Here is a 52282-nt window from a genome sequence, read left to right on the forward strand (position 1 = left end):
TCAAAAACGCCCTGATGAAATAGACCCAACGCCGAAATGGCAGGAAACCCAGCCCACGTGGCCTGATTCTTACCGCCGAAATGGCCGACTTAAAGTTGACGAAACACACCTTGGCGGTGCTGAAGGTCCAGGTCGCGGGTCCGGTGGGACCGGCGGCAGCCGAGGCATAGATGACCTTAGCGGCTTTGCCGTTCCCGTCGTAGGACAGCTCGTTTCGCGTTCCGAGACCGTCCCGGACCAGCACCATCTTGCCGTTGGCGTATCCGAGCCGGGTTTCCGTTCCAGCGGCGTCGAGAACGTCCCTCATCCGGCCGTCGATGTCGTACTCGATCGTGATGGTCTGGTTCAGGGTCCGGTTGATGATTTTGTCGGGCTGGCCGGCGTTGTCGTCGTCGTTGTACTCGAACAGCAGCTGGCGTCCGGTGGCCGTCGTGATGGTGGCCAGCCTCCCGTCGGGATCGTAGGCGTACGCGGTCCGGTCCGCGGCCGCGCTGTAGTGGGTGCCGGCGAACGCGAGACGGAAGACGTCGCCGAACTGCTCGTAATCGTTGGTGTAGCCGGTGTCGTTGAACCGCAACGACACCGCACCGGGAGCGAACGCGGTGACCGTGGCATTCAGCCCCGCCGGCATTGTCCACCCACCGCCCTTCTTGGGCATGAACTTGTACGTTCCCCCGTCCGCCGCCGTATAGGTCAGCGAACTATCGGACCCCATGACCAGACCGGATTCGTAGGTTCCCTCGGACAAGGTGGGCCGGTCATCGTTGATGCTGTTGTACCGCCAGGACACATCGATGTCCCGGCCAGGGCCTTCCAGGTGCAGCAGTTTCCCCGTGACCAGGAAATTGCCAGTGGTCGGGTTCCAGCTCTGTTTGATGGTGTCGGTCAAATCGCGGCTCACCATCGCGGCAGCGGACCGGTCCCCGGCCAGGTGGCCGTTCGGGCCCGTGGCCGGCGGCAGGTTGTCACTGATCGGAAGATTCGTGGCCACCCCGAGGTTCGCCGGGACGGACGCGGCCGGCTCCAGCGTCGCTGGGCCTATGGTGAACGCCGTGCCCGGTGGCCGGGCCACTGTGGGTGTTTGGGCCGCTCCGGCCGGGACAGCCAGCCCGGTCAGAACCACGGCAGAGAGAACGAGACCGGACAGAAGAGACCGTGCTGCAGCCATGCTGCGCCCCCAAAAAGTTGTGCTCCCCAGCGAGCAACTTCGAGCCCCCAGCGAGCACACGCTGATCATCAATCTCACTTGAAACATTTAGCAAGCGATTGGAGTTAAGAAATATCCGCAATCACCCAAGATTTCGCCCGGCACAAGGCCCGGAAAGGTTCGATGTGACAAACACCGGACCGTCGCGGCGGGGCCGGATGAAAACCGAGCCAGGGCGGGAATGCGCGGAAACCGGGCTGTAATCGCCTCACCATTGCCCTCTGGCCCCTGGCCCCTTGCCCCGGCAGCAATTCGGGGCCACCACATGGGTGCCGCGTCAACGTGACTCTACAATTTCTGTCAACAGTGGCAATCAGACCCCGCGGAGCCCGAACCTGTCCCTGCCCGCACTGTACCGGGCGCCTCCGAACGCGGCCCTGACAGGGGCCCCGGTCAAACTGCGATTCCCGCTCCGAGCGGGCTCAAATGAGATCGCCATTCTCAAAGACACCGGTGCCGGCCTCGCTTAGCCAGCGCCCAGGTCTACTGCACGGACCTCGCTTCGCTCGGGCTGTAGAAGCGTTTTCCTGTTTTTGCTGCTGTCCTTATGGTGTTGACGGGTGGTTCCGTGGCCGTTGTAGGGTCGTGGCTACCCGGGGAGGCGGGTATGGCTTTGTTGCTGTGGTCCGGACGATCCAGGTCGTGACGGCTCCGAAGGATTGGCCGCCCGCGTCCCCGCGATGACCCGACCGCTGATTGAGAGACGCGACATGATCGCCGGATAAGGACACGACGGCGCGGTAATCTGCCGGGTTTGACCCGTACGACAGAACTGGAGGCTGTTTTGGTGCACCTTTGGGCCGGTATCGATGCCGGCAAAGCCCATCATCACTGCGTCGTGATTGACGCCGGCGGAAACCGTCTGCTCTCGCAGAAAATCCCCAACGACGAACCGGCCCTGCTCGAGCTCATCGCCACCGTCCTCAAACTCGGGGACGGGGACGAGGTGGTCTGGGCAACGGACCTGAACCACGGCGGCCCGGCGCTGCTGATCGCGATCCTCGTCGCCCACGGCCAGAACATCCTCTACATCCCGGGCCGGGTCGTCCACCACGCCTCCAAGCTCTACCGCGGGGAAGGCAAAACAGACGCGAAAGACGCCGCCGTGATCGCGGACCAGGCCAGGATGCGCCGGGACCTGCAGCCGCTGCGTGCCGGGGATGAGATCAGCACCGGGCTGCGGATCCTCACCGCCCGGCGGGCGGACAAATCCGCGGACCGGGTCCGGGCGATCAACCGCCTGCAGGCCCAGCTGCTCGAATACTTCCCGGCCTTGGAGCGTGCCTTTGACTACAGCCGCTCCAAAGCCGCCCTGTTGCTGCTGACCAAGCACCGCACCCCGGACGGGATCCGCCGCACCGGCCAGACCAGACTGCACACCTGGCTGAAGAAACACGGCACCCGCTCCTCCGCCGCGGTCGCCCAGACCGCCATCGACGCCGCGAAATCCCAGCACACCACCGTCCCGGCCCAACACCTCGGAGAACAGATCGTCGCCGCCCTCGCCCGGGAAATCATCACCCTGAACGAGGAACTCGCCGGACTCGATGCGCTGATCAGCGAGAAAGTCACCGAACACCGGCACACCCAAGTGCTGCTGAGCATGCCCGGCTTCGGCCCGGTCCTCGCCGCGGAGTTCCTCGGCGCCACCGGCGGGGACCTGACGGTCTTTGAAACCGCGGACCGGTTCGCCGGCGTCGCCGGACTCGCCCCCGCACCACGGGACTCCGGCAGGATCACCGGCAACCACCACCACCGCCCCCGCCGCTACGACCGCCGGCTCCTGCGCGTCTTCTACCTCTCCGGCCTCTCGGCGCTGAAAAGCTGCACCGCGTCCCGGACCTACTACGACCGCAAACGCCTTGAGGGCAAAACCCACATCCAGGCCATGCTCTCCCTCGCCCGCCGCAGACTCAACGTCCTCTGGGCCATGCTCCGCGACGGCACCACCTACACACCGGCCCCGGTCCCGACGGCTCGGCCGGCCGCCCGAACCATCCAGCGATCCAGCTAGCAGACGACGGTGCTATAGATACGGGACCCCGCCCTTCCAGACGTTCTAGGCGTTGACAGCGTGGACGCCGCGTCATGACCATCAGGACCGCCGGCGCGCCGTAAATAAGCGGCTGCAGGACTAGTCTCTTGGATTCACCGTCCCGCCTCGGAAGACCGCGGACGCCCGGAAGCCGCGAGTTCGGTTGCGGGCGCCCGCCGACGCCTGCTATAGACGTTTGGCCAGGGCGAGGGTTTCTTCGCGCAGCACGTCCTTGGCCCCGAGAATCTCCACGCCCAAGATGCGCCCTTCGGCATCAAAGTCAATAATGATTTCGCCTTTCCGCCCGGGTGTCTCTATCGAATGGACCTGGGTCGACGCTTCGCCATCGTGGATTTCATCGACGAGTTGGACGTATGCGGCGTCGGCTTCTTCGTCATAGGTGATTTTCATCGACTACCCCTTTGTCACGGTGATGATATTGCCAGTCCTGTTGTCAACGATGACCCGGATCCGGCTCGTGCCTGATCCTTGGGTAAAGACGGATGTCCCCTTGTTCCCGGCGGACTTGGCGCCGTTGCGGATTACTTGGTGGATGAGCGCCTGACTGACGCCGCGCGAGGCAGCCTGCATAGCCGCATGCCGGGTGACGTGGGCCAGGATGAACAAGACAGGAAGCCAGAACGGATCTGCGACAACAGGTAAAGCGGAGTTGGCGCTGAAGTGGACCCTCTGAATCAATCGGTTGTTCTCGATCAGGAATTCTGTTGGGACTGCCGTTCCTGCGGCGTCCTTAGCCCACGGCGAAGCAAAGCTGCCGAGCATGCTGCCGTCCGGCCCTCGGAGGACTACGCCGCCATCCTCGAGCGAAATCAGTTCGGAATTCTCAGGAACCACGAGATCAAATGGGTAGTCCTTCGGCGCAGATGCAGATTCTATTCGGACCAGAGCCCGGAATGCCCCGTCGCCTGCGTTCTCTACTGCCGTCTCATAGGATGAATTCGTTTCGAATAGCGTCAGGTCTCCGCTGCCGCTTGTGGATGAAGCAGTTTCACCCGGGAGGGAGACCGTAATGGAGTCACTGCCTCCTAGCGGAGCCGTAGCCGTCGCCGTGCCGCTTTCGTTCAGGTATACGCTGACGTCCGCAGCCGGGTTGTCCGGAGTGTATGCGGCATCCGCGGAATGCTCGGAGTCCAGGGCTGCTTCATAGCTTTGCAGCGAGAGTTCGGTTTCTGAGACGGATGCAGAAGCGCTAAGGTCGCCGTCTGCTGTAGCGGGCTCATCGGCATGGGCTGGCTGCAGCGTGGCCAGAGTCAAACTGAACGCCACTACTCCCGTCAGTGTCTTGATCAACAACGAAGAGACGCTACCGGAATGCCACCGAATGTTTTCAGAACTCATTTTCCCCCAAAATCTGGTCAGTTATGTACCCGCAGGGAGATCCTACTAGGAATTGCGGCTGAAACTGCGCCCCCGTTCATATTGATCTTTCGTATTTCGACCACGTTCCGGACGCGCTGCGAACGAGGCGAGGGCCACAAGAAGCAACAAGGCACAGATCGCGAATGGCCAATGCGGTTTCGTTGTTACCAGCTGTCCCAATCCCGTCCGCAACAAGAACAAATAGGGCCTCGCTGCGCTCTGACAGCACTAGCATTTATCCTTTTCTTATTGCTGCTGTCCGGCGGATCGTACGTGCCCGCTACACCGGCACAACCGTCCTGCGGACGGCCGCGCAGCCGATGCCTTGTGTCGGCGCTGCGCCTATTTCCTCCCACAATCCATCCGCTGCTTGCCCTCCGGGTTGCCCCGGCTCCGTCGGGCACAGCTAAGCGATGCTCCGCCAGCAGCCAAATATCAACGGGGGAGAAGGGAAGCTGGCCGGCCACCAAAGCCACCCCCGCCCACCTGGAAGGAACACAACCATGAGCGAAAGACGTCCCGCAGCCCTACTCGGGGAACGCCGACCGAGTGAGGCCGCCCCCTAACCGACCGCAGGAGTCCGTTGACAACATCATTGAGATTCCTGTGGATCGTACGTGCCCGCTCCACCGGCTCAACCGTCCTGCGGACGGCCGCGCAGCCAATGGGTTGTGTCGGCGCTTCGCTTATTTCCTCCCACAACCCATCCGCTGCTTGCCCTTCGGGTTGCCCCGGTTCCGTCGGGCACAGCTACGCGTTGCTCCGCCAGCAGGCAAAAACGACCGGGGGAGAGTGGACGCTGGCCGGTCACCACAAGCCGCCCCACCCGCCGGATCCTCAGCAAAGGACGAGAGAAACCCATGAACGATCGCATTGCACGCGCAGCCCTGACCCGACTCTTCGAACCCGGCGACCGTGTCGGCCGGGCCCTAGGGCGTGTCTCCCAATTGGTTCTTGTCTGCTTTGGCATGCTGGAACCATGTCGCGCACTGCCGTCCTGACCGATGCCCAATGGGAGCGGATTGAACCGTTGATGCCCAGCTCCGACGGGAGCCGTGGGAGGCCGTTCCAGAACCACCGTCTGATCGTCGAAGGCATCATCTACCGTTTCCGGGCGGGAATTCCTTGGCGGGACCTGCCGGAGACCTTCGGCCCGTGGCAGACAGTCTGGAAACGTCATCGCCGCTTCAGCGGCGACGGAACCTGGGACAAGATCCACTCCCGGATCCTGGCGCAGGCCGACGCGGCCGGGATGATCGATTGGGAAGTCTCCGTGGACTCCACGGTCAACCGTGCCCACCAGCACGCCACGAACCTTCCCCGCCACACAGGGGGACCTGTCGAATTACATGAATCTGTTAGAGGAACCGCCTGACCACGGAATCGGGAGATCCCGCGGCGGGCTGACAACGAAAATCCATCATCTCTGCGACGGCAAGATGCGCCCGCTGGTCATGTTGCTTGGCCCCGGGCAAGGCGGGGACTCCCCAATGTTCCCGCACCTCCTGGACTCCCTCAGCGTTCCCCGGCTGGGTCCGGGCAGGGCCCGTTCCCGCCCGGACCGGGCCCTGGCGGACAAGGCGTACTCCTCGAAGGCCAACCGGGAGCTTCTGCGCCGGCGCGGCATCCAGGCAGTGATCCCGGAACGCTCCGATCAGGAAGCGAACCGCAAACGCCGCGGCAGCAAGGGCGGCAGACCAGTGGGGCTGGACAAGGAAGCCTACAAGCGACGAAACGTCGTCGAACGGTCCTTCAACGTTTTCAAGCAATGGCGCGGCCTCGCCACCCGCTACGACAAGCTCGCCCTGACCTACCGCGGCGGAGTCGTCCTCCGCGCCATCACCATCTGGCTCAAGGAATTAGGAGACATGCCCTAGTGGGCAGGCTCGGCGCGTACGCCGCGGTGAGGCTTGCCACCGGCGCGCAGCCCGTACACGCCATTCCGGAGATCACGGTCGAAGAACTGTCAGAAGCGTTGAGACGGTGGGCTCCGCGGGTTTCGGAGGTCGACGCGGAGAAGGATCTGGCCACCATCGAACGTCTGGGCGGCGGGTTCCTTATTCCGGGGGATGAACACTGGCCGGAAGGCTTGGACGATCTGCCCGACGCCCCGTACGGGCTGTGGTATCGGGGCAACATCGGCAACGGCATCCCGGCACCTTCGAACTGTGTGGCCCTGACCGGTTCCCGGGACTCCACCAGCTACGGCGCCGCCGTGACAGGAGATATGGCCTACGGGCTGGCCCAACACGGAATCTGCATGATCTCAGGGCTCGCCTACGGCATCGATGCGCACGCGCACCGGGCGGCGTTGGCCGGAAGCCAGGGAGAAGGACCGGCGACCCTCGCGGTTCTGGCCGGAGGCCTTGACCGGGACTACCCGTCAGGTAACGCTGATCTCGCGGCCGCGATCCACGGCAACGGCCTGACCCTCTCAGAGCTCCCGCCCGGTTCCGCCCCGACCCGGCACAGGTTCCTGCTGAGAAACCGTATCATCGCCGCCCTCGCAGGGGTGACCTGTGTCGTGGAAGCCCGCTGGCGTTCAGGGGCGCTGAACACCGCCCACCACGCCGAAACCATTGCCCGGCACGTCGCGGCCGTCCCCGGCAGCGTCCACAGCCCCAACTCCGCAGGATGCCACCGGCTCCTGAAAGAAGGCACGGCGGTGCTGGTCTCCGATGCGGCCGAACTGGCCGAACTGCTCGCAGACTAGTCCCTTCACGTGGCCGCCCCGTCGCCGGGGCGGTCACCGCTGGCGGTCCGCCGTCGTGGCCGGCTTGGGCGGTGGGTTGGCAGCGGCGAACCGCCAATCGCACACGCAGTGCCAGGGACCAGGGATGCGCGGCCGCCGATGCCAGTGGCGCCGTAAGAAGACCCGGGGTGCTGATGGAAGGGTTCGCAGGGCTCACCCAGAAAAGGGCGTCCGCTGGCGCGGCCGGCTGTGGGTCCAGTGCCGGCTCCGCAGGGCTCCGCCGCCCCCGGCCCTGTTCTGTCTACGACGTTCTGGCTGCTGTCCTGACGGATTGTACGTGTCCGCTCCGGCCCGTATAGCCCCTCCTCCGTCGGGGCCTGCGGCGCACGAAATTTCCCTGCGGCGCTCCTTCGTCGCTGATTTCCTCCGGGAATTTCCCGCCCCTTGCCCTGCGGGTAGACAGGCCTCCGTCGGCCGCCGAGCAAGCGAGCTTGCCAGCAACCAAAAAACAACTATCAGGTATGACTCGACGTTGTTGCCAGGTGGGGATTTGGCCTGTGCGGGGCGGCCCAGAGTGGCTTCAATATGAGCGAGCGGGGAGCAAGCCATGAACGGCGCCACCGGCTGTGGCCCGATGCGCAATCACCGCAAGTTTTCGCGGAAGCCGTGACGGAGCAAGGGCCTTCACCGTCCGGAACGTAGGCGGTGAACTGATCGAGATTCAACCCGACGCATTGGCCCGCGAAGCCGCCCAGAGGGCGGGCGCCGCCGATGCAGCCCCCGCCCGACGCTTCGCAGAACCCGGGCACGCAGCGGTTTTCGGACTTCAGCACGGTGAATACGGTCGAGTGGTGGTCGGTGGGGAGCCGGCGTGGCGCAGTCCCTGAGACGATGATCCCCGCGGCATCTCATGTGCCATCGGTAAACACCCGGTAACGCCGCCGCCGGGCGGGCACCTTATCTGCGCATTTGTGGATCCGGCGAGCTGCCTCACGGAGTGGGAACCGGCGAAATCTCGGACTGGAATCTCCCTTGAGTCCGCACCCCACAGGGAATCGGATGTCCCGGCCTCGGAAATCCTGGACAGACTACTGGACATCCTCGGCCAGACCGGGTCGGGCTGGTCGTTCCGGATGGCTGAGCTTCGCGCGGGGATCATAAGTGCACCCGTGCGAGCTGGTTGCCACCGGCAATCTGCGGATGTTCAGCCGGATGAGCTCAGCGCGCCGTTTGATGGCGTCCACGAAGTTGTCGAGGTCCGTTTCAGCGCCCGCCGGTGACTGGCGTGGCGGCAGTACCTGGACGATATGGAAATCCTCCAGATCCAGGAGCTTCCGGCCGCCGCCGCCGATCCGGTCCATGATCCAGAACACGCCCGCTGCGGGGCGCCAGCTCTGTGACCGGGCCCCAATGACACAGCCGGCCCCCGTATCAGGCCTCGATTTCGTCCCCTGCGGAGAGCCCGGTGCATGCCCTGACCCGGCGGTCTGCATCGAGGTGCATGGTCGACCCTCCACAAGTGCGTTTACTCTCCTGACTCCAGAATGACGCGGCTGGGTTACACGCACCTGTCGTGAACGCAAAGGCCGGGTGTCTGTTCCCGAGTATCCCGCCATCTGCTGTCGAACTCTACGGGTTGGCCGCTTCAGAACTGTGCGGCAGAACGACTTCATCCGCGGTGCGGGCCGCGGACGGGAACAGGATGAGCAGCAGGCCAAGGCCAACTGCCGCCCCGACAAGTTGGGCAACGACGAAGCCTGGAACGGAGGCCGGCGCGATGCCCGCGAAGGTGTCACTGAAGATGCGGCCCACCGTCACGGCCGGATTGGCGAACGACGTCGAGGACGTGAACCAGTAAGCTGCGCCGATGTAGGCGCCCACCGCCGGCGCGGCGAGAGCGCCGCGGGAGGTGGCTGCGAGGGCGAAGATCAGCAGGACCAAGCCGGCGGTCGCAATAACCTCACCAAGCAGATGCCCGGTGGTTGCGCGCTCCTTGGCCGAGATCGAGGTGCCCACCTCAAACATGGCGTTCGCGACCACGCTGCCACTGACCGCACCAATGGTCTGCGCAACCACATAGGTGCCAAACTCCGGCAGCGTCAGCCCAGCTCCGCTGCGTCGGCCCAGGATCCAGTCGGCGGCGGAAACCACAGGGTTGAAATGCGCACCGCTCACGGGCCCGAGCATCAGAATCAGAACCGTCAGGCCCAGCACCGTGGCGGTGCTGTTCTGGAGCAGCTGCAGGCCGACGTCAGTGGGGGAGAGCTGCTGCGCGGCGATTCCGGAGCCAACGACGATGGTCACGAGCAAGCTCGTGCCGAGCAGTTCAGCGAGGGCACGGCGCCACAGCGGCGGCTGGTTGGAAGTCATGTCAACAGCTTGACCTAAACAATTAACTCAGTCAAAATTGAGTCAATGAATCCTGAGACAATCACCGGAAGCCGGGCGCGGGTTGCTAAGCACGCGGCCCTCGCCGATCTCGCGCGGCTGCGCATCGTTGATCTGCTGACCCTGGGAGACCTCTCCCCGACGGAGCTGCAGGCGGAGCTGGGGATGCCGTCGAATTTGTTGTCCCACCACCTGCGTGCACTGGAAGAGGCAGGGCTGGCTGCCCGGCACCGCTCCGAAGCCGACAGGCGGCGCAGCTATATCCGGCTTGCTGCCGGCGCTTTGGAAGGCCTGGTGCCCGGTGCGGCACAAGGAGCCCGCCGTATTCTTTTCGTCTGCACGCGAAACAGCGCGCGGTCACAGCTGGCCGCCGTTCTCTGGAGGCAGGTGAGCGAAATCCCCTCGACGTCGGCGGGCACCCATCCCGCGGACCGCATCGCCCGGGGTGCCATCGATGTCGCCCGCCGGCACGGCGTTGATCTCGCAGACCTTCCTCCGCGCACGCTGGACCAAGTGACGGGGGAAGGGGACCTGGTGGTGACCGTGTGCGACAACGCCCACGAGGAACTGGGCGGACTGGGCGGCGTGCACTGGTCAGTGCCGGATCCGCTGCGCCTGGGCACCGAGGAAGCCTTCGAGAAGGCTTTCGATGACATTGCCCACCGGGTTAATGAACTCGCACCCCGCGTGCTCGCTGCCTAACTTTTCCAACAATGCCAGCTCTCACCCGTTACCCAACTGATTCAGGAGAGAATCCGTGAGCATCGAAATCATGAAAAAGCCTTCCGTCCTGTTTGTCTGTGTCCACAACGCGGGCCGCTCCCAGATGGCCGCCGCATTCCTCACCACCTTGGGCCGGGGCGCCATCGAGGTCCGCTCCGCCGGCTCCCAGCCCGCCGACACGGTCAACCCGGCCGCCGTCGAGGCCATGGCCGAACTCGGCATCGACATGTCCGCCGAGATCCCCAAGGTCCTCACCACCGACGCCGTGAAGGAATCCGACGTCGTCATCACCATGGGCTGCGGCGACACCTGCCCGATCTTCCCGGGCAAGCGCTACGAGGACTGGGAACTCGAGGACCCGGCCGGCCAGGGCGTCGAGTCCGTCCGCCCGATCCGCGACGACATCAAGACCCGCATCGAGGACCTCATCGCCTCGCTCATGCCGGTCGCCACGTAACCCGGCCCGTGCCGAGCACGTGGGCACCAGGCAGCTGATCATCATCGGGTCCTGCCCGCCTTCTACCCCGCCGCGGACTGTACCAAGGCCGCTCCGGTGAAAAGACTGATCCGAACTTCCCTTCCATGAATCACGTTTGGAGTGCTGAGATGACTGAACCGCACGAAAACCGCTACGAAACCGGCCGGGGGCTGCAGGAGCCCACCGAGTTGCTGCAACGCATCAGCAACCGGTTGGCCGACAAATTCGCGGGCATTTTTGCCGCTGAAACCGTCGAACGCTACGTCTTCGAGACGTACACGGCCATGGCCCGGACCGCGAAGATCACCGCCCACCTTCCGGCCACCACGGAGCACTTCGCCAACGACCGGCTAACCGCGCTGGCGAAATCCAAGGGAGCCATCGCTTCCGAGATCCCCGAAGTTCTCTTTGTCTGCGTGCAGAACGCCGGCCGCTCCCAGATGGCGGCCGCGATGTTGACCGTCGAGGCCAGGGGCAGGATCCGCGTCCGGTCCGCAGGCTCGCTGCCGGCTGCCGAACTGGACCCCACCGTCGTCGCGGTGATGTCCGAAATGGGTCTGGACCTGACCAGGAACTACCCCAAGCCCCTCACGGATGATGTGGTGCGCGCCTCGGACGTCGTGATCACCATGGGTTGCGGTGATTCCTGCCCGATCTATCCGGGCAAACGCTACGAGGACTGGGAACTGGCAGACCCGGCCGGCCTCCCTACCGCTGCCGTGCGGAACATCCGCGACGAGATCCACGACCGGGTCAAGGCGCTGGCCGCATCACTGCTCCAGAATCCCGACCTACGCAAGGAAGAATCAAACGCATGACCGAGACCCCGTATTCGCCCAGCGTCCTGTTCGTCTGCAGCAAGAACGGCGGAAAGTCCCAGCTCGCCGCAGCACTCATGAACCAGCTCGCAAACGGGACCGTCAGGGTGCACTCCGCCGGGACCAAACCCGGCAAGTCGCTGAACCCCCAGTCCGTGGACGCCCTGGCAGAACTCGGCATCGACATCACCGGCGAACACCCCAAACCCGTCACCGACGAAGTGGTGGACATGGTCGATGTCGTCATCGTCCTGGGCAACGAAGCAAGTCTGGAAGCCCCCGAGGGCAAGCGGTTCGAGGTCTGGGATACGGACGAGCCTTCCGAACGCGGCATCGAAGGCATGGATCGTATGCGCCTGGTCCGGGACGAAATCAAGGCCCGGGTCCAGACGCTGCACGCGGAGCTCACCGGCACCTAGGCCGTGCCGGCCCCGTCATGTGAATCAGCTGCCCGACGGCGGGCACATCGCAGGCAGGTCCGGGGCGGCCGATCAAATAGCCCTGGGCAGTATCGCAGCCCAGCCTGCGCAAGACCTCAAGCTGGCTGTGCCGTTCAACGCCTTCTGCGGTGGTCCGCCGCCCGAGTGTTGTCAGAGCGTGGACCAGCGCACCAATGACTGCGGCCGCGAACGCGTCCGTGTCGATGTCGGCAATCAGGGACCTGTCGATTTTGACAGCGGTCAGGGGCAGCTTACGGATCAGGGCCAGGGAGGAGTTACCCGTTCCGTAGTCGTCCAGGGCGACTCCGACGCCGGCATCGATAAGCTCCCGCAGCTGGCGGGTCGCGCCGGGAACATCGACAAGTGAGGTGCCTTCGGTTAATTCGACCTCCATCCACCGGGAGCGCACTCCGTGTCGATGCAGCGCGGCCCGGATTTCTGCGGCCACGGCCCCGGTTGCCAGCTGGCGGGGTGAGACGTTGATTGCGATTTTGCGCGGTGTCCCGTCGTCGAGCCACTGGCGGGCCTGGGCACAGGCGCGGTCTGCGACCCACCGGCCGATGCGGTGTATTTCGCCGGTGTCTTCCGCGATGGGGATGAATTCGTCAGGGCTGACGGGGCCTATTTCTGGGTCAACCCAGCGAATGAGGGCTTCTACCGAGTCCAGCGCGCCGGATTTGACGTCCAGCAAGGGCTGATAGTGGAGGGATATTGAGCCCTCGTCCAAGGCCAGCGGCAGCCTGCGCCGGATCTGGGACCGCCTGTCCAACGGGATCGGCAGGGCCCCGCGCATGCGTCCCATTCTGGCCTTTCCGGAGTGCTTGGCCCGAAACATCGCGCCGTCGGCATGGCTCAGCAGCGCATCCAGACGCGTCAGCGCATCGTCATCGGGGATCTCGCTCGCCATGGCCAGTCCAATGGTGGCCGTGGCTGTGACTCGGTAGGACTCAAAGACAAAGGGCTTGTCCATCGCAGTCAGGATCCGTGCTGCGACGTCCCGGACCACGGCTTCGTCCACGTCGACCAGGAGAACGGCGAATTCATCGCCCCCGAGCCGGACCACCATGTCGGCAGGCCGCGCACATGCGGCGAGGCGGGCGGCACATTCGGTGAGGACAGCATCCCCGGCACGGTGCCCGTAGGTGTCATTCACGACTTTGAAGTCGTCCAGGTCGATAAAGAGGATCCCGATCCGTGACCGGTCGGTGTTCTGTGTCAGCACCGGTGCGTGCTCTTCGAGCATGCGCCTGTTCGGCAGCCCCGTGAGAGCGTCATGCATGGCAGCATGTCGGAAAACATCAGTGAGCCCGGCAAAAACCTTCGACACCGAAACGATGAGCGGGCGTCCTTCGGCAACGACGAGGAAATCCTGATACCGGATCTCCTCGGGACGCTCCAGAATCATCCGGACGGCACCGGAAAGGTCCAGATCCGCGGGCAACTCGAAACGCAGGGCCGGCAGGTCCGAGGCCTGTGCCCTCGAGCTGAGTTCGCGCCCGAATCCCAAGGGACCGGACATTGCGTTCTCCACCTGGTCGCGTGTCAGCAGTGAGTGACCCTGGGTATCTTCGATCGCGACGGCACGGAGGCCGCGGTCGGTCCGGAACAACCCGTCGATCTCGAGCAGCAGCGTTGCGGCAGGAAACACACGCGCCTCGACGCCAATGTCCTCAAGTACGGCTGCGCCTCCCGGACCAGGCCACAACGTATCACTACCAACGGATTTCACGCATCGTTCATACCAGACAGAAATGAACGTATGGAGCTCCCGGCGTTCATCCCGGGGCCGGACAGGTCCGCAGGACTGTGGCGCCGGCAACCATCGTGCGGCCTGGGGTCACGAGATGCTGACGCTCTTCCCCTTGTGGTGCCGCGGGTCGGATGGTGACCAGAGCAACGCGCCCGTGAAGCCGTTTGGATGCTGGTATTGATTGCGTTGCATGCGGAGTTGGCCGCAGACACCCGTTTCGGGTTGTGTGCCAGCCGTTCAGTTGCTAGTGGACGACGGTGCCGGTGGAATGCACAACGGTTCCGGTGCTCTGGCGTCGTCCGGTGACGTCGATCTGCAGCCCGCTGCGCTGCAGGGGCGCCTCCAGGGCGTAGGAGAGCTCCGGCAGGGTGGAGGTTTGGATGCGGTGGATGAGGTCCTGGACGTCGGCCCTGTCATTGACCGTCACCTTCAGGGTCAGCTCGGGGGCCTTGGCTGTTCCTCGCAGCAGGGCCGCGGAAGTGATGACACCGGGCAGGGTGTTGATCTGCTTCTCGACGGCGGCGGCGAGGACGGACGGGTCGCAGACCGTGAATCCCTGACTGCCGTCGTCATGGAGGCGGTAGGTGCCGGCCATGTTTTTCCTCGGGATCTGGGCGATGATCCACAGCAGCCCCAGCAACCCGATGATGACACCGATGATCAGCATGGCGGCCACCACCCACGGCTGCGCGAAGAACGCGTGCAGATCACCAGTGACGACGGACTCCCAAAAGCGGGCGGTGTTCAAAAGAGCATGCAGTGTCCCGTTGGACTGCAGGAGCAGTGCGGTGCCGGCAGCCAGGAGAAGGATGCCGAGAATCGCCAGCCAGGTCCGGTTCAGGGTTCCTGCGGTCTGTCTCATCGGAAACCATCCTTCAAATAGTCGCGGCGGGCGGGTGCGCGAATGGTCTTAGTCTCTGGACCGGACAGTGGCGGTCACCTGCGGAACCGGGGAAAGCCCGGTTTCTTCCAAACGGGCCCGGACAGCGTCGGTAATCCTGGCGCGCAGGTCCCCTGGCTCGTGCAGGGAAGTCGTCACGCTCACATGTACGCGGCGGGTGGTGGCTGTCGCTGAGACCGAGCCGACGCCGTCGATCTGAACGCACCGGGCTTTGGCCAGCTGGGCGACGGCGCGGTGGGTCATCACTGTTTCCTGCTCCTGCACGGGTGGCGCCTCACCCCGGGCGCCGGTCCCGGAATCATCGATTCTGATGGCATTGAACCCTCCGGGAATGATGGCGCACAGTAAGAGGATCACCCCGGCCACGATGGCGGCTATCCCGATCTGACTTAGGGCGGGGTCGTTCCACGCCAGCACGGCGAGCCAGTCGCGTGGCTGCTGCAGCAAGGTGGGCCACGTGCCGTTGACCAGCCGGGTGACGGTCAGCCAGACCAGGGCGCCACCGGCGGCCAGCAGCAGGATTCCGGCGATCAGTGCCGGGACGGCGCGGCTGGGCCGGTGCCGCAGCCGCGTGGACTGTTGGTCGTGCCGGCTCACAGCAGCTTCCTTCGTCCGTTGGCGTCGGTGCCCGTGGTCAGCCACGAGATCCTGATGTCGACCTGCCGGACATCGACTCCGGTCAACTCTGTGACCCTGGTCCTGATCCGGCGGCGCAGGGCCTCCGTGGCCTGGCGTAACGGCACCGGATACAGCATCCCGATCTCGACGCTTAAGGTCGCGATGTTCCCGCTGAGTTCCACGGACGCCTTGGGCCGGGCGGAGAGATCAGCGTGGGTCCCGATGCCCAGAAAACCGCCGGAGGAACCGCCGGCGGATGATTCGTCGCTGGCGACCTGGGCGGCGATTTTCTCGATCACCCTGGCCGCCAGGACGGTCTGCCCCCGCGCGCCAGTCTCGCCGAAGTCCTCCCCGGCGCCCCTCTCGCCGAAGTCCTCCCCGGCCCCTGCCCCGGGCAAGGGCATTGCGTGGGCTCCTGGCGGGTTCATCGGCTCGATGCTCTACCGAACAGGGCCTGCATATCGAGTTTGCCTTCCGCGAACCGGCCCACCAGCAGACCGATGAGTCCCAGGGTGACCGCGGCCAGCAGCGCCATCCAGCCGCCGAAGCCCAAAACGATTCCCAGTACCAGACCTATGGTCAGACACCAACGTGTAGTAGACATAGCCATCCTTTTCCTCATCGTCCCGTTCCCCTTGGGGGAGGGTACTGTGACAGGCGGTTACTGAAGTGCGGTCTTCTGGTCCTGAGGGACGTCCTGTTCGTCACCAGGCAGGTGGACATCGGTGACATTGATGTTCACTTCCAGCACTTCCAGTCCGGTGGCGCGCTCAACGGACTGGATGATGTTGCGGCGGATCCCCTGGCTGACCTCCACCACGGAGAACCCGTACTCGATGACGATGGAGACATCGATGGCTGTCTGACGTTCGCCCTTTTCCACGGTGACGCCGCCGCTGACATTGGTCTGGGAACCGGGAATGCGTTCGGTCAGGGCGCTGAACGCTCGCCGGCCGGCACTGCCCATGGCGTACACGCCGGGAACCTCGCGGGTGGCGATGCCGGCCAGCTTCTGCACCACGGTTTCCTCGATCGTGGTGGCACCGCGATCGGTGTGCAGTGCGTCCCTCGCCTTCGGTTGGTCCAGCGCGCCGCCGTGCTTCTCCTGGGGTGTGGCCACGACGCCGCTGGAAGCTCCGGGGGTTTTGGGTGTCTCGGTCATGGAAAACATCTCCTCGTGGGACTGGTGATGATGCTGACACCGATATAGACGAAGCCCGACAGGAATCGTCACGTGATGGCGCAGAATATATTTCTCACGGGGCAACAACACCGCGGTTCGGTTCCTGGCGTTGCCCGGCTGTGGCATATTGGGGCCAGGGTCCGGTGCGTTACAGGACGGGATGGAGAATGCATGAATGATCATGGCCCCGGCTTCGAACCCGACCTGGACGAGGGGAGTATCGTCGCCCGCGCCCAGGACGGCGACCTGGCAGCATTCGAACACCTGGTGCTCACCTATCAGTACAGACTCTTTCGGCTGGCGTATCGGATGCTCAACGACCGCGGCGAAGCCGAAGACATCGTGCAGGAGACTCTGACAACGAGCTGGCGCCGTCTTCCCATGCTCGCTGATGTCGATGCTTTCGGCGGTTGGATCTACCGGCTGGCGACGAACAAATGCCTGGACGTGTTGCGCAAGCGGACCGCCCATGCCGAGGACATCATCGACTCGGATGACATGGACACCATCCCGGAGGCCCGCGCCTGCTCGGTGTGGGCCGGGTGGGATCCGGCCCACGAGGCTGAATGGTCCGCCGAACAGGACGGCCTGACCGCAGTCCTGAACGCGCTCCCCCCGGCACAACGGGCCTGCTGGCTGCTGCGGGAAATGCACGGACGCAGTTACGCGGAGATTGGTGTCACACTGAAGATCAGCCCAACAACAGTTCGCGGCACTCTCGCCCGGGCGCGGCACCAGATAGCAGAAGGGATGAGCCAATGGCGTTAGACGACACCCCCCTTCTCGGCTGCGGCCGCAGCATCGATAGCATCTGGGCCACCATCGACCGGCCACCCACCGCACACGAAGAAGAGTGCGAACAATGCCAAACTGCCAGAACCCAATTGAAAAGACTCAGTGAAGCAACCCGTTCACTGCGCGAAAGCGACCTTTCCAATCCCGCGCTGAAACCCCGTCCCGGGATCACGAACGCCATCATGGACGTGGCCCGCGCGGAAGTCCGCCGCGGCAGCAGAATCCTCCTGCGCAGCGCAGACAACGGCACCACAGAGATCAGCGAACAGGCCCTGAGCTCCCTCATCCGGTTCGCGTCAGCAGCGATCCCCGGTCTCCACTCACGACGCTGCCGCATCGAAATGCGCTCTGCCGCCAGCCTCGCCGGTGAAGACCACCCGGCCGGAACCACCGGTACCGCCGCCAACGCCGGTCCCCGCCTCATCGTCAATCTTCGGGTTGTCGCCGCCCCGGGCATCGTCATCCCGCTCACTGCGGAGGCGCTGCGCGACGAGATCAGCCACGCGATTCCCGCCGGCGTCGGGATTGGAGCCGGAACCGTCAACATCACCGTGGAGGACCTCTACGATGCCTGACCAGCCCCTCCAAGGCTCTATCATCACCAGCCAGCTCATCGCCTCCATCGCCACCCGCACCACACTGGAAACACCCGGAGTCCTCAGACTTGAACCCACCATCCATGGCTTCCTGGCCCGGCTCGGTCCCGCCGCCCTGCAGAACCTCCGCAATCCCGGCGGCCAAAACGGCACTTACCGGCACGACGGTGTCACCGCGACAATCAGCGACGGCACCGCACACGTCCACCTGGATATCGCCACCGACATCGCCTACACCGCCCTCGACGTCGCCCAAACAGTTCAACAACGCGTGCGTGAAAGCATCAGCCACACCGGCCTCAATCCAGGCACGATCGACATCAGCATCCTCGCCATAGAACACCCCCGCGGCACAACACCCATGTAACCCGGGTGCCGTCAACGGCTGCACACCAAGACATGCTGGCGCCACGGCAATGTTGCGGACGCCGTCTGCAACATTGCCGGGCGTCCGTCTTAACCCCGTGCAGCACTGGCCAGCCGCCCGCAGGGTTAGTACCGTCGTCGTAACACCAAGTTCGCAATAAGGCGGGGGAACCATGAGCAAGAACGGCAGGAACCGGCACAAGGGCAAGGGGACGGGCGGCCACGCTACCAGTGCCTCCGCACCCCATTCCCTGAGCGCTGTCCGGGCTGACCGTGCCGTGGACGCGCTCACGCCGGCATTTGTCCGGTGGTTCGAGGAGGTCTCACCCGGCTCTGCGGTTGCCGCTCTGGAATGTCTGGAGCCGATCAAGGCCGTCATGGGCCGCTACATGGACACCACGGCCGCGGCCGACGTGACGAGCCTTGAACCTTCTGGATTGTCAGTCGCCGTGTCGGACGAAATCCTGGCCGCGTTAGACGACGCCGGAGCTGTTCTCGACGCCACGGCCGGCGAGGTGCGTGTCTTAGAGAGCACCACGTACGTGATTCACTCCGTCGGCGCCTTCGTCGAATTCCTCGTCGAGACCGGCCGGTGGGGCGGCTCAGCGGATCAGCTGGCGGCAGTCATGGACTTCCTCGACACGACGGGAGAGGCCGACGACGGCGGGGGTTTCATCGACGTCCCGGACATCCCCGATCAGGAGGCCCTGGCGGCCTTCTCCGGGCTGCCCCTTATCCAGCGGGCCACGGCGTTGCTCCAGTGGATCGGCGAGGGGAAGCCCGTCACGGCCACCGGCGCGCTTCGCTTGCGGGACATTGAAGCGGCCGCTGCCTGCGTCGGCGTCGCCGTCAGGGGTGGCGCGAAACGGTCCGGCTCCGCGCTGCCGGGCACCGCCGGTCCGGAGAGCCCGCTGCCCACTGTCCGGAGCATGTACGAGGTGCCGCTGCTTGCCCGGCTCTGGAACGCGCTGGCGGCGGCCGAGCTGATTGAGATCAAGTCGACGAAGGTGGTTCCCTCTGCGGATTCCGGGGTGTTCTTCGCCGGAGGGCCTTCCGGGCGGCTGGACGAGCTCGTGTTCTTCGTTGACCACTTCCTGGAGACGGCGGTGCTCGGATGGGATCCGGCGCAGCCCTGGGAAAGGATGGTCTCGGGAATGCAGGTATCGCTCCTGCTCGCGGCGGCAACGGCGGATCCGCCGGAGAAGGCGCGGATCCTGGCCGCCCCGGACAACGTGCCGCCTGCTGAACGGGCAATGGCCGGGCTCTTGACCGGGATGGCCGTGGGCCGACTGGAAGAGCTCGCCGAGCTGGGGCTGCTGACCATCGACACGCACTTCCGCGTGCCGCCGGCCCTCATACGATGCATAATGAACGTCTTCGACGACGAGTGGGTGCTCGCAGATCTGGGACTTGGGCAGGCGCCGGACGATATGGGCGTCGAGCCGACCGCGCACCTCCATGCAGCGCCGGAGAGGGCAGTTCTGTCACCGGCGCTGCCGGCGGCCCGGCCGGCAGCACGTCCGGCCGCTGCGCCGATCCTGCAGCTGAAGATCATGCTCAACGACTCGAAGCCGCCCATTTGGCGGCGCGTCCTGGTTCCTGCCGGCATGCCGCTCCCGCAGCTGCACCTGGTGATCCAGGCAGTGTTCGGCTGGCTGGACTATCATCTGCACGAGTTCCGGGTCGGGGGATTCCGCGGCACCGCTTATGCGCCGGCGGATCCGGACGGTGACGACGTGTTCTACGGCGATGCTTCCCGTGACGAATCGACGGCGTCGGTCGGTGAACTGCTGCCGGCCGTGGGCAGTTCCATGAGCTACACGTACGACTTTGGCGACAACTGGGTGCTCGCCATCAAGGTGGAGAACATTCTGGCGGGCGACGACGGCGGGCAGCTCCCGCGGTGCACCGCGGGACGCGGCATGGCGCCGGCGGAGGACAGCGGCGGCACCTGGGGGTGGGCGAACATTGTCCAAGCGGTCAACGATCCGCACCACGAAGAGCACAAGGAGTACCGGGAATGGCTGGGAATGCAGCCGGGCGACACGCTGGACCCAAAGGCCTTCGACGCGGAACAGGCAAACGCAAACCTCGCTGACTTCATTTTCTGAGAACTGCCGGCGGGCGCGGGATCAGAAGTCCACTGCTCTGCTGGCTGAGCTACGGGTGCAGGGGAGGCGGCGCCGGTGTCGGTACGTCAGCTTTCGTTGGCGCGCTTCCGCGGTGCGCGGGCGTGTCCGGACAGTCGGCGGGTTTCCGCAGGCTCTTCCGCGCTCCGCTGCTGGAGTTCCTCCGCTACCAGCCCCAACAGATCCTGGGCGGCCGCGGACCCGGCGAGCTCCACACACTGCGTGAGCGCGGCCTGGAGCCGGTACAGCTCGGCGGAGGGTACCAGCGGCCAGCGCCGGAAGGTGCCGAAGATCTGCGGGGACGGGAGTCCCGGGGGAATCTGGGGGTGGATCGTCAAGCCGCCAGCTCCCTCGGGGGAGCCGTCCGGCGGGCCACGCGGGCAAGTGCCTGGACATGGTCGCGGGTGGGTGCTGCGACGGGGATGAAGTTGATGGTGCCGGAATCGATGTTCACGGCGACGGTGACATTGAGATTGCTTGTCATAGACACGATCTCTCTACGAATCATGTGTGGCCGCTGCCTGACCTCTATCAGAATACCGGCCCGGGCAAGTCGGCGTCACATTTCCGATAACAGAGGGGACGCCTCAGTATGTTCCGGTGGTGCTCCGAAGATCCCCTGGGGCACCTGCCACTCAGTCCCGGTCAGAATCCCGTCGGTCAGCCTTCTTTTGATCAGCCTTCTTTCGATCACCCTTCTTGGTCATCGACTCGGGCGGGGCCGGGAAGGCCTCGGCGGGATAGAGCCCGGCGACCTCGAGCATGTAGTTCGCCCACTGCGGCCCAGCGAGCATGTAGCCGTCAACGCTCTTGTAGAACTTGCCATTGACGGTGACGTTCTGCCCGGGCCGTTTTTGACCTTCCAGGGCGTCTCCGAAGAAGGACGCGGTGGCCAGGCCGCTGGTGTAGCCGACCACCCACGTGGCGCCGTTGGTGTTGGACGAACCGGTCTTGGCCGCGACCGGGAAGCTGGTGTGGACCTTGGGTTTGATGTACACGCCGGACCCCTTTTTCAGCACGTCCTGCAGCACTGAGGTCACGCCCCGGGCAACGTTGGGCTTGATGGCGTCACGGCAGGACTTGGACTGGGCCGGGAGCTTCCGTCCCGCCGCGTCGGTCACCTCCACAATGGCGACGGGCTCGCAGTACCTGCCGTCATTGGCGAACGTGGCAAAGGCATTGGCCAGCACGAGCGGCGCCACCCCAATCGCGCCCAGCAAGTTGCCCAGTTGATGCATGTTGACCTGGGCGTTATCCAGCCCGCTGTGGATTCCTGCCGCATCCACCATCTTCTGGATTCCGCAGAAATCCAGTTTGGCGGCCTCCGCGAAGGTGGCCGTGTTGATGGAGTTATACAGCCCGTAATCGACGCGCATAGGCCGGTAGTAGCCGGAGTCATTGTTTTGCAGGTCGTCCGCGGCGCCGAGGCTTTTCTGCTTCGTGCTGTAGGCGCCCAGCACCTTGCCGCAGCTGGATTTCCACTTGAAATCCAGGGGATACGACCGCCGGGAGGCATCCACCGTGTCGGACAGGGACTTGCCCGCATTGAGCCATTCCGCCAAGGTGAACGGCTTCATGGTGGACCCGGGTTCGAACCCGCCGGCGCCGTTCAGGTCATTCCCGTCGGCGTCCTTGGAATCGACGTTGAAATTCAGCTGGGTATCGAATTTCTCCGGTTCGGGGAGGAACACGGTGTTTTGGGCCATCGCCAGGACCTTCCCGGTGCCCGGCCCGATGGATACCAGCGACGCGCCCCATTTGTCCGGGTTTGCCCCGGCCGTGGCGTCAACCTGTGTCTGCGCGGCCTGCTGCAGCCGGCTATCCAGCGTGGTGGTGATGGTCAGGCCGCCGCGGTACAGCTTCCTCACCCGGGAGGCAAGGTCGACGCCGTAGACCGGGTTGTTCAGGATCAGGTGCGAAACGTAGTCGCAGAAGTACGGTGCCATTTGCGCGCCGGCGCAGCCCTGTTTCCCCGGCGTGAGGGTGAGTGCCACGCCGGAAGCGACGGCGGCGTCGTGCTCCGCTTGGGAGATCCGGCCGACGTCAAGCATTGCGTCGAGCACGTGGTTGCGTCGGGCGATGGCCTCGTCCGGGTTGACCGCGGGATTGTAGAAGCTGGGACTTTTGACCAGGCCGGCAAGGAGTGCCGCCTGCGGCAGGGTCAGGCTCTTGGCTGTGGTGCTGAAGAAACGCCGCGAGGCGGCCTCAATGCCGTAGGCATCCCTGCTGAAGAAGACGATGTTGAGGTAGCCCTCAAGGATCTGGTCCTTGGTGTACTTCTTCTCCAGCTCGATCGCGAGCCGCATTTCGCGCACCTTGTCGCCGATGCTCTTCTGCCCGTTGAGGACGATCAGGTCGCCCTTGTCCGCCGAGACCAGGGACTCGTTGAGGACGTTGGTGACATACTGCTGGGTCAGGGTGGAGGCGCCCTGCCTGCCGCCACTGGTCAGATTGGACGCCAGGGCCCGAAGGATTCCCTGCGGGTCAATACCGGCGTGCTCGTAGAAACGGCGGTCCTCGATGGCGACAATCGCGTCCTTGATGTACGGCGACATCTGGTCCAGGCTGACCTTCACCCTGTTCTCGGCGTAGAAGGTGGCGATCGTCTTCCCGTCAGCGGTAAGGACTTTGGTTGATTGCGACGGCGGTTCGAGGGTCAGTTCCGCGGGGAGGCTGTTGAAGAAACCAACTGATTCCCGGAGGGCGACGCCGGCCCCTGCGACGGCGGGGACCACGAGGCTGGCGGCAAGAACGCCGCAGATCACACTCACTGTGAAGTAACCGAGGGCCGCGCGGAGGCCGGCACCTGACTTCAATCCTGCACGGTTCGCCGGCGCCATGTTCCCCCAATTAGCACGCTCTAAAGTTGTGATCACAATGCCGCAGGTCCCTGGCTGGTCAGACCGCCGGGGCTGGCGTGGCCGCCGTCGAACCTCTGCTGCCCATATCCCGACCGTAGAGGCGTTGCGCCGGACGGCGCCTCACCCGAAACGGATGGTGTGGCTGACTTTTCGCCAGGATGTTGGGCGGGTCTTGAGTGTCTCATCGCCCCGTAGTAGCGTGACAGAAAATGTCATTGCGCATCACAAGCACCCCGGGAGCGATCATGGCACATGTGACACGTCGGATGGTTGCCCTCACGGCGGCCTTGGCTTTGAGTGTAACGGGGGGCGCTGTCGCCGGCCCCGCGTTCGCGGATCCACGGGAAACGGTCAAGACCTCGACCGCCACCGGGTACGGCGGCGCCGTGAGCACTGTAGACCCGGAGGCATCCGCTGCGGCCATCGCGGTCCTTCGCAAGGGCGGCAACGCGGCCGACGCCGCCGTCGCAGCAGCCGCAACACTCGGTGTGACGGAGCCGTACAGTGCCGGGATTGGCGGCGGAGGCTACTTTGTGTTTTTCGACGCGGAGACCGGCGAAATCGGCACCATCGACGGCCGCGAGACCGCGCCGGCAAAGATCCCTCAAGATGCCTTCATCGACAAAGCGACCGGAAAGCCCTACCGCTTCACTCCCGAGCTTGTCACGAGTGGCGTCGCCGTCGGCGTTCCCGGCACGCCGGCCACCTGGGAGCGCGCCCTTGACCGGTGGGGCTCTGTGAGCCTCGGTGAGGCCCTTAGGCCTGCCATCAAGGTGGCGGCCCGCGGCTTTGTGGTCGACGAGACGTTCCGCCAGCAGACACTCGACAACAAGCCCCGCTTCGAGGCGTTCACCTCGACGGGCAGCCTCTTCCTCCCGGGCGGGGACGCCCCCGCCGTCGGAAGTGTCTTCCAGAACCATGACCTCGCCGAGACCTACCGGCTCCTCGCAAGGGAGGGCACGCGCGGCTTCTACAGCGGCCCGCTTGCGGCGGAGATCGCGGCGACCGTCCAGGCTCCGCCCAAAACTGCCGGCACAACGCTGCCCGTCCCGGCCGGCTCCCTGACGACGGCGGATCTCGCCGCCTACCGTGCCTTGGATCAGGAGCCCACGAAAGTGGAGTACCGCGACCTGGACGTCTACGGCATGGCGCCGTCAAGCAGCGGCGGCACCACAACCGGCGAGGCGCTGAACATCCTGGACACGTTCAATCTTTCCGGGATGTCCGCCCCCGGCGCGTTGCATCACTACCTTGAGGCGAGCGCGTTGGCCTTCGCGGACCGGGGCAACTACGTGGGAGACCCGGCGTTTGGCGACGTCCCCACCGCGGCGCTCACCGACCCGCTGTTTGGCAAGGAGCGGGCCTGCCAGATCGACCCGCTGCAGGCGGCTGCCAAGCCCGTCCTGCCGGGTGACGTGTCCGCGTACGACGGCGTGTGCCCCGCTACCGCCGCGGCGCCCGCCGATGAGAAGGACACCGAGAACATCTCGACGACCAACCTGACGGTCGCGGACAAATGGGGCAACGTGGCGGAGTACACGCTCACGATCGAGCAGACCGGCGGGTCCGGCATTGTGGTCCCGGGCCGCGGCTTCCTGCTCAACAACGAGCTGACCGACTTCTCCACCGTGTACAACGAGAGCGACCCGAACCGGATCGAGCCGGGCAAGCGCCCGCGCTCGTCCATGGCGCCCACCCTCGTCCTTAAGGAGGGCAAGCCGTTCCTCGCACTCGGCTCGCCCGGTGGATCGACCATCATCACAACCGTCCTGCAGACAATCCTGAACCGCGTGGACCTGGGAATGAGCATCTCGGAGGCCATTGCGGCACCCCGTGCCTCGCAACGGAACACGGCCAAGGTCACGGCCGAGCCGGAATTCATCGCGGTGCACGGCAAGGAGCTCGCGCCCTACGGCCATCAGTTCACGCCGTCGGGTGACGCGTTCACCTCGGCAGCAGAAATCGGGGCCGCGACCGCCATCGAGTTCCTGCCCGACGGCCGGATGGTCGCAGCGGCCGAACCGGTGAGGCGCGGTGGCGGATCCGCGATGGTCCTCACGCCGTCGCCGAAGCCGTGAAACGCGGCGGGGAGGGTCCAACGCCGGATCCACAAAGGCCGGGGATGCGCCCTATCTCGCGGTGCTGCATCCATGTAAACATGGGGGCTCACCGCAAATGCGCAGAAAGGGGACCCGATGAAATCCAACGATTTGCTGCTCGACGCCTTCGCCAGGATCCGCGAGGCCGTGGCCGCCACTCTCGAAGGGGCCGACGACGAGGTTTTGCTCCGTCGCCCCTCGGGGAACGGTAACTCCGTTGCGTGGCTGATCTGGCACCTCAGCCGGGTCGAGGACGCACAGCTGGCCTCCGCCGCCGGACTGGAACAGGTCTGGACCTCGCAGGGGTTTTCCGCCCGCTTCGATCTGCCGCTGTCCGAGCACGACACCGGCTACGGCCATTCGAGCAGCCAGGTCGACGCCGTGAAGGTACCGCCGGAGCTCTTGCTCGACTACTACGACGCCGTTCACCGGCAGACGGTGGAGTTTGTGTCCAGCCTCGGCGATGAGGACTTCGACCGCATCGTCGACACCCGCTGGGATCCGCCCGTCACGCTCGATGTGCGGCTGGTCAGCACGATTGTCGATTGCCTCCAGCACGCCGGGCAGGCCGCGTATGCCACGGGCCTGTTCCCCGGGCCGGCAGCCTAGGACCCGTTGGTGCTGGTGGTGCCGGGGTGAGCGTCGTTTGCGGCGGCAACCAGCCGGTCGAAACTGGCGGTCCCGATCGCTGGAGGGACCACGGTGAAGACTGCGAACCATTTCTCCGGGGCTTCCGCCTCCTGCGATGCAACCCGTTCCACGTTCAGGTTCAGCCCGGGCACTCCGCCGACGAGGAGCGGCAGCGGCTCGCCGCTCTTGACCATACGCCGGAATTCCTTGACCGATAGCTGGTCACCAGGGGTGCCCGTCACCTCGGCGATCGTGGCGTTTACCCGGTTGGTCAGGCCCGTCATGAAGGCCCTCTGACGCGAGACCGTGGGGCCTGTCAGTAACGCCGCGACGGCGACGGCGAACAAGACAACGGCCCAGAAATTCCTCAGGCCGTCAATGAAAATCATCAGGATGAGGCAAAGGATCAAGGCGAAGACGCTGAACATGACAAACCGGACCAGGGTATTTTCGCCGGGTTTCCTGGACCACCGGACCAGAGCGATAGTGTTCTGACGGGACTGCTCGGGCCGTGAATTGTCCATGATTAGTACCCCTTCACTTCCATGAGTGCCTCCGCCATAATGACTGCCGTGCGTGCTTCCTTGAGATCGCTCAACAGGCCCCGGTCGGGCAGGGCAGAGGTGGCCATGGTTGACCCGGCGAGTGCGGAAAAGACCGCGCTCAGTTTTTCGCGGTCCTCTGCAATCATCCGGGACGACGTCAGTTTGACACGACTCAGCTCCAGCTCCAGCAGCGACTTGTCGATTGCCTCGCGACGCCCTTGCATCACCGACAGCTTGTCCCTGATGCGCTGTGCACGGTCCCGGAACATCGCTTCCATGTTGACCGCCACTTCGTGGAGTTCGCCCAGAGCGGTGCAGGCCTGCGACGACCCGGAGTGCCGGGCGAGCTGCCCGCTCACGTGGAGGCGCCGTTGTTCCCAGTTCCTGACGGCGGATTCATAAGGACCCAGGAGCAACGAGACGGCCGCCAGCGCTTTGTCCAGCGAAGCCGCCCGCCTGCTCAGGCTCGCTGTGGCAGCGTCCACCCTCGCCAGAAAGGCGTCGAAGTTGTCATGGAGCGGGGATGGGTCGGTCCTCATGAGCCACCCGCACGCCGTGGGGCCGCGCCGCCCAGGCAATCCCGCCTACGACGGCGAGAATTCTCATGCCGATATCCGCCCCCGACTGTCATGGCAAGAGACTAGAGGCTCCGGGCACGTTGTCATAGGGCCTGTCGTTCGTCTGGTTCAGTAACCCCCGGAGCGGCCACGGCGTTTGCGCGGACCTTGACACTGACTTTCACGGTCATCGAGACTGAAACTTCCAGGATGCCCCCGAGGTTAGGGATTGGAAAGACAATGCCCAGTACAGGCTCGTTCGTGATTGTGGCTGGTTTCGACAGTTCCAATAACTCGCAATTGGTGCTCTCCACTTAACCGGAGTAGATCTGGGTAATCGGAGTGCGTTTGGCTAGTGATCGCGCTGAGGTCCGGCCGTGACTACCCCGGTTCCGTGGGTGGGCTGCTGGCCTGGTTTTCGTGGGACTCGGATTGTCGGGACTATCTGGAGTGGCTCCGCTGGCCGGACGGGTCGCCACCACGACCCACCGTGTGGCCGCCCTGGGTGGTATTCGTCCGGCGGTCCTCAATCGTCGCGTCACGACCCGACTCGGGCAGTGTCGGGTGCGCCGGGGCTACGCGGGGCGGGCTCACCGGGGATCTTCCGGAGGACCATAGGGAGACCGATCATCAGCATCAGGGCCCCCGTTATCGGCGCCACCACGCTCCACCAGGCCACGACCGCGAACGGCAGCGCCCCAGCCACCAGCAGCAGCGCGGCCGCGGCGTGTGACCTGCGGCGCAACGGCAGAGTAGCAATGACAGCCAACCCGCCCGCCACGGCGAGCACACCCGTGCCACCCCGGGCGACGACCCCCAGCGCGACATAGATCAGCGCGAGGAACCCGAGCAGGATTGACGGCCACTGATCGCGCAGGGGGTGGGAGATCGAGCCGATCTTCGCGCCCTGGCGCAGGGCGCTGATGCCCCCCACGGCGGCCACCGCGCCGGCTGGAAGCCAGGCAACCCCCGCGGTGGTCGTGCCCACTAAGGCGGGGACCAACATCGCGGCTGCGACACCCACCGCGCCCAGCGTGGTCGTCACCCAGCGCCAGACCCCGCCCGAAGTGCCTATGACGAGTGCGAGGAAGACGGTGACCAGCCCGAGAGTAGTGGGATCGTTCTTGTTGCCCACCCAAGGTGAGGTTCCCAGGGCGACCTCAGCAGCACCGGCCGCCGTCCCTAGAAGCGCGGCGGCGAACCCGGCACGCGCCACTGTGGAGTGCGATCCGCTCATCTCAGCACCTCGTCCACCGGACGGCGGGGGCTGGGCAGCGCCGCGAGCGAGGGGTACCCGAGCCGGAACGCAGCCAGGGACGGCGCCCCCACCAGCTCTTGCAGCCTGGCATCGAAGACGCCCTTCGTTGCCTGTTGCTGGTCGCGGTCGATCCGCTCGGTTACCTGGTTCATGTGCTGGAAGCCGAGTGCATGTGCGCTCGCCCATAGGTGCAGCCGCTGTACCAACCGGCCACCGGCCAACCGCTCCTGAAGCACGGACGGGTCGTTGACCGTGATGACACCGAAGGCCGCGGCCGATCTCGACTGGATGACAGTCCGGTCGACGAACGTCCCGTCGGCAGTCGCTCGGCTGCTGGCCGGCAGCAGCTTGCCCAAGCTGCGCACGAGCGGTGGCAGCCCCGCCCCGTCGATGTTGAGGCCGTCTTTCTGTCGCTGGATGTCATCCCAGCTGCTGCGCCACCAGGCAAAGGACGACAGGGACTGTTCCTCGTCGGCGACATGAGCCCGGGTGGCCTCGACAAGCAACTCCCCGAACTGGCGGCGCGCCGGGTCCTCGTCGAGAAACACCAACCGGGCCGGCGACACCGACTCGTCAACCAGCCCCAGCATGCTCGCAAAGGTCTCCATCGGGACCTGATCAGACGTGTACTCGGACCGGTTGCTACGTCGGCCGGGGATCGCGTCGTACAACTCGTCACTCCGCTTCGGCGCTCGGGCGAGCGCCACCCTCGCCACCAGGTCGCTCTCCCCACCCGGGTCCAACAAGACCTCGGTGGCATAGCCCACGGCGTTGGCGGCAAGCACAAGGTTCTCCAGGGCGCATCCCAACGAGATGTGGAACTCGCGATCCAGCGCATCGTTGGCCCCAGTCGTACGACGCAGGTCCGCGAACAGGTCGATGCGGCCGTCAGACACCGCGAAGACCCACGGCTGGGTATTGTGCGCACTCGCGGCGAGCACCGCCGCCGCCGCAGCCTGCAGCGGTCCATCGTAAGTCTGCCAGTCCTCGAGGGCCCTGAAGGCAGGGCCACGGCCCGCGGCCAGCACCCCCTGGTCGTAGGCGCGGTAGGCGACCAACCCGTCACCCAGTACCAGGACGGTCGCTGCGCCGAGACCCACTCTCTTCAGGAATCCGCGCCGGCTCACACGCGCCGGAACCTCGACACGATCCTCGTCGGGCATGGGCGACCCTCCCTCTTTTCGACGCGACAAGACCCCGACCGACGGGACTGACTGTCCCCATCTTCTCTCGCCGGCGCGGCCCCCGCAACGGGTGCGCTCGTCAACGGATTTCATCTCTTGGTCATGTCGCCAGGGCCGGTCTGGGTACGGGCGGTCGAGGCTGGGCGGGTGGCCGGTTTGACCTGGCGGCACCGGCGCCGTCGCGCGGGGACGCGGCTGGCTGATCAGCTGTCGATACCGGACCGGGTCGTGACCCACTGCAAGCTCAGGAACCCGCAGGAACAGGAGGCCGCGGTTACGCTCAGCTCGACGATTGAACCGGAATACAAACTCGTTTAGATAGCTGGCGAGGTGAGCACGGTCCACCGCTCCCTGGTGAGTGCTCAGCAGCCATCGTTTGGCCAGCGAAGCGACGCGATGCACCCCGGGCAGCAGCTTCGCGGGGTCCTCGCCTCGCCCCTTTGCCGCACGTTGACGGCGTCGGTCGTGAACGTAGCCGATCTTGTTGATGCCGACGTAGCCCATCCATCCGTCGGTGATCACTGTCGAGCCGATCTCGACGTGATCGACAAGGAATGGGCGCAACGTCGCGGCGGTCGCATCCTCGATCACCGCCATCCGACAGCGGCCGAAGCCTTTTGGTGACTTCACCTCCACCGCCACACAGACAAGTGCCTTCTTGCCTTGGCGCGGCCACCGGCGAGCCCCGCCTCCTCACCACCGATGAAGGTCTCGTCGACCTCCACCACGCCTGACAAGCGCTCTCGGCCGGGACGGACCAGGACCGACCGTAGACGATGCAGCATCGACCACGCGGTCTGATACGAACCGATCTCCAGAGTCCGTTGCAGGCCCAGGGCGGAGATCCCCGGCGTGCGGGTGCGGTCGAAGACGGTTCCTGGCGTCACCGAGGTGCGGTGCGAGCAACCAGCACACATGAACCTGCCGTCGCCGAGCCGCCAGCCTCCAGAATGCCCGCATTCATCGCACACGAACCCGTCCGGCCAGCGCAGCCACTCAAGATAGTCCCGACAATCCGAGTCCGACGAAAACCAGGCCAGCAGCTCACCCACGGAACCGGGGTAGTCACGGCCGGACCTCAGCGCGATCACAAGCCAAACGTACTCCGATTACCCAGATCTACTCCGGTTAAGTGGAGAGCCCGAACGCGCAAAATGCGCTGAGGTGGGCCATGGACGAGGCCCGGCAGCCCAAGGACCAGCTCCGCCTGGTCACGGCCCGGAGCAAACCGGCGCTGTCCTGGTTTCCGGCGGTACTGGAAACGGCGGCCGGCGAAATCGCGACGGAGGATTCCCCGCAGCAAAGCGCAACGACGGTCCAGGCGGATGCCCTGAAAACCGCTGAAGGCAAGGGCGTGGCCGCCACCGGGGAGGTCGTTCACAGTGATTCGCCGGCATCAGCAATACTCAGTGCCGCCAAGGACGCGGATCTCGTCGTCGTTGGCGCCCGCGGGCACGGCGGATTTTCCGGTCTGCGCCTGGGGTCGGTGGCCACCCAGGTCATCAGTCATGCGCCCTGTCCTGTCCTCTTTGTCCGCCCGAAGGCTTCCTGAAGAGAGCCGCCGGCGGAACCCCTCTGCTAGGGGCCGGAACTACCCACAACCGTTGAAAGGGCGTGGGGGACGGCCTACGATGTGGCCATAGCCCCGCTCTGGGGACCAACTGCGGGACCCGGCCTCAGAAGAGTCCCGGACACACCTTCGGATGCCCGAGTCCTGGACATCACGGGACGGGAAAGACCATGGCCAAATATCTGTTCGAAGCGAACTACGTGGGCGAGGGCATCAAAGGCCTCATGCGCGAAGGGGGAACGAAGCGCCGTGACGCGCTCGTCGAAGCCCTCAAGTCCGTCGGCGGCTCGCTCGAATCTTTCTACTACGCTTTTGGGGAGACCGACGTGCTGGGGGTCTTCGAAGTCCCGGAGTCCTCAGACGCCGCGGCGCTGTCACTCATGATCAATTCAACGGGATCCGTGAACGTGCGTCTGAAACCGCTCATGACGCCGGAGGATCTTGACGACGCGGCCAAGAATACGCCGAGCTACCGGGCACCCGGGCAGTAGGGGCACCGAGCCCAGCCAACAGCCTCCGGGCCCCGGGGTAAGGGTTCCTCAAGTGGTCCGGCAAAGTTTTCCGGCAAGGGGACCATCAGCGCCGTGCCGCAGGGACGCCCACGCCCACGATCTCCCTCATGCGCGCCGCTCAGCGTCCAGCCGGTGTGGCGCTTCCGCCTGGACACCGGCGTTCGACCAGATCCCAGGGGCCTGCCGGTGCAGCGCCTGCCCCTCCTCCGCCAACCTCAGGTGAGTGTGCTCCCCGTGGCTGTTCGGTGCCATGGCGAACGGAATATATGCAACATGTTCCTCGGGTATTCCTTTGTCAGCAGCCACGCCAAACCGGCAGCAAACACCGGATTCGGCAGCGTCCAGATTCCTAACGGTGTAACGACAATCAAGAACAAGATAGCGCCCGCCAGGCCCAGTTTTGTGCGTCTGCCCCCGCTGAGTATCAGCAGCCCGACGGCGATCTCTCCTGCCGCAGCCAGGATCCCAATGACCTGGGGTGCCGGTGCGACCACATTTTGGAAGAACCAGCCATAAAGAGGAATCAGCGGGGCATCCGTACCGAGCTTGATGAACTGATCCGGTGCAACAATACTCAATACAACATTGACGGCTACGGCCATGACAATAAAGAAGATCCCGACAACAACCCGGGCTGCATGGGGCCTGATGACACAAAGTACTAAGACGGCGGTGCAAAATATCAACCACGGAATCAGCTGTTCCATTTAACCTGGCTCCTGCCCTCCGCGCCAAGTAACGCGTATCCGGCGTTCAACGATCCAACGTCCAGAGAACAGAATCGCTCTCTTCTGCTTCGCCGGACAGAGTCCAAAGTCATCACCCGTGACGAAGGCCCTACAGCGCCGCGACTGCCCGTCCCGGGTTCTCCCTGATCGCCCTCATCTGCGCAGGGTACGAAAAGAGACCATCCAGAAAGACTCATGGCTGAGCGCTGAAAAGCGGCACGTCCACTACCTTAACCAGTTCACCGCCCGGGAATATGTTGACCGGACTGAGGCTGTTAGCCGATTTGTCGTGACGGTCGGGAATGGTCGCTGGTTCGCTTCGGGAAAGGGTCCCGCTGCGTGCGGGAGAATGTCCCCATGAGCGATGCGGGCGATTTCATGGATTTCGCGCTTCAGCGTGAGTCGTCGTGGAGCCGCGCCGTGGACGCCGAAGCACGTTACGGCGGCGGGCACCGTTATTACGGTGCCTCCGTCGGAGCCGTGCGCGGAACGGTCCGAGATGCCCTCCGCCGCCACCCGGGGCTGACGCACGATGACATCACCGCCCTCAGCACCGAGTTGTGGGAGGTGCCCGTCTTCGAAAGCCGACTCGCCGGCGTCGTGCTGCTCCAATCCAGCGTCGGCCTGCTGACGAACCTGGACCTGACCCGGATCGAGGGCTTCGTGCGGAGCGCACGGCTGGGCGCCCTCGTCGATCCGCTCGCCATCGACGTCGTTGGTCCCCTGCTCGAGGGGCTCGACGTCGTCGGCAGGGTGCGCGCGGACAGTGTCCTGGACCGGTGGGTGCGGGATCCCGACGGCTGGCTGCGCCGTGCCGCCCTGCTGTCCCCGCTGCGCGTGCTCCGTGCCGGCGCGGGGGACTGGCCCCGGTTCGTGCGCCACGCCCGTCTCGTTCTGGCGTCTTCGCCGCAGCGGAACCACGAGGACGACGACGGCGCGATCGCCGCAGGGGCGGTTTCCCTCGTGCTCGCCGAGACGGCCAGACACCGCCCGGACCTGGGATTCTGACCCGGCGAATACTGCGCGGCATTGTCTCTTCACCCGGCTGCTGCTTTGCGGCGTTCGAATTCTATCTACCGTCAATTTTTCAGTCTCTATTCCCGTCGGCGGCTCATCTACCATCTCAACAAAATGGTCCGCGAGATAACGGGTTCAACAGTGCGGGTAACCACCAATTCCCGCAGACTGCCGTACCCGGATAAGCACCCCTTTTGGGTTCCGCCAGAGGCGCAGCAACAAACGGAGCAGCCCGGTCTGATGGCAGGAACAGTCCGCCCACGTATTCTCTGACGGCAACGCTGCACGGCAGTGTTGCCGTTCAAAGCGTTTGCCGTGGCAGTCCCCCCTATTATTTATTCCCGCGTCATATGTCTGTGGCGCAATCAAATGACGTCTGCAATAAGTCAAAGTTCCGCCGGAGATTCGGAATCGGAGGGTTACGCGGACCTGCTGCCGGGTCGGGATCCGGCCCGGCTTCCCGGCCGGCGTTCCACCACGGCATAGGCCTTTTCGTCGAAGAACTCCCAGTCGGTGACCACCATAAAGCCGAGTGCGTCCACGCGGTCGTTCAGGACGTGCACGTCGAAGCCACCGTCGCGAGGCTCAGCGTCCCAGGTGGAGACGTGGACTTCCCCGTTTTCCAGCACGAGCAGTTCGGTGTTGACACTGAAGTCCTCCGGCGGCTGAGTGCTCAGCTGGCAGATGGCGATGCAGTGCCTGATGGGGTCGGGACTGTTCATTTTCGGGCCTCCGCTTCGGGTGAACGGTGATGGCATCATCCTATGCCCGGGGCAGCGTCCGGCCAGTGCCCGGGCCGGTCGGCGTGCCTGTCAAAGCCCGCTCACCACAGTCTGCCGTTGCCTCGATGTGACACTCCGTGATCAGTCCGTTACCGTTGTTAGGTGCCTGTTGTTTCGAGACGGGCTCTCCCCAGCCGATTGCCTAACTCTGCCGCGGCCAGGGGATAACTCGCAGCAACGTCCGGCAGAGACGGGGAAACCAATTTTGACCCGCTGTTCTCCAGGGGTCTTGGGGTGAAGCCGCACGGCCCGTCATGATCGGGCCAGCGTGCGGCCGGGTGCCTCCCATCCGAATCCGACAGCTCACCTCGCAGGCATTGGGAGAGGCTCCTTTAATGACTTTTAGCAATACTCGTGCGCCCAAAAACGCCGACCTTCGCAGCAAACGCCGCACCGCCGGCACCATCGGCCGCCAGGCAGCCGTCCTCGTTGCCACTTCCGGAATGGTGCTCAGCGGCGCTTTGGCTGCGAACGCAGCCGATGCACCGACTGAGCTCGTCTCCGCACCGGCAGCATCCGTTGACGTCCAGGGCCAGGTCTCCGCGCCGGTCATGGCGGATTCCGCCGTCCAGATCACGTTCGAGCGCCCGGCCGTTGCGACTGCCCCGGCTCCCGTGGTCGAGGCACCCAAGCCCGTAGCTGCTCCGAAGGCCCCGGCAGCCAAGGCCCCGGCAGCACCCGCGCCGGCAGCACCCCCCGCTGCCGCCGCGAAGGCGACCGTGAAGGTCCAGGCCGCACCCGCCCCTGCCGCTGCCCCGGCAGCCGGTGGAGTGAACGCCACGCTGCTGGCCGTAGCGTACGGCCAGATCGGCATCACGCAGGACTGCACCGCGGTAGTGGAGAAGGGCCTGAACGCCGCCGGCATCCCGGTCGGTGACATTGGCCCGATGGCATTCATGAAGTATGGCAAAGTCGTCGCTGCTCCCCAGCCCGGCGACATCATTGTCCAGTCCGGCCACGTCGCCATCTACGCCGGCAACGGCCAGGCAATCAGCGGCGGAATGAACGGCGTCAACTCCACGATCACGCACCCGCTGTCCTGGCTGACCGCCACCGGCCCCGTGACGTTCGTCCGCGCCGGCTAGCAGGACCGCTTTCAGCACGTCGAAGGCCGGTCGATCGGTTGCCTTGGGGGCAGCTGATCACCGGCCTTCTGCGCGCCCGGCGTCCGGCTTCGTTGCATACCGCAGCAGCACGACGCCGTTGCCGAACGTCCGGCTCTCCAGCAGCCGCAGCGCCGTCATCGCATCCGTCCCCTGGAAAAGGGGCGTGCCCCGTCCGATCAGTACCGGGTGCACATAGATCCGGTACTCGTCGATCAGCCCGAGCCGCCTGAACGACGCGGACAGATTGGCGCCGCCCAGCGCCAGGTCACCGCCGGGCTGTTCCCTGAGCCTCGCGACGTCCTCGGCGACGACGTCGCGCACCACCTCGGTATTCCAGCCGGCCGACGCCAGGGTCCTGGAGTAGACGATTTTGGGCATGTCCCGCCAGATCCCCGCGAACTCGGTCATCGGGGCAGGGGTTGAGGGGTCCTCGTCCGCCGTCGGCCAGAAGCCGGCCATCAGCTCATAGGTGACGCGGCCGTCCAGGAAAGCGCCCATGGTCCGGAGCTCGTCGTTGAAGTGGCGGTGCAGTTCGTCATCGACCCGGTGCCAGCTCAGGTCCCGCTCCGGACCCTCAAAGAATCCGTCCAGGGATACCTGCATCATCAGAATGACCTTGCGCATGGCGGGCTCCCTCGCTTCACTGCGGGACGGGGTTCCAGCATACGCCGAGCCCGGCAGCCGCGGCAGGGGAGGGCAGTCCGATGCCGGAATCACGCAGGAGGACCTGGCCCAGCAGGACCGCAGAGATCCCTGTAGTTTTGGCGGATCAGTAGGCACCTATCTGCACTGCTTTTCGGTCCGAACGTCACCTTTGCATGGCGCGACGCGGTTCGAACGAAGCAGTCAATCAGCTACACGCTGAGCGCCTCGATCATGCCTACCGACGAACGGACGGACCTGCTCTCGCGCCACAGTCTGCGGTGGGTCACAGCGCACGATGTGATCTGGGACCCGCCAAATAGTCGCTTCAGCGCCGTCGTGCAAACTGCCCGTCGTCTTTCGTTGAACAGCCTGGACTCACGGGTAGGTCGGTATCGCGATGTACTGGTTAATGTTCGTGGACTGGAAGGTCGAGAACTTCAGTGTCGTTTGGTCGCCTGCCGGATCTCCGACCACGACGGTTTCATTGGGGGAATTCACGCCCAGCAATGCGTAGGCGTGGTTGGATACCAGCTTGCCGTCGTCGTTGGAGGTTCCAAGAGTTACGAGGCCGTTTGTGAAGTCCTGCTGCATCTGCGCAAAGCTCACGCCCGTCATCGGACCGCCGGGGTTGCGGTCGACGGCCACCTTGCCGGTGATGGCATAGCCGATGGCGCGAACGCTCGCCGGCCGGGTTACTGCACGTTTCATCGTTCAGGCTTTTTTTGGGCGAACCGCGTCAGTGTCGGGGTCCGCCGGGTCCGGGTCGTCGTAGCTGAGTCCCATATGCCAAGGCTACGCCCGCATCTGTTTCGGTCAAAAGGCCAGTTCCAGCGCCAGCGGTAGGATTCCCGGCACTGCCGCGACCCTGATCGGAGGGTCGGCGGAACTGCTCGACTTCCTGATCCCGCTCTGGGGCGGCACCCGGCTGGGCCTTGCGCCAAGCGCGATCGGAGCTCTTGTCGCCGTCGAGCTCGTCATCTCGGTGATCGCACGTCCAATTTCCGGTTGGCTGGTCGACACGCGGGTGCGGACGAGGGTCGCGGCAGCCGGCGCCCTGCTGCACGCGGTGAGCTGCATCGGCTACGCCCTCGCGACATCACTTCCAAGCGCCTTCGCCGCAGCTGGTGTAGGCGGTGTGGGCGGCGCGTTCTTCTGGATCGCCGCCCGGGCGCTCGCAGTCGAGGACCTTGACCGTGACTCCGGTTCCCTGGCCGGACTGCTGTCGTCCGAAGCGCTAGGATCGTGGTTTTCTGGATTCCAGCGATGGTCCTGCTGCAGCTGATCGGCTTCGGTGGGGTTTTCGGGACCCTCGCCGTTGTCTGTAGCGTCGCGGCGGTCCTGTTGCTCCGCGTGCCGCGGTTCCTGCCGCCACCGCAGGAGCGGCCACCGGGCGGGATCAGGGGCGATGGAAAGCGCCTCGCCCCGCTGCTGCTCGCCGCGCTGGTGACGGCAGTCGCCGAGGCTGGCGTGTCACTGCTTTTGCTGCTGCACCTGCAGAACGCGCTCGGACTCGAGGTTTACCAGATTGCACTGATCTACCTGCCCGGCGGCATCGTGCTCACCGTGATGCCCCGGGTCTTGCACGGCTTCGTTGAACGTCGTGGCCGACGTGCGGGATATGTCATCGCATCGGTCGCGTCGGCACTGACGGCGTCAGGTCTCGCCTTCACGCCCAGTCCGCTTGTGATCGCCGCACTCTGGGTACTGACCAGTGCCTCCTGGGCCATCTTGCTGCCGATCCAGCGGGCAGTTGTGGCCGAGGTGAACGGGCACCGGGTGGGCCGCGGGTTGAGCCTTCTGACCAACGCCGAGATGCTCGGCGCCGCGGCTGGGTCGCTGCTCGCAGGGCCGCTGTATGAGGGTGGATCGTGGCAGCTGTCATGCCTGATCTTCGCGGGTATTATCCTCAGCGGGACCGTCCTGGGCCCGCTTGCGCTCACGCGGCTGGGCGTGCGCGACCGACCGGATCCAGACGTGGCGGTCTTGAACAGCGCCTAGCGAGGCTCCCTCCACCGGAGCAGGCGCACTTCCGGGTCCTGGCCGGCCCCGGGTGGCGACGCTCCAGCCCAGTTACTCGGTGCCTCACCCCGGTTCCACCCCGAAGAACCGCGGAATGCTGCGGGATCCCGGGGGCGCAGTGTCGCGTGGGCCGGAGTAACTGGGCGGGAGCGTCACCACCGCGTCGGGAGGGCTGCACTTCAGCCGCAACCGAACCGCGCTTGCCGCAACCGGGATCCGGCTGGAGGATCGGCCTGTCAAGGGGTTCTGCGCTGCACAGGGCGCTGCGTAAAAATCCGGTCCCGTCGACGGCAGCTGGCCGGCTGATCCAGTGCTCCCCGGGGGCGGGCATTTGCGTTCAGGCCCCGCGGGTAGAAGAATACAGGATGTTTGAAGCCGCGCAGCGGTTCTTTACTTTCGGAGGAAAAGCATGCCCACGAGCCTGCCTGTGGCGTCAGCCGACGTCGCGCCCCCGTTGATGTTCCGGGGTTGAGACCGGTGGAATCCTGGGGACCCGGCCGGCATTACAGCAGCGGCCGGCACACACATAAGTTAGACCGGGGAACCGGGCCGCGCCTGCTGGGATTCACGGGCTGGATCCGCCCGCAGTTCCTGATTGCACTGGTTACCGTCCTCGGCCTGATCACAGCCGGGGCTGTTTACGGCACCATCCAGTCCAGGGATCCGGTCGAGGCCGGGGCGTCGGGTTCTTCGGTGTCCGCCCCAGCAGGTTCGGCTGACCCGCTGTCCGACTCCGGCGGCGGAGCGCCGTCGGCAGGAATCCCGACGCCGACAGCCGCTGTCGTCGCGTCCCCCGATCCAGCCATCGGGCCGGCGCTGGACGCGGAAATCAATGCTGTGATCCAGGCCAACAGCGGATACCAGGTGGGTGTGGCCCTGATCGATGTGGCGGACGGGCAGGTGCACGAATATGGCGTGAAGACCAAATTCGTGGCCGCAAGCACCGGGAAGGTCCTCGCCGCTGCCGCCTACTACCATCTGGTGGAAACCGGTAAGGCCTCGCTGGCGACCCCCATGGGGGCGTCCACCGCGGGCCAGCAGATCCGGCAGATGGTTCAGCAAAGCAACAACGATTCGTGGGCGTTGATCCTCGCCGCCGTGGGCCACAAGGGACTGATCAACTACGCGGCCTCGATAGGCATCCCCTATGACCGGACCGTGAACGCCCTGACCCCTGCAGAGATGGCAACGATTCTGTCCGAGCTGTACAGCGGCCGGCTGCTCAACGCCGCCAACACCGCGCAGCTGCTGTCCTACATGCAGCAGACCAACTACGAAACACTGATCCCGGCCGCCGCACCTGCCGGGGTGAGCGTCTTCCACAAGTACGGGCTGCTCTTCGGCAACCTGCACGACGCGAGCATCCTGGTGCAGGGGGAGCGGGCGTACGTTTTTGTCGTCTACACGCTGGGCCGGGACGGGGAGGCTGCCCGGGCCCGCGTCTTCCACAAGCTCACCAGCACAGTCGCCGCCGGACTCTTTTGACGAAAGCGACCGTTCCCGAGAAGGACACACAGTCGTAGGCTGGTGGAGGGAGGTGAATGCCATGAAAGCAGCCCAGGGAGACCGCATCATCATCCGTGGCACGACGGTCGAGTCATCGGACCGGCACGGGGAAATCCTGGAGGTCAAGGGGGCGGACGGGGCCCCGCCGTATCACGTCAGGTTTGACGACGGCCATGAGACCATCCTGTTCCCCGGCGGCGATTTCGTCGTCGAAGGCAGCAAGGGCGCCTGACAGCGCTAGAAACTCGATGAACTGCCGGAGCCGGAGAAACTTCCGCCGCTGCTGCCGTAGCCGGTGGTGCCGCCGCCGCCCCGGGCGCTGTTGACACTGCTCACACCGCTGGTGAAGCCGGAGTTGAAATTCGGCACGGAGAAAAAGTAGTACGAGGGGTATACGGTGCCCAGGATGCTGGGTTCGTAGGTCCGCCCGTACTTGGCCTTGCTTCCGGCCTCTGCACTCTCCATCTCCCTGTGCATGAGCCGGGCTTCCTTCTCGTCTTTGCTGAAGCTGGCAATCACGGTATCGGCGTGGTTCTTGAGCAGCTCGGAGAGATGGGTGCGCGCGTCACGCAGCCGGTCAAGGGCCGTCTCGGGAGTGATGGTTCCGTCCGAGAGTTTCGAGGTCCACCGTTCGATCTCCCGATGGCTTTCATCGCGGAAAGAGCGCAGGGCCGCGGCCGTCGCGGAGTCGCCCCCGGCGTTGCGCTTACTGAGCATCTGTTCGATCGCGGCCAGGTCGGCGCGGAAGGGGGCCAGCTGCCGGTCCCAGGCGGGCGCCCAGGCGGAGCCCCGGTTGAGCAGGGCGTTGGTGTCGGCGATAACGTCGTCGAGGGCGTCAAGCTCGGCGGCGGCGTCGGCGTAGCTGCGGGCCAGCTTCAGGGTCGGCCGCCTGCTGAGGTCCCGGGGCGACAGGGCATGGACCTGGTTGGCGAGGCCGGTGGCGGCGTTGTATTTGGCCATGAACGTGCGGTGCTTCTCCAGGACGGTGCTGCCGTACCGGGAGGCATCCGGGATGGTGCCGGCGTTGAGCTCAGTGACCTGGAGATCCATGCTCACGTTGGCGTAGCTGACGTCCCCGCGGGCCAGTTCCTTGCGGGTGTCCACCCGGGTCCGCCAGCGCACGATCAGCCACGTGGCGGCGCCAACAACAGCAGCCGCAATGCTGGTCCACGCCACGACAAGGAAGGCGGTGGACCGATACCACGGCTGGTTGATCAGTTCCGCGCCGCGCTTGATCCCGGCGATGGTGCCGTCCGTCCACTGGGCATCGCGAAAAAGTTCCTTGGAGGCTTCCTGGATGTCCTCGCGCTGTTCGGGGGAGACCTTGCGGTCCTCACCCATGTACGTCCCGACGTGCCGGCCTACCGGGTCCAGGGCGAAGATGAAGAGCCCGTTCGCCCACTTCTGCCCGTCCTCGCTGATCCACTCCGGATGCTCGGACCGGGCAAAACGCAGCACCTCCTCGTTGAGGTTGTCCGACGTCGAACCGTTGTAGGTGTAGACGGCCACCTTGGTGGGCTGGTAAAAATCTACCGCCTGCACCGCCGGCAGAAGGGTGTTGCGGTCCAGCACCCCGGCCCGGTCCTCCACGACTATGTCCACCGGCGTGACGGCCTGCGCCGCCGGCACGGTCCCCACCAGCCCGATTATCACCAGAGCGAGGAGGCCCAGAACTTTCCGTACTATTCCCATTTCCCGAGCGTAGTGCCTGCCGTGGGCAGCGTCGACGGACCCGTGCCGCCCGGGCATCCGGTTTTCGGCTAGGCTTGCCACTATTGGCGGGGAAGGGAGCAACCGTGTTTGAGGATCCTGAACGGCTCCTGCAGCCATGACGGCGGCCACCCCGCTCGACGGGATGGGCGGCCTGGTCGGTATTGCAGCCCGGGGCGTCGACGCGCTCGGTGAGTGGGGTGTGGGACTGTTCACCCTGGCGGAGACGGTTTTCCCACCCCTTCCCAGCGAGGTCATCCTTCCGCTGGCCGGCTTCCTCACACAGCAGGGGACCATGACGCTGGCCCTGGTGCTGCTCACCAGCACGCTGGGTGCCTATCTGGGCGCGCTGCTGCTCTATTGGCTGGGAGCCCGGTTGGGGCTGGAGCGGTCGATCCGGTGGCTGTCGAGGCTCCCGCTGGTGGACCGCGAAGACTTTGAAAGGGCGGCCGGCTGGTTCGACCGCCACGGCCGGTCTGCTGTGTTCTTCGGCCGGCTGCTGCCTGGCGTGCGCAGTCTCATCTCGTTGCCTGCCGGAGCCCAGAGGATGCACTTGGGGACGTTCAGTGCGTTCACGCTCGCGGGCAGCGGCATCTGGAACGGCCTGCTGATCGGTTTGGGGGCCCTGCTCGGGGCGCAGTACCGGCTCATCGGCGAATACTCCCGGGTCCTTAACTATGCCGTCTATGCCGCCCTGGCCCTCGTCCTGGGCTCACTTATCGTCAGAAGCATCCGACGCCGGAGAAAGCTCAAGTCAGCGGGGACGGGGGTCTAAAGACACCATGACGGTGCGCCCTGCCTGCCACATACTGACCTCATGAGTCCAGCGTCGCAGGAACCCGAGCCGAACGAACCAAAACCGGCAGCAGAAACGGCCGCACCGCTCGCAGGAGAGCCGGCCTCGGCTCAGCGCCGGCCGGACCGCACGCTGCTCGGCATCCTTGCCGCGATTGCAGTGATCGTGGTTATCGCACTGATTGTCGTGTTCACCCGTGGCGCGCCGGCGCCGGTGGACGAGGCCACCCCCGCCGGCGTGGTCCAGCGGTATTCCGCCGCCGTCATCGCCGGGGACGAAGCTGCCGCGGCCGCCTACCTGACGGACGCCGCCAAGAACCGCTGCAGCACCGACATGGGACGAACGATGGGGGACAATCTCCGTGTCACCCTCGTCTCAACGACCGAGCGGCCTGACTCGGCGGACGTCAGGGTGCTGATCACTGTTTCCGAGGGTGGCGGACCGTTCGGAAGTGCCGAATACCAGATCGAGGACGACTTTGACCTGGTCAAGACGGGGGACAAGTGGCTGATCGACCGAGCTCCCTGGCAACTGACGGTGTGCCGGAACGCGGCGGTGAAGTGATGAGCGCTGACTCCGCCGTGGGTTCAGCCCAACGCACCGTCCGCCGCCTCATCACTTACGTGCTGCTCTTCGCCCTTGTGGTGATCGCCGCTGCCGGGCTCAGCGGACTGCTGGGGCGGCTCCTTGTGGCGGACACCGTGCTGGCCACCGGGGACGTGGCCGGGCTGGCGCGCTCGCTGGCCTTCGCCCTGATCGGCGGACCGCTGGCCGCACTCCTGTGGTGGGTGGTGTGGCGGCGCCTGGGCGACGAGACAGAACGGGCCTCCGTCGGCTGGGGCCTGTATGTGACCAGCGCCTACGTGCTCTCCCTGGTTCTGGCGACGAGCAACGTGCTCAGCACGCTGACCACGCTGATCGGCGGCCAGTCGCTGCAGTGGCGCCCGTCCCTGGCCACCGGGCTGGTCTGGGCAGCCGTCTGGGTCTGGCACCGGTGGATGTGGCGGCATCCCCGCAAGCGGCCGCTGGACATAGCTGACGCACCCACGGTTCTCAGCAGCTACATCGGGCTGGTGATTGGGGTCAGCGGCGCCATCTCAGCCCTGTCCATCCTGCTGGATGTGGCTATTCGGGGGGCGCTGGCCGCCGCGGCGGTGGGCAAGCCCTGGTGGGTGTCCGCGCTGCAAGCCCTTGTCTGGGCCGTGGGCGGCGGGCTGGTCTGGTGGTGGCACTGGACGCACGACGGCGGCCGGCGGCTGCGCGGCGATCTCGCCAGCGTCGGCCTCATCGCCGTCGGGGTCCTCGGCGCCGGGGTGGTGACCCTCGGCGGGGCGGGGGTCACGGTATTCGTCCTGTTGCGGCTCGCCTTCGACCGCACCGAATCGATGGACCTGCTGCTTGAGCCGCTGGCGCCGGCGATCGCTGCCGCAGCGATCGGGTCACTGGTCTGGGTGTACCACCGCGGGCTGGCCCGTGGAAGTTCGGAAGCCCTCCGGCAGGGGAGCCGGCTGGTGACGTCCGGCGTCGCCCTGGTGGCCGCTGCCTCCGGGATCGGCGTGATCGTGAACGCCGCCCTCGCCATGGCGGCGACCCCACTCGCGGGCTCCGGGGCACGCACCCTGCTGCTTGGCGGTGTCAGTTCGCTCCTGGTCGGCGGCCTGGTCTGGTGGTTCACCTGGAAGCCGCTGGAGAGGACCTCCGTGGCGACGCCGGGCCCGGCCGGTGATTCCGGGAGCTGGCAGAACGCCCGCCGGATCTACCTGATTGTGGTGTTCGGCCTCAGCGCCGTGGTCGCCGTCATCACCCTGCTGGTCATCGGTTACCGGATGTTTGAATACTTCCTGGGCGATATCTCCGGCGGCAGCGTGGTGGACAGGATCCGGGCCCCGCTCGGTTTGCTGGTGGCCACCGGCCTTGTCGCCGGCTACCACTTCGCGGTGTGGCGCCACGAACGTGCCGTCTTCGCGGCGGCGGAGCCGGTCCGGAAGCGGACCATCGGTCACGTGGTCCTGGTGACCGGCACTGATCCGGCACCGCTGCTCCGGGCCATCGAAGACGTCACCGGGGCGGGTGTGACCGTGTGGAGACGGGCCGACGCCGGGCCTGGTGCCGCGGACGACGCCAGCGAGCTGGCCGCCCGGCTGGCTGGCGAACTCGAGGGGGTGGCCGGAAAACAGGTGCTGGTGACGGTCAGTCCGGACGGCAGGATCGAAGTGATTCCGCTGCTGGGCTGAGGCGCCGGGAACTGTCGCTATTCCAGCTCGAAAGTCCTCTGGTAGCTCCGCACCGCGTTGTGGATGGTGGGGAAGAAATGGTCGGGACCGAACCGGCTGCTCACGCCGAACCGGATCAGGCGGTCCTTGATGGGCCCCTTCATTTCGGCGAAGACCAGGCTGATGCTCCGCTTCGCAAGCTCGTCGTCGAGTGCCACGAGGTCATCCAGTGCGGTGGTGTCCAGGCCGGTGATGGCCTCTGACGCCACGATCACCCACCGCACCGGCTCCGGGGCGCCGGCGACGAGCGTCCGGATGTGTTCGGTGAAGACGGCGCCGTTGGCGAAGAACAGCGGGGCGTCGAAGCGTGCGATCACGAGGCCGGGGATGCGCTGGCCCTCGGGGTGCCGGCTCAGGTCGTGGTAACCGGGCACGTCCCCCACATTGCCCAGCTCGGTGCGGTACGGGTCCAGGGCACGCAGCACAAAAACGATCAGGGACAGGCCGATCGCGACCACTATGCCTTCAAGCACACCCACAAAGGCGACGCCCAGGAAGGTCGCGACCAGCAAGGCGGCCTCGATCGGGCTCATCCTGAGCAGCCGGTGGAGGGTCTTAAGATCGAGGATCGACGCCGCGGCAACCATCACGACCCCGGCCAGCACGCTGGAGGGCAGGTAGGTCGTCACCCCGGGGGCCAGAATCATGAACAGCGCCACCAGGGCGGCGGCAACGGCGCCGCTCAGGGGGCTCTTGGCGCCGGCCTCGACGGCGATCGGCGTGCGTGAGGCGCTGCCGGAGATCGGAAAACCGCCAAAGAGGCCGCTGGCCACGTTCGCCACGCCGAGGGCACCCATTTCCTGGTTGCCGTCGACCTGGACCCCGCTCCGGGCGGCGAAGCTCTTCGAGAGGACCGTGGTATCGGCGAAGGCGATCAGGGCGATGCCGGCCGCCGGCCCGATCAGGGCGATGACGTCCTCCAGGCTGATTCCGCCGAGAGCGGGAGCCGGCAGGCCCTGGGGCAGGGCACCCACGGTGGGGAGCGCCGCCGTGAGGTCCAGAATGGCCGTCAGCGCCGTGGCTGCCACGACGGCGATCAGCACGCCGGGGAGCTTCCCGGGCAGGAAGCGGCACACCACAATGACGGCGATGGTGCCGGCGCCGAACAGAAACGCCAAAGGATTGATGGCCCCCTGGGCCACGGCCTGCGCGGTCCCGGAGGCGATGTTGACCAGTGAGCCGCCGGTGCCCGACACACCGAGCAGCTTGGGCAGCTGGCTCACCATGATGACAATGGCGATTCCGTTAAGGTAGCCAACCCGGATGGGTTTGGACAGCAGCCCGGTCACGAACCCCAATCTGAAAACCCTGCCGGCCAGAAGCATGCCGCCGATCAGCAGCGCCAAAAGACCGGCGAGGGCCACCGCCTCGTCCGGATCCTTGCCCGCTAGAGGCAGGACGGCGGCGGCGATCATCGGTGCCAGGCTGGAATCCGGGCCAATGATCAGGACCCTGGATGGCCCGAAGACCGCATAGGCGAGCAAGGGGATGATCGACGCGTAGAGGCCCGTGACGGCCGGCAGCCCGGCGGCTTCGGCGTACGCCATGCCGGCCGGAATGAGGAATGCGCTGAGCGCCGCACCGGCGGCCAGGTCGGATTTCAGCCATGGACGTTCATAGCCCCGCATCATTCTGAGGCCGGGCGGGAGTTTCAGTGCTCTGGCGCCGCGCACGGTGGGCACTGGCTATGCCGCAGGGGACGCGGAGTCGCCGGTTGCTGGTGCGTCCTGGCCGTACTCCGCCGAAATGAGGATGGGGAGGTGGTCCGATGCCCCGCGCGGAAGGGTCTCAACGTTCTCGATGTTGAGCCCCTGGGACGTTGCGAAGTCGAAGTGGCCCTTGAAGACCTTGTACCGCGTGTACGTCCGCCGGTCACTGAGGGTCAGGTCGTAGCCGGCATCCTTCATCTGGGCCGTGAGGTTCTTGGTGAAGAACGGGTAGTTAAAGTCGCCCACCATCAGGGACATCAGGCCGCCGCCCATGCTGAGTAGTTCCGCGTGAGCGGCGTGGATCTGGTTCCGCCGCAGCGAGTTCGACGCCGTCAGGGGGGCCGCATGGAACGACGCGATGACGAGGTCGTGGTCCGTCTCATTGTCGATCACCCGGGTGCCGATCAGCCGCTCGTGCGCGGGGGACAGGACACGGTCGTGCATCGACTTCTTCAGGGCGAAGGTCTTCGTCTCGAACGCCGTGAACCGGTCCATACGGTAGTAGATGGCGAGGCCAAGCCGGTTGCCCTTGGTGGAGTCGGCAAGGTGCAGGTCACCTATCGTGTCCGGGAGGTCGTTGGTGTCGCACTCCTGAAGACACAAGGCATCAATCTCAAAACTGCGGGCCAGATCAACCAGCTCACCGCTTGCGTGGTGCTTTCGCAGGTTGTAGCTGATGACACGAATCAGGGGAGCACCTCTTCGTTGGATAGTCTCGGAAAGTCCGCTTCCGAGTCTACCCAGTCCAGCGAATCGAGTGGGACCGGCGGCCGCAGGTCCGGCGGGACGGGTGGAATCAATGGGCTGCCCCGGTCGTTGGTCCAGTGACGGGCGTTTCCTGGGGCGTCCATCGCAATTCACTTCCCGGCTAGCGGCAGGAGAAACAAGACCATGGCAAAGGCAATGTGGAACGGCGCGGTCATCGCGGAGAGTGACAATACGGTGATGGTGGAGGGAAACCACTATTTTCCGCGTTCCTCGGTTAACTCCGCCTACCTGGAGGACAGCAGCCACAGCAGTGTCTGCCCCTGGAAGGGCAAGGCCGGCTACTACAGCCTGGTAGTGGACGGCCAGCGGAACCAGGATGCCGCCTGGTTCTACGCCGAGCCGAAGTCCGACGCCGGGCACATCAAGGATCACGTGGCCTTCTGGCGCGGCGTGCGCGTCGAGGCCTGAAACGGCCGCACCAATCGCTGCGTCCCCCTCGAGCGTGCGCATCCAGGTCCAGTGACGCTAATCGGTTTCAGTGGCACCGTTGCTTTGGCGGGGCAGCCCTCGAAGCGATCGGAGCGGTCAGGTCCGCCCTCTCCAGCCGCGGGGAGACCAGCCCCCAGAGGAAGATGCTGGCCGCGACCGCGACGATCACTGTGAGCTCCATGTCAGGTGCCCCTTTCTCCCTGCTTGGCCGGTCAGCGACCCAGCGGGTTCTGGCCCGGAGTTGAATGGAACGGTCCGAGGACAGCGCCCCGGTCACGGCTGGCAACGGCGACCGTGAGGGTTGCCGGTTCCTCCGAGGCCATGGTGGCGACGGTCATCGTCGCGATCAGGGGGTCATCACCGAGCCGGTGAAGATGCTTCCGCTCCTCAGGCTCCGCGGGTGCGACGCTGGCGGTAAGGACCTGCACCAGGCCTTCGGTCCAGGCGGCGGGGCTGCCCCGCCAGGCGAACACGTCGGAGATCCAGACGGCGTGCCCCCTCGCCCAGCGGGTCTTGCCGGATCTGCGTACCCGCACCGGGATGTTGCCGCGCCGCTGGAGCAACGCGCGGTTGCGGTATATGACGGTGAATAGTCCGAGGGCACAGAGCCACAGCGGCACCCCCAGGAACACCAGTAACGCCCAGATCATCCCATCGCCTCCACGGTCGTGTGCGGGTGAGGTCAGTCCGCCTGGCTGATTCCCGGGCAACGCCAGGAGCCGTCGAGGGCTGCGGGCCCGGGCCGGTACATCCTGAGAAGGACGAACCACGGGCTCTCGGGCGACGTCGGCAGCCAGTTCGGCTTCCGCCCGCCGGCTGGTGGGTCCGGCTGCAGGTACAGCGTCAGCCCTCCGTCGCCGTCCATCCGCAGCTCAGACGCGTCGTCACCGACCGAGTACCGGTCAATGGGGTTTGCAATGAGGTTGAGGTCTTCGACCGTGTAGGCGGTCAAGGACCAGAATGCGCCCACGGGCGGCAGTCCACCAGGCGGGAAGCGCAAGGTGTACCGGTTCTTCGGGCGTTCTTGAAGGCAGCGGGGTGCCATACTCCTCCGCGAGACCCTGCATGTCGAGCTGGTCCAGCAGCGGCTGGGGGCAGGTGTCGCCGGAACCGTCGGGATCGTTCAGGCCGATGGTGTTGTAGATGCTGCCGATCAGCTCGCCGGTCTCGGCAGTTTCGCAGAAGGTGTCATGGTCTTTCCCCTTGGTTGTAGAAACGGAGTCGGTCGGCGCGTACGACAAGCTCCTCCTGCAGCGTCGGCGTCCGGTACTCCCACCCCTGCGGCAACTTGAGGCGCTCCCCGAGTGTTGCCAGCCGGTCCACGGTGTTGTGCGGGTCGACGTGATGGGAGGCGCTTTGCCTGATGTAGACGCTGCCGGTCGGGGAGACCAGATGGTGCACCTGCCGGCCGGCGTTGAAGTATCACGTCTCCGCCGAAGTCCCTCTTCAGCTGGTCCGGGTCAAGGGCCCGGAACTGGGCGTCGAACTGCTCGCCCGAGACGCCGTCGGTCAAGCCGAGGTTGTTGTATATGACGCCGGAGGCTCCGGGTCCGTCGGCGTCCCTGGTGAAGACGATGATCTCAGCGTGGCGCATTCCGTGGTGGTTTTCGGCTGAAGTTGAATTTCCGTCATCTTCCTGGGGTGTTGACATCGGAACGACCTTTCGTTCGAACGTAGTCCCGGGAGCCGTTCTCAGGGTGGGGGAGCGGGCGTCGGTGGGGTGCGCATGACCCCGGAAGGGTCATGCGCACCCGCGGGTGCCAGGGGCCGGCGCCGTGGTGTCAGCCGGGGTCTTAGTCGCGGAGGTCGCCGCGGTCGTCCCGCCGGTCTTCCCGGCGGTCGCCGCGACGGTTGATCCCGTGGGCGACGACAATTGCCCCGCCGGCGGCGGCGGCGGTCCTGCGCCTGCGTCGTGCTGCGAGTGGCATGTCAGGCTCCTTCCTTCGTTGCTTCGGCGTCCGCCTCGAAGGCGGCGATGACAGCCTGGGTCGGGATCCGGCCGCTGGCCACGAGCTGGCCACCGGCCTTGCGGACGGCTGCGCCGAACGGGGCCGCCCACTGGTTCTCCCAGACGAGCACCGCGGCGGAGTGCCCGGGCTCGATCGTCTCGGCCAGACAGTCCTGGTGCGCGAGGCGACCCTGCGTAATCTCGACCCGGTGCTGGGGCGCGTACCGACTGCGTGGATCCTCCGCGGTCCGTTCGCATTCCGTCCCACTATCATCCGCCCGACCCCTGCCATCCACGTGGCTTCAACATCCGGGCAGATCGTCCTCTTCTGGAGGTTCTTCCTGGTGGTGATTCCGTTGGCCATAGCGGTTCTCGAACGTCGCTGGGCGGTGTCGCTCCCGTTTCCACCCGTTGCAGGTTCTGTCGGCGTCGCGGTTCTCGCGCTCGCCAGCGCCCTTGGCCTCTGGTCGGCAGGAGTGATGTCGACACTGGGGGATGGCACGCCGCTGCCATCGGCGATGCCCAGCCGTCTGGTCATCGCCGGTCCGTATCGCCGGATTCGCAATCCGATGGCGGTCGCAGGCGTCCTACAGGGGGCCGCCGTCGGCCTCATCCTGCAGTCGTGGCTCGTCGCCGCCTACGCGGTCGTGGGTTCGGTGGTGTGGAACTACGTCGTCGGGCCGCTCGAGGAATCGGACCTCAAGGACCGGTTCGGCGAAGAATTCCAGCATTACCGCGACACGGTGCGCTGCTGGATCCCTCAAGTATCGAAAACTCAGCGCCCGCCGAGACGATGACTGTCTCCGGGGCCCGCAAGTGTCATCGGAAGCGATAGTGTGTTCTGGGATTACCAGCCACACGAAAGGGCGGACAATGACGACTGCTGAACTACCGGAGCTTGCCGAGGGCGACTTTTACTACGAGGCGCTGGGCGGCGGGCGTTTCCGCTCCACCATCCACGCCCAGGGCGCCTGGAACGACCACGAGCAGCATATGGCTCCCGCCTCCGGCATTATGGCCGACTGTCTGGACCGGCATGAGCCGCGCGACGATATGCGGATGGCGCGCCTGAGCTACGAGATTCTTGGCCTGATTCCTGGCGGCGACTTCGAGGTTGTCACCACTACCCTTCGCCCGGGCCGGACGATCGAACTGGTGCAGGCCGAGCTGATTGCCGGCGGCCGCACCGCGATCCGCGCCACGGCGTGGCGGATGGTCACGTCCGACACCAGCGCCGTCGCGGCCTTTGAGGATCCCAGGATCCCTGCGCCGAAGGACTGCGAACCCTACGACGCCGTGAGCATCTGGCCGGGCGGCTATATTGCGTCGCTGGAAATGCGGATCGCCGACGGGCACCGCGCCGGGTCCGGCACGGTCTGGCTGCACACCGGAAAGCCGCTGACGGACCGGAAGGACAGCAGCGACATGGCCCGCCTGGTCGGCCTGGTGGACACGGCCAACGGAATCGCCGCCCGCGTTGCCCCGGGCAAGGGCAGCTACGCCTTCCCCAACCTGGACCTGCAGATCCACATGTACCGGCGCCCGGAAGGGGAGTGGCTGGGGCTGGATAACGAGGTCTCCTTTGGCACGGACGGGATTGGCCTGACCTCGACCGTCCTGCACGACCTCGAGGGTCCGTTCGGCCGCGCCGAGCAGATCCTGACGCTCAGGAAGTCCTAGGGCTCAGGCCGTCCCGCAGCCGGTGCCGGCGGCCGGCTCCGGGCGGCTGCGGGAGGGCCGTGCCGGCTGAACGCTAGTGGAAGACCAGCCAGCCGACCACGGTGGCCAGGCCCGTCAGCACGGCACCCCAGGCGATGTCCGCCAGCACGATGATGAGCGGCCAGTTCTTCAGGGTCGCTGCGTTGGTGAGGTCATAGGTGGCGTAGGCGAAAGTTCCCAGCGCGGCGCCGTAACCGAGCGCCGTGAGCCAGCTGCCGCCGTCGAGCGCCGGCTGAAGGGCGAAGAAAACGATCCCCGCGACGTACAGGACGTAGAAAACGACGGCGTACCCTAGATGGGGCTTGTCCGCCATGAGGTGCCCCAGATGGCTCCGGTAGAACTTGCTCATCGACTTGAGCCAGACGGAATCAATGACGGCGAACGCGGCGGCTACGACGAGGAACTGCAAGATGACCATAAGGGAGCATAACAACATGCCGGAGGCCGCTGGCGCACCGCGGACGCTGACGATTTACCGGCAGGAGGAGTCCCTGGGCGCCGCCGCGGACCTGGACTTCGCCCTTGAGCTGCTGCGGAAGGTCAAGACCGGCGGCGTGGGCCCCATGATCCGGCTCTACCGGCCGGCGCCCACCGTGGCCTTCGGGCAGCGGGACACGCACCTGCCGGGTTTTGACGCCGCCGCGCAGGCCTGCCGTGAACTGGGCTTCGAACCGCTGGTCCGCAAGGCCGGGGGACGCGCCGCCGCGTACCACGAGGGGACCCTCGTGATCGATCACCTGGAACCGGACACGGACGCCATCGCCGGGGCCAAGCGGCGCTTCTCCTTTTTCGGCGAACTGCTGGCCGGCGCCCTGCGGAGCGCCGGCGTCGACGCCGCGGTGGGGGAGATCCCCGGCGAGTACTGCCCCGGGGAATTCAGCGTCCACGGCCAGGATCCGGACTTTCCGCAGCACCAGCTCAAGCTGATCGGCACGGCCCAGCGGGTGGTGGCCGGCGGCTGGCTGTTCAGTTCCGTCATCGTGGTGGAGAACTCGGCCCCGATCCGCGCGGTGCTGGAGGCCAGTTACGCCGCTCTCGGCCTGGACTGGGACCCGGCCACAGCGGGCGCCGTCAACGACCTCGTCCCGCACCTGGACGTGGACGCCATCGAGGCGGCCGTGATCGAGATCTATGCCCGTTACGCCACCCTGGACTTCGGCCACTTCAACAGCTTGCTCGGCTGAAACCGGCGCTCCGGCGCCCGGGCGAGGGAAGCCTAACAGGGCGTGTGCCGCGTGCCCATCTGGCTCGCAGCAAGGGGCCCTTTGAGCGCCCAAAACGGCCCCTGCTGCCAGCTACCTGGCTAGGGCGTGTCTCCCAATTGGTTCTTGTCTGCTTTGGCATGCTGGAACCATGTCGCGCACTGCCGTCCTGACCGATGCCCAATGGGAGCGGATTGAACCGTTGATGCC

Annotated in this window: 57 protein-coding genes, 4 pseudogenes and 1 riboswitch; of the genes and pseudogenes, 30 read left to right on the forward strand and 31 right to left on the reverse strand. The window is 65.6% G+C overall.

What is annotated here, in order from left to right:
- Nucleotides 1-1168, reverse strand: a pseudogene (locus ACZYX4_RS16200) (RHS repeat-associated core domain-containing protein); the annotation flags it as partial.
- A gap of 823 nt (nucleotides 1169-1991) precedes the next feature.
- Here ACZYX4_RS16200 and ACZYX4_RS16205 point away from each other — a divergent pair.
- Nucleotides 1992-3221: an IS110 family RNA-guided transposase gene (locus ACZYX4_RS16205; RefSeq protein WP_463877873.1), complete on the forward strand. Its 1230-nt coding sequence runs from the start codon at nucleotides 1992-1994 to the stop codon at nucleotides 3219-3221.
- Between the two features lie 207 nt (nucleotides 3222-3428).
- Here the strand turns inward: ACZYX4_RS16205 and ACZYX4_RS16210 are convergent, their stop codons facing one another.
- Both ACZYX4_RS16210 and ACZYX4_RS16215 read right to left on the reverse strand, forming a co-directional pair.
- Complete coding sequence (locus ACZYX4_RS16210) at nucleotides 3429-3653, reverse strand: DUF2283 domain-containing protein (protein WP_463877755.1); 225 nt, start codon at nucleotides 3651-3653, stop codon at nucleotides 3429-3431.
- Between the two features lie 3 nt (nucleotides 3654-3656).
- Nucleotides 3657-4601: a DUF4258 domain-containing protein gene (locus ACZYX4_RS16215; protein WP_463877757.1), complete on the reverse strand. Its 945-nt coding sequence runs from the start codon at nucleotides 4599-4601 to the stop codon at nucleotides 3657-3659.
- 1000 nt (nucleotides 4602-5601) lie between these two features.
- Here ACZYX4_RS16215 and ACZYX4_RS16220 point away from each other — a divergent pair.
- Together ACZYX4_RS16220 and dprA are read left to right on the forward strand one after the other, a co-directional pair.
- Nucleotides 5602-6499 (forward strand): annotated as a pseudogene (locus ACZYX4_RS16220) (IS5 family transposase).
- Nucleotides 6499-7335: a DNA-processing protein DprA gene (gene dprA, locus ACZYX4_RS16225; RefSeq protein WP_463877759.1), complete on the forward strand. Its 837-nt coding sequence runs from the start codon at nucleotides 6499-6501 to the stop codon at nucleotides 7333-7335. Before ACZYX4_RS16220 ends, dprA begins: the two are co-directional and overlap by 1 nt.
- A gap of 1067 nt (nucleotides 7336-8402) precedes the next feature.
- Here the strand turns inward: dprA and ACZYX4_RS16230 are convergent.
- On the reverse strand, nucleotides 8403-8687 hold the full coding sequence (locus tag ACZYX4_RS16230; RefSeq protein WP_463877761.1) for a hypothetical protein: 285 nt from the start codon (nucleotides 8685-8687) through the stop codon (nucleotides 8403-8405).
- Between the two features lie 256 nt (nucleotides 8688-8943).
- Complete coding sequence (locus ACZYX4_RS16235) at nucleotides 8944-9684, reverse strand: aquaporin (RefSeq protein WP_463877763.1); 741 nt, start codon at nucleotides 9682-9684, stop codon at nucleotides 8944-8946.
- A 45-nt stretch (nucleotides 9685-9729) separates the two neighbouring features.
- On the opposite strand from ACZYX4_RS16235, the gene ACZYX4_RS16240 reads away from it, so the two are divergent.
- From ACZYX4_RS16240 to ACZYX4_RS16255, 4 genes are all read left to right on the forward strand, one after another.
- The gene (locus tag ACZYX4_RS16240; RefSeq protein WP_463877765.1) at nucleotides 9730-10404 is read left to right on the forward strand and encodes an arsenate reductase/protein-tyrosine-phosphatase family protein; all 675 of its coding nucleotides are present in this window, start codon (nucleotides 9730-9732) and stop codon (nucleotides 10402-10404) included.
- 55 nt (nucleotides 10405-10459) lie between these two features.
- The gene (locus ACZYX4_RS16245) at nucleotides 10460-10882 is read left to right on the forward strand and encodes an arsenate reductase ArsC (protein WP_463877767.1); all 423 of its coding nucleotides are present in this window, start codon (nucleotides 10460-10462) and stop codon (nucleotides 10880-10882) included.
- A 149-nt stretch (nucleotides 10883-11031) separates the two neighbouring features.
- A complete protein-coding gene (locus ACZYX4_RS16250; RefSeq protein WP_463877770.1) occupies nucleotides 11032-11721 on the forward strand; it encodes an arsenate reductase ArsC in 690 nt (229 codons plus the stop codon).
- A complete protein-coding gene (locus ACZYX4_RS16255; protein ID WP_463877772.1) occupies nucleotides 11718-12140 on the forward strand; it encodes an arsenate-mycothiol transferase ArsC in 423 nt (140 codons plus the stop codon). The genes ACZYX4_RS16250 and ACZYX4_RS16255 overlap by 4 nt, the downstream gene beginning before the upstream one ends.
- Here ACZYX4_RS16255 and ACZYX4_RS16260 read toward each other — a convergent pair.
- From ACZYX4_RS16260 to ACZYX4_RS16285, 6 genes are all read right to left on the reverse strand, one after another.
- Nucleotides 12127-13809, reverse strand: coding sequence for a putative bifunctional diguanylate cyclase/phosphodiesterase (locus tag ACZYX4_RS16260; protein WP_463877774.1), 1683 nt, complete (start codon nucleotides 13807-13809; stop codon nucleotides 12127-12129). The genes ACZYX4_RS16255 and ACZYX4_RS16260 overlap by 14 nt on opposite strands.
- 346 nt (nucleotides 13810-14155) lie before the next feature.
- On the reverse strand, nucleotides 14156-14773 hold the full coding sequence (locus ACZYX4_RS16265) for an Asp23/Gls24 family envelope stress response protein (protein ID WP_463877776.1): 618 nt from the start codon (nucleotides 14771-14773) through the stop codon (nucleotides 14156-14158).
- A gap of 48 nt (nucleotides 14774-14821) precedes the next feature.
- Nucleotides 14822-15409, reverse strand: coding sequence for a DUF6286 domain-containing protein (locus ACZYX4_RS16270; RefSeq protein ID WP_463877779.1), 588 nt, complete (start codon nucleotides 15407-15409; stop codon nucleotides 14822-14824).
- A complete protein-coding gene (locus tag ACZYX4_RS16275) occupies nucleotides 15406-15834 on the reverse strand; it encodes an Asp23/Gls24 family envelope stress response protein (RefSeq protein WP_463877782.1) in 429 nt (142 codons plus the stop codon). Before ACZYX4_RS16275 ends, ACZYX4_RS16270 begins: the two co-directional genes overlap by 4 nt.
- Before the next feature lie 20 nt (nucleotides 15835-15854).
- Nucleotides 15855-16034, reverse strand: coding sequence for a hypothetical protein (locus tag ACZYX4_RS16280; RefSeq protein WP_463877785.1), 180 nt, complete (start codon nucleotides 16032-16034; stop codon nucleotides 15855-15857).
- 57 nt (nucleotides 16035-16091) lie between these two features.
- Nucleotides 16092-16592, reverse strand: a complete 501-nt coding sequence (locus ACZYX4_RS16285) for an Asp23/Gls24 family envelope stress response protein (protein ID WP_463877788.1) — start codon at nucleotides 16590-16592, stop codon at nucleotides 16092-16094.
- Nucleotides 16593-16784: 192 nt separating this feature from the next.
- On the opposite strand from ACZYX4_RS16285, the gene ACZYX4_RS16290 reads away from it, so the two are divergent.
- The 4 genes from ACZYX4_RS16290 to ACZYX4_RS16305 all read left to right on the forward strand — a co-directional run bounded on the left by ACZYX4_RS16290 (nucleotide 16785) and on the right by ACZYX4_RS16305 (nucleotide 20481).
- A complete protein-coding gene (locus tag ACZYX4_RS16290) occupies nucleotides 16785-17381 on the forward strand; it encodes an RNA polymerase sigma factor (protein ID WP_463877790.1) in 597 nt (198 codons plus the stop codon).
- A gap of 116 nt (nucleotides 17382-17497) precedes the next feature.
- Nucleotides 17498-17983, forward strand: coding sequence for an Asp23/Gls24 family envelope stress response protein (locus ACZYX4_RS16295; RefSeq protein ID WP_463877792.1), 486 nt, complete (start codon nucleotides 17498-17500; stop codon nucleotides 17981-17983).
- On the forward strand, nucleotides 17976-18371 hold the full coding sequence (locus tag ACZYX4_RS16300) for an Asp23/Gls24 family envelope stress response protein (protein WP_463877795.1): 396 nt from the start codon (nucleotides 17976-17978) through the stop codon (nucleotides 18369-18371). Before ACZYX4_RS16295 ends, ACZYX4_RS16300 begins: the two co-directional genes overlap by 8 nt.
- A 172-nt stretch (nucleotides 18372-18543) precedes the next feature.
- Nucleotides 18544-20481, forward strand: coding sequence for an IS1096 element passenger TnpR family protein (locus ACZYX4_RS16305; protein WP_463877798.1), 1938 nt, complete (start codon nucleotides 18544-18546; stop codon nucleotides 20479-20481).
- Nucleotides 20482-20567: 86 nt separating this feature from the next.
- On the opposite strand, the gene ACZYX4_RS16310 is transcribed toward ACZYX4_RS16305, so the two are convergent.
- From ACZYX4_RS16310 to ACZYX4_RS16320, 3 genes are all read right to left on the reverse strand, one after another.
- Entirely contained in the window at nucleotides 20568-20837 is a 270-nt protein-coding gene (locus tag ACZYX4_RS16310) for a hypothetical protein (protein WP_463877800.1), read from the reverse strand.
- The gene (locus ACZYX4_RS16315; RefSeq protein WP_463877802.1) at nucleotides 20834-20983 is read right to left on the reverse strand and encodes a hypothetical protein; all 150 of its coding nucleotides are present in this window, start codon (nucleotides 20981-20983) and stop codon (nucleotides 20834-20836) included. Before ACZYX4_RS16315 ends, ACZYX4_RS16310 begins: the two co-directional genes overlap by 4 nt.
- A gap of 151 nt (nucleotides 20984-21134) precedes the next feature.
- A complete protein-coding gene (locus tag ACZYX4_RS16320; RefSeq protein ID WP_463877804.1) occupies nucleotides 21135-23339 on the reverse strand; it encodes a transglycosylase domain-containing protein in 2205 nt (734 codons plus the stop codon).
- Between the two features lie 266 nt (nucleotides 23340-23605).
- Here ACZYX4_RS16320 and ggt point away from each other — a divergent pair, with 266 nt between their 5' ends.
- Nucleotides 23606-25438, forward strand: coding sequence for a gamma-glutamyltransferase (gene ggt, locus ACZYX4_RS16325; RefSeq protein ID WP_463877806.1), 1833 nt, complete (start codon nucleotides 23606-23608; stop codon nucleotides 25436-25438).
- Between the two features lie 117 nt (nucleotides 25439-25555).
- Complete coding sequence (locus ACZYX4_RS16330; protein ID WP_463877808.1) at nucleotides 25556-26068, forward strand: mycothiol transferase; 513 nt, start codon at nucleotides 25556-25558, stop codon at nucleotides 26066-26068.
- Here the strand turns inward: ACZYX4_RS16330 and ACZYX4_RS16335 are convergent.
- Nucleotides 26065-26613 carry a hypothetical protein gene (locus ACZYX4_RS16335; protein WP_463877810.1) on the reverse strand — a complete coding sequence of 183 codons (549 nt, stop codon included), beginning with the start codon at nucleotides 26611-26613 and terminating at the stop codon, nucleotides 26065-26067. The two genes, ACZYX4_RS16330 and ACZYX4_RS16335, sit on opposite strands and share 4 nt — an antisense overlap.
- Before the next feature lie 2 nt (nucleotides 26614-26615).
- Nucleotides 26616-27173, reverse strand: a complete 558-nt coding sequence (locus tag ACZYX4_RS16340) for a hypothetical protein (protein WP_463877812.1) — start codon at nucleotides 27171-27173, stop codon at nucleotides 26616-26618.
- A gap of 373 nt (nucleotides 27174-27546) precedes the next feature.
- Between ACZYX4_RS16340 and ACZYX4_RS16345 the strand changes: the two are divergent.
- Nucleotides 27547-27663, forward strand: a pseudogene (locus ACZYX4_RS16345) (IS1595 family transposase); the annotation flags it as partial.
- 66 nt (nucleotides 27664-27729) lie between these two features.
- On the opposite strand, the gene ACZYX4_RS16350 reads toward ACZYX4_RS16345, so the two are convergent.
- Together ACZYX4_RS16350 and ACZYX4_RS16355 are read right to left on the reverse strand one after the other, a co-directional pair.
- Complete coding sequence (locus ACZYX4_RS16350) at nucleotides 27730-28326, reverse strand: hypothetical protein (RefSeq protein ID WP_463877884.1); 597 nt, start codon at nucleotides 28324-28326, stop codon at nucleotides 27730-27732.
- Between the two features lie 1508 nt (nucleotides 28327-29834).
- A pseudogene (locus ACZYX4_RS16355) lies at nucleotides 29835-30724 on the reverse strand (IS1595 family transposase); the annotation flags it as partial.
- A 41-nt stretch (nucleotides 30725-30765) separates the two neighbouring features.
- On the opposite strand from ACZYX4_RS16355, the gene ACZYX4_RS16360 reads away from it, so the two are divergent.
- Together ACZYX4_RS16360 and ACZYX4_RS16365 are read left to right on the forward strand one after the other, a co-directional pair.
- Nucleotides 30766-31185, forward strand: coding sequence for a universal stress protein (locus tag ACZYX4_RS16360; protein ID WP_463877815.1), 420 nt, complete (start codon nucleotides 30766-30768; stop codon nucleotides 31183-31185).
- 188 nt (nucleotides 31186-31373) lie between these two features.
- The gene (locus ACZYX4_RS16365; RefSeq protein WP_463877817.1) at nucleotides 31374-31694 is read left to right on the forward strand and encodes a GYD domain-containing protein; all 321 of its coding nucleotides are present in this window, start codon (nucleotides 31374-31376) and stop codon (nucleotides 31692-31694) included.
- 236 nt (nucleotides 31695-31930) lie between these two features.
- On the opposite strand, the gene ACZYX4_RS16370 is transcribed toward ACZYX4_RS16365, so the two are convergent.
- Nucleotides 31931-32422 carry a hypothetical protein gene (locus ACZYX4_RS16370; RefSeq protein ID WP_463877819.1) on the reverse strand — a complete coding sequence of 164 codons (492 nt, stop codon included), beginning with the start codon at nucleotides 32420-32422 and terminating at the stop codon, nucleotides 31931-31933.
- Between the two features lie 378 nt (nucleotides 32423-32800).
- Here ACZYX4_RS16370 and ACZYX4_RS16375 point away from each other — a divergent pair, with 378 nt between their 5' ends.
- Nucleotides 32801-33451, forward strand: coding sequence for a DNA alkylation repair protein (locus ACZYX4_RS16375; protein ID WP_463877821.1), 651 nt, complete (start codon nucleotides 32801-32803; stop codon nucleotides 33449-33451).
- A 428-nt stretch (nucleotides 33452-33879) separates the two neighbouring features.
- On the opposite strand, the gene ACZYX4_RS16380 is transcribed toward ACZYX4_RS16375, so the two are convergent.
- Entirely contained in the window at nucleotides 33880-34182 is a 303-nt protein-coding gene (locus tag ACZYX4_RS16380; RefSeq protein ID WP_463877823.1) for a hypothetical protein, read from the reverse strand.
- Nucleotides 34183-34402: 220 nt separating this feature from the next.
- Nucleotides 34403-34573: riboswitch (cyclic di-AMP (ydaO/yuaA leader) on the forward strand.
- Nucleotides 34574-34577: 4 nt separating this feature from the next.
- Between ACZYX4_RS16380 and ACZYX4_RS16385 the strand changes: the two genes are divergently transcribed.
- A complete protein-coding gene (locus ACZYX4_RS16385) occupies nucleotides 34578-35327 on the forward strand; it encodes a C40 family peptidase (protein WP_463877826.1) in 750 nt (249 codons plus the stop codon).
- A gap of 57 nt (nucleotides 35328-35384) precedes the next feature.
- Here the strand turns inward: ACZYX4_RS16385 and ACZYX4_RS16390 are convergent, their stop codons facing one another.
- Both ACZYX4_RS16390 and ACZYX4_RS16395 read right to left on the reverse strand, forming a co-directional pair.
- The gene (locus ACZYX4_RS16390; protein ID WP_463877829.1) at nucleotides 35385-35972 is read right to left on the reverse strand and encodes a dihydrofolate reductase family protein; all 588 of its coding nucleotides are present in this window, start codon (nucleotides 35970-35972) and stop codon (nucleotides 35385-35387) included.
- A gap of 396 nt (nucleotides 35973-36368) precedes the next feature.
- Entirely contained in the window at nucleotides 36369-36701 is a 333-nt protein-coding gene (locus ACZYX4_RS16395) for a hypothetical protein (protein ID WP_463877831.1), read from the reverse strand.
- 193 nt (nucleotides 36702-36894) lie between these two features.
- Between ACZYX4_RS16395 and ACZYX4_RS16400 the strand changes: the two genes are divergently transcribed.
- The 4 genes from ACZYX4_RS16400 (at nucleotide 36895) to ACZYX4_RS16415 (ending at nucleotide 39750) form a co-directional block, all read left to right on the forward strand.
- Nucleotides 36895-37275: an MFS transporter gene (locus ACZYX4_RS16400; protein WP_463877875.1), complete on the forward strand. Its 381-nt coding sequence runs from the start codon at nucleotides 36895-36897 to the stop codon at nucleotides 37273-37275.
- Nucleotides 37257-37991, forward strand: a complete 735-nt coding sequence (locus ACZYX4_RS16405; RefSeq protein WP_463877834.1) for an MFS transporter — start codon at nucleotides 37257-37259, stop codon at nucleotides 37989-37991. The genes ACZYX4_RS16400 and ACZYX4_RS16405 overlap by 19 nt, the downstream gene beginning before the upstream one ends.
- Before the next feature lie 498 nt (nucleotides 37992-38489).
- Nucleotides 38490-39497: a serine hydrolase gene (locus ACZYX4_RS16410; RefSeq protein ID WP_463877837.1), complete on the forward strand. Its 1008-nt coding sequence runs from the start codon at nucleotides 38490-38492 to the stop codon at nucleotides 39495-39497.
- Nucleotides 39498-39558: 61 nt separating this feature from the next.
- Complete coding sequence (locus ACZYX4_RS16415; RefSeq protein WP_282383567.1) at nucleotides 39559-39750, forward strand: DUF1918 domain-containing protein; 192 nt, start codon at nucleotides 39559-39561, stop codon at nucleotides 39748-39750.
- Between the two features lie 5 nt (nucleotides 39751-39755).
- On the opposite strand, the gene ACZYX4_RS16420 is transcribed toward ACZYX4_RS16415, so the two are convergent.
- Complete coding sequence (locus tag ACZYX4_RS16420) at nucleotides 39756-41210, reverse strand: DUF5129 domain-containing protein (RefSeq protein WP_463877840.1); 1455 nt, start codon at nucleotides 41208-41210, stop codon at nucleotides 39756-39758.
- Nucleotides 41211-41346: 136 nt separating this feature from the next.
- On the opposite strand from ACZYX4_RS16420, the gene ACZYX4_RS16425 reads away from it, so the two are divergent.
- Genes ACZYX4_RS16425 through ACZYX4_RS16435 form a run of 3 tightly spaced genes read left to right on the forward strand, consistent with a single transcriptional unit; the run spans nucleotide 41347 to nucleotide 44258 of the window.
- Nucleotides 41347-42003 carry a DedA family protein gene (locus tag ACZYX4_RS16425; RefSeq protein ID WP_463877842.1) on the forward strand — a complete coding sequence of 219 codons (657 nt, stop codon included), beginning with the start codon at nucleotides 41347-41349 and terminating at the stop codon, nucleotides 42001-42003.
- Nucleotides 42004-42045: 42 nt separating this feature from the next.
- The gene (locus ACZYX4_RS16430) at nucleotides 42046-42588 is read left to right on the forward strand and encodes a hypothetical protein (protein ID WP_463877845.1); all 543 of its coding nucleotides are present in this window, start codon (nucleotides 42046-42048) and stop codon (nucleotides 42586-42588) included.
- A complete protein-coding gene (locus tag ACZYX4_RS16435; protein ID WP_463877848.1) occupies nucleotides 42588-44258 on the forward strand; it encodes a DUF5671 domain-containing protein in 1671 nt (556 codons plus the stop codon). Before ACZYX4_RS16430 ends, ACZYX4_RS16435 begins: the two co-directional genes overlap by 1 nt.
- Before the next feature lie 17 nt (nucleotides 44259-44275).
- Here the strand turns inward: ACZYX4_RS16435 and ACZYX4_RS16440 are convergent, their stop codons facing one another.
- Nucleotides 44276-45928: a SulP family inorganic anion transporter gene (locus tag ACZYX4_RS16440; RefSeq protein WP_463877851.1), complete on the reverse strand. Its 1653-nt coding sequence runs from the start codon at nucleotides 45926-45928 to the stop codon at nucleotides 44276-44278.
- Between the two features lie 54 nt (nucleotides 45929-45982).
- Nucleotides 45983-46693: an endonuclease/exonuclease/phosphatase family protein gene (locus ACZYX4_RS16445; protein WP_463877878.1), complete on the reverse strand. Its 711-nt coding sequence runs from the start codon at nucleotides 46691-46693 to the stop codon at nucleotides 45983-45985.
- Between the two features lie 204 nt (nucleotides 46694-46897).
- Between ACZYX4_RS16445 and ACZYX4_RS16450 the strand changes: the two genes are divergently transcribed.
- Nucleotides 46898-47182 (forward strand): DUF427 domain-containing protein, encoded by a 285-nt coding sequence (locus tag ACZYX4_RS16450; RefSeq protein WP_463877853.1) that lies wholly within the window; start codon nucleotides 46898-46900, stop codon nucleotides 47180-47182.
- 67 nt (nucleotides 47183-47249) lie between these two features.
- Here the strand turns inward: ACZYX4_RS16450 and ACZYX4_RS16455 are convergent, their stop codons facing one another.
- From ACZYX4_RS16455 to ACZYX4_RS16465, 3 genes are read right to left on the reverse strand one after another with little or no spacing between them, the layout of a single operon-like run.
- Complete coding sequence (locus ACZYX4_RS16455; RefSeq protein WP_463877855.1) at nucleotides 47250-47384, reverse strand: hypothetical protein; 135 nt, start codon at nucleotides 47382-47384, stop codon at nucleotides 47250-47252.
- A 31-nt stretch (nucleotides 47385-47415) separates the two neighbouring features.
- Nucleotides 47416-47853 (reverse strand): hypothetical protein, encoded by a 438-nt coding sequence (locus ACZYX4_RS16460; protein WP_463877856.1) that lies wholly within the window; start codon nucleotides 47851-47853, stop codon nucleotides 47416-47418.
- 32 nt (nucleotides 47854-47885) lie between these two features.
- Nucleotides 47886-48248: a DUF1214 domain-containing protein gene (locus tag ACZYX4_RS16465; RefSeq protein ID WP_463877857.1), complete on the reverse strand. Its 363-nt coding sequence runs from the start codon at nucleotides 48246-48248 to the stop codon at nucleotides 47886-47888.
- Nucleotides 48249-48617: 369 nt separating this feature from the next.
- On the opposite strand from ACZYX4_RS16465, the gene ACZYX4_RS16470 reads away from it, so the two are divergent.
- Entirely contained in the window at nucleotides 48618-48818 is a 201-nt protein-coding gene (locus ACZYX4_RS16470; RefSeq protein WP_463877859.1) for a hypothetical protein, read from the forward strand.
- Nucleotides 48819-48996: 178 nt separating this feature from the next.
- Here ACZYX4_RS16470 and ACZYX4_RS16475 read toward each other — a convergent pair whose 3' ends face one another.
- Together ACZYX4_RS16475 and ACZYX4_RS16480 are read right to left on the reverse strand one after the other, a co-directional pair.
- On the reverse strand, nucleotides 48997-49131 hold the full coding sequence (locus ACZYX4_RS16475) for a hypothetical protein (protein ID WP_463877862.1): 135 nt from the start codon (nucleotides 49129-49131) through the stop codon (nucleotides 48997-48999).
- 1 nt (nucleotide 49132) lies between these two features.
- Complete coding sequence (locus ACZYX4_RS16480; protein ID WP_463877864.1) at nucleotides 49133-49282, reverse strand: hypothetical protein; 150 nt, start codon at nucleotides 49280-49282, stop codon at nucleotides 49133-49135.
- A 45-nt stretch (nucleotides 49283-49327) separates the two neighbouring features.
- Between ACZYX4_RS16480 and ACZYX4_RS16485 the strand changes: the two genes are divergently transcribed.
- Nucleotides 49328-49948: a methyltransferase family protein gene (locus ACZYX4_RS16485; protein ID WP_463877865.1), complete on the forward strand. Its 621-nt coding sequence runs from the start codon at nucleotides 49328-49330 to the stop codon at nucleotides 49946-49948.
- Nucleotides 49949-50024: 76 nt separating this feature from the next.
- Complete coding sequence (locus ACZYX4_RS16490) at nucleotides 50025-50831, forward strand: thioesterase family protein (RefSeq protein ID WP_463877867.1); 807 nt, start codon at nucleotides 50025-50027, stop codon at nucleotides 50829-50831.
- 73 nt (nucleotides 50832-50904) lie between these two features.
- On the opposite strand, the gene ACZYX4_RS16495 is transcribed toward ACZYX4_RS16490, so the two are convergent.
- On the reverse strand, nucleotides 50905-51288 hold the full coding sequence (locus ACZYX4_RS16495) for a DUF2177 family protein (RefSeq protein ID WP_463877870.1): 384 nt from the start codon (nucleotides 51286-51288) through the stop codon (nucleotides 50905-50907).
- 16 nt (nucleotides 51289-51304) lie between these two features.
- Here ACZYX4_RS16495 and ACZYX4_RS16500 point away from each other — a divergent pair, with 16 nt between their 5' ends.
- Nucleotides 51305-52054 (forward strand): lipoate--protein ligase family protein, encoded by a 750-nt coding sequence (locus ACZYX4_RS16500; protein WP_463877881.1) that lies wholly within the window; start codon nucleotides 51305-51307, stop codon nucleotides 52052-52054.
- Nucleotides 52055-52282 lie beyond the last annotated feature (228 nt).

The organism is Pseudarthrobacter leeuwenhoeki, from assembly GCF_055412885.1.

Bases quoted from the DNA above. Each gene is read 5' to 3' on its own strand.
- ACZYX4_RS16215 (WP_463877757.1), bottom strand. From the start codon at position 4,601: ATGAGTTCTGAAAACATTCGGTGGCATTCCGGTAGCGTCTCTTCGTTG.
- ACZYX4_RS16475 (WP_463877862.1), bottom strand. From the start codon at position 49,131: ATGCCACTCGCAGCACGACGCAGGCGCAGGACCGCCGCCGCCGCCGGC.
- ACZYX4_RS16440 (WP_463877851.1), bottom strand. From the start codon at position 45,928: ATGATGCGGGGCTATGAACGTCCATGGCTGAAATCCGACCTGGCCGCC.
- ACZYX4_RS16280 (WP_463877785.1), bottom strand. From the start codon at position 16,034: ATGTCTACTACACGTTGGTGTCTGACCATAGGTCTGGTACTGGGAATC.
- ACZYX4_RS16425 (WP_463877842.1), top strand. From the start codon at position 41,347: ATGACGGCGGCCACCCCGCTCGACGGGATGGGCGGCCTGGTCGGTATT.
- ACZYX4_RS16395 (WP_463877831.1), bottom strand. From the start codon at position 36,701: ATGAAACGTGCAGTAACCCGGCCGGCGAGCGTTCGCGCCATCGGCTAT.
- ACZYX4_RS16240 (WP_463877765.1), top strand. From the start codon at position 9,730: ATGAATCCTGAGACAATCACCGGAAGCCGGGCGCGGGTTGCTAAGCAC.
- ACZYX4_RS16450 (WP_463877853.1), top strand. From the start codon at position 46,898: ATGGCAAAGGCAATGTGGAACGGCGCGGTCATCGCGGAGAGTGACAAT.
- ACZYX4_RS16265 (WP_463877776.1), bottom strand. From the start codon at position 14,773: ATGAGACAGACCGCAGGAACCCTGAACCGGACCTGGCTGGCGATTCTC.
- ACZYX4_RS16365 (WP_463877817.1), top strand. From the start codon at position 31,374: ATGGCCAAATATCTGTTCGAAGCGAACTACGTGGGCGAGGGCATCAAA.
- ACZYX4_RS16285 (WP_463877788.1), bottom strand. From the start codon at position 16,592: ATGACCGAGACACCCAAAACCCCCGGAGCTTCCAGCGGCGTCGTGGCC.
- ACZYX4_RS16385 (WP_463877826.1), top strand. From the start codon at position 34,578: ATGACTTTTAGCAATACTCGTGCGCCCAAAAACGCCGACCTTCGCAGC.
- ACZYX4_RS16415 (WP_282383567.1), top strand. From the start codon at position 39,559: ATGAAAGCAGCCCAGGGAGACCGCATCATCATCCGTGGCACGACGGTC.
- ACZYX4_RS16465 (WP_463877857.1), bottom strand. From the start codon at position 48,248: ATGGCACCCCGCTGCCTTCAAGAACGCCCGAAGAACCGGTACACCTTG.
- ACZYX4_RS16320 (WP_463877804.1), bottom strand. From the start codon at position 23,339: ATGGCGCCGGCGAACCGTGCAGGATTGAAGTCAGGTGCCGGCCTCCGC.
- ACZYX4_RS16380 (WP_463877823.1), bottom strand. From the start codon at position 34,182: ATGAACAGTCCCGACCCCATCAGGCACTGCATCGCCATCTGCCAGCTG.
- ACZYX4_RS16330 (WP_463877808.1), top strand. From the start codon at position 25,556: ATGAAATCCAACGATTTGCTGCTCGACGCCTTCGCCAGGATCCGCGAG.
- ACZYX4_RS16255 (WP_463877772.1), top strand. From the start codon at position 11,718: ATGACCGAGACCCCGTATTCGCCCAGCGTCCTGTTCGTCTGCAGCAAG.
- ACZYX4_RS16335 (WP_463877810.1), bottom strand. From the start codon at position 26,613: ATGGACAATTCACGGCCCGAGCAGTCCCGTCAGAACACTATCGCTCTG.
- ACZYX4_RS16305 (WP_463877798.1), top strand. From the start codon at position 18,544: ATGAGCAAGAACGGCAGGAACCGGCACAAGGGCAAGGGGACGGGCGGC.
- ACZYX4_RS16495 (WP_463877870.1), bottom strand. From the start codon at position 51,288: ATGGTCATCTTGCAGTTCCTCGTCGTAGCCGCCGCGTTCGCCGTCATT.
- ACZYX4_RS16370 (WP_463877819.1), bottom strand. From the start codon at position 32,422: ATGGAACAGCTGATTCCGTGGTTGATATTTTGCACCGCCGTCTTAGTA.
- ACZYX4_RS16250 (WP_463877770.1), top strand. From the start codon at position 11,032: ATGACTGAACCGCACGAAAACCGCTACGAAACCGGCCGGGGGCTGCAG.
- ACZYX4_RS16460 (WP_463877856.1), bottom strand. From the start codon at position 47,853: ATGATCTGGGCGTTACTGGTGTTCCTGGGGGTGCCGCTGTGGCTCTGT.
- ACZYX4_RS16405 (WP_463877834.1), top strand. From the start codon at position 37,257: ATGGTCCTGCTGCAGCTGATCGGCTTCGGTGGGGTTTTCGGGACCCTC.
- ACZYX4_RS16235 (WP_463877763.1), bottom strand. From the start codon at position 9,684: ATGACTTCCAACCAGCCGCCGCTGTGGCGCCGTGCCCTCGCTGAACTG.
- ACZYX4_RS16300 (WP_463877795.1), top strand. From the start codon at position 17,976: ATGCCTGACCAGCCCCTCCAAGGCTCTATCATCACCAGCCAGCTCATC.
- ACZYX4_RS16340 (WP_463877812.1), bottom strand. From the start codon at position 27,173: ATGAGGACCGACCCATCCCCGCTCCATGACAACTTCGACGCCTTTCTG.
- ACZYX4_RS16210 (WP_463877755.1), bottom strand. From the start codon at position 3,653: ATGAAAATCACCTATGACGAAGAAGCCGACGCCGCATACGTCCAACTC.
- ACZYX4_RS16430 (WP_463877845.1), top strand. From the start codon at position 42,046: ATGAGTCCAGCGTCGCAGGAACCCGAGCCGAACGAACCAAAACCGGCA.
- ACZYX4_RS16455 (WP_463877855.1), bottom strand. From the start codon at position 47,384: ATGGAGCTCACAGTGATCGTCGCGGTCGCGGCCAGCATCTTCCTCTGG.
- ACZYX4_RS16490 (WP_463877867.1), top strand. From the start codon at position 50,025: ATGACGACTGCTGAACTACCGGAGCTTGCCGAGGGCGACTTTTACTAC.
- ACZYX4_RS16420 (WP_463877840.1), bottom strand. From the start codon at position 41,210: ATGGGAATAGTACGGAAAGTTCTGGGCCTCCTCGCTCTGGTGATAATC.
- ACZYX4_RS16435 (WP_463877848.1), top strand. From the start codon at position 42,588: ATGAGCGCTGACTCCGCCGTGGGTTCAGCCCAACGCACCGTCCGCCGC.
- ACZYX4_RS16275 (WP_463877782.1), bottom strand. From the start codon at position 15,834: ATGCCCTTGCCCGGGGCAGGGGCCGGGGAGGACTTCGGCGAGAGGGGC.
- ACZYX4_RS16500 (WP_463877881.1), top strand. From the start codon at position 51,305: ATGCCGGAGGCCGCTGGCGCACCGCGGACGCTGACGATTTACCGGCAG.
- ACZYX4_RS16390 (WP_463877829.1), bottom strand. From the start codon at position 35,972: ATGCGCAAGGTCATTCTGATGATGCAGGTATCCCTGGACGGATTCTTT.
- ACZYX4_RS16315 (WP_463877802.1), bottom strand. From the start codon at position 20,983: ATGACAAGCAATCTCAATGTCACCGTCGCCGTGAACATCGATTCCGGC.
- ACZYX4_RS16375 (WP_463877821.1), top strand. From the start codon at position 32,801: ATGAGCGATGCGGGCGATTTCATGGATTTCGCGCTTCAGCGTGAGTCG.
- ggt (WP_463877806.1), top strand. From the start codon at position 23,606: ATGGCACATGTGACACGTCGGATGGTTGCCCTCACGGCGGCCTTGGCT.
- ACZYX4_RS16290 (WP_463877790.1), top strand. From the start codon at position 16,785: ATGAATGATCATGGCCCCGGCTTCGAACCCGACCTGGACGAGGGGAGT.